Origin of the sequence: Microbulbifer sp. ARAS458-1 (genome assembly GCF_045348205.1) — a bacterium.
Classification (GTDB): Bacteria; Pseudomonadota; Gammaproteobacteria; order Pseudomonadales; family Cellvibrionaceae; genus Microbulbifer.
This window is the reverse complement of record NZ_CP155838.1, coordinates 1,882,090-1,939,760: the sequence shown is the minus strand read 5'-3', so window position 1 is coordinate 1,939,760 and position 57,671 is coordinate 1,882,090. Positions and strand designations below refer to the sequence as shown.

Below are 57,671 nucleotides of genomic sequence, written 5' to 3'. Positions count from 1 at the left end.
GGCGGCCTCATTGACACCGCGCAACGCCACCTCTTCCATCGTGGTACCACTGGCATCGAAGGCGTAGCTGCGACCACCGTGAATCAGTAGCCAGTTTGCCTGCCAGCGCTGACCGGAGGTCTGCAACAGACGTCCCATCAGGGTTGCATCCGGGCGGTAGCGAACACCGGCGCGCTCCGCCGCACTCTCATCCTGCGCCCACAGGCTGCCCAGGGGCATATTGCGCTGATCATTCAGATCCATGACCGGAAAGTCGAGCGGCAGGCCGCGCTCCATGGCGAGACCATCCAGCAATCCGAACAACTCCGGGTAGTCTTCCTGGCGAAGACTATCGCGGCCGGACTGCAGGGTATCCACCGCCATCCACACTAGCGTACCCGGGCGATTATTGGGCCACAGGGGCAGCTGCAGCTTGTGAACAAGATCGTTCACCGCTTGCGGGTCGAAGGCCAGTTGCAGGTACAACTGATTGTTATCACTGTCGTAGCGATAGCTCTGCACAAATTTCTGGGCTTGCGCCAGAACCGGTGCAACCTTGGGGTTGTTGGCGATGTCCTGGTCACCGGTAACCCGAACAAATACGCGCTCCAGACCACGTGCGGTGGCGTCGGCGCGGTCAGTGGCGCCGCGGCTGGCAACGGCTTCACTCACATCGTACAGGTCCGGCATGACCCGCGCGCTGGCGGGTGGGACCACTAGCGTTGCCGACATCGCTGCCAGTAACAGCACAAACCAGAGCAGTGCACGGGGGGTTATGGTCAATGGCATTGGCTCTCAGTCCCCTTTTACCTCTTTATATGTATCAGACGTCCGCAGAGACCAGCTTCGGCCTGATATCGGCCGGTTCCAGTGGGTTACACGGTGCCTTCCTGCGCCGGAGACGGGCCCCCGGCAGTCAATTACCGGCTATTGTATCAGTGTCGGCTGTTTCTCCCAGCCTTCAGTTCGCACATTCAGGTAATTTTCTACTAGAATACGCGCCCTTCCAATTAGGCCCTTATCAGGTTGAACCATGAGCGACTCCAAGCCGAACTCCTCCAGCCCCTCCCTCAGCTACAAAGACGCCGGTGTCGACATCGACGCGGGCAACGCCCTGGTTGAGCGTATCAAGCATGTGGCCAAGCGCACCACGCGCCCGGAAGTCATGGGCGGCCTGGGTGGGTTCGGCGCACTCTGCCAAATCCCCAGCGGCTATAAAGAACCGGTTCTGGTCAGCGGCACCGACGGCGTGGGCACCAAGCTGCGCCTGGCCATGGACCTGGGCATCCACGACACCATCGGAATCGACCTGGTGGCCATGTGCGTAAATGACCTGGTGGTTGCCGGCGCCGAGCCTCTGTTCTTCCTCGATTACTACGCCACCGGCAAACTGAACGTGGATATCGCCGCAGACGTGGTCACCGGTATCGGCAAAGGTTGCGAATTGGCCGGCGCAGCACTGGTGGGCGGCGAGACTGCGGAAATGCCCGGCATGTACGAAGGCGAAGACTACGACCTCGCGGGTTTCTGTGTGGGTGTGGTTGAAAAATCCGAGATCATCGACGGTAGCAATGTCCAGACCGGCGACAAACTGATCGGCCTCGGCGCTTCCGGCCCCCACTCCAATGGTTACTCGTTAATCCGCAAGGTACTGGAGATCAGCGGAGCCGACCTGAACAAAGACCTGGAAGGCAAAACCCTGGCCGAGTCCCTGATGGCGCCCACTCGCATCTACGTGAAGAGCCTGCTGGCGCTGATGAAGGACGTACAGGTCAACGCACTGAGCCACATTACCGGTGGCGGCCTGCTGGAGAACCTGCCGCGGGTGCTGCCAGACAACGCCCGCGCGGTGATCGACACCAAGAGCTGGGATCTGCCACCGGTATTCCGCTGGCTGCAGGAGGCGGGCAACATTGAAGGCCGTGAGATGTACCGCACCTTCAACTGCGGAGTGGGTATGGTGATCTGTGTGCCAGCGGCAGATGCCGACAAAGCCGTTACCAAGCTCAAAGAACTGGGCGAGGACGCCTTCATCGTCGGCACTATCGAAGCCGCGAACGGTGGCGAAGCCGTCGAGCTGGCGGGCCTGTAATTCCCGATGCCCAGCAGCACCATGTCGCCTACCGACAACTCAACCCCATCGCAGAAATGCCGCGTCGTTGTTCTCATCTCCGGCAGCGGCAGCAACCTGCAGACCTTTCTGGATGCCGCGGCCGGCGGTGACGGCGACTATTCCGTGGAAGCGGTAATCAGCAACAAAGCCGACGCCTACGGACTCACCCGAGCACAGAATGCGGGCGTACCTACCGAAGTCCTGAGTCATCGGGATTTCAGCGACCGCGACAGCTTTGATCAGGCAATGGTGAAGCTGATTGATGGCTACGGGCCGGACCTGGTGATCCTCGCCGGTTTCATGCGCATCCTGACACCCCACTTTGTCCGCCACTTCAGCGGGCGCCTGTTGAACATTCATCCATCTTTGTTGCCCAAGTACCAGGGTCTGCACACCCACCAGCGCGCGCTGGATGCGGGCGACAAGGAACATGGCGCCACCGTGCACTTTGTCACCGAAGAACTCGATGGCGGCCCGCCTATTCTGCAGGCGGCGGTGCCCATTGAAACCGGCGATACCCCCGAATCCCTTGCACAGCGAGTGCTGGTGCAGGAACATAAAATTTATCCGCTGGTGGCAAGCTGGTTTGCCCAAGGACGTCTGCGCATGGTGGGCGACCGTGCCGAACTGGATGGAGAGCTGTTGCCACGCAGCGGAAAACGGTTGTAGAGCCGGACTACACTTCCGGCCTGACACTGACCCACAATGTATGGAAGTCGAAAACAAGGCCGGAGGTTGTCTTTTGAATCGTTTCACTGCTGCTGCCGCTTCAATATCTTTTCTCTTTGCTGCCTTCCTCAGCAGCCTCCCGAGTAGTGCCGAAACCGAGCAAACGCCCGCTGTTACTGACGATCCAGCAGTTCTCGTTCCTTTCACGGCGATTTACGAGGCAGAGTTCAGCGGGTTTGGCGTCAAAGCCGAGCGCAAGTTGACCGGCAGCCCGCAGAGTTGGCGTCTGGATTTTTCCGCGCACTCGATGTTTGCAAAGATCGAGGAATATTCCCGCTTCGCGCAACAGGGCACCAGGCTTACCCCCCAACACTATGACTACCAGAAATCCGGTTTGGGCCGCGATCGTCACACCGCTCTCAGCTTTGAGGACGGTGGCAAGCGCATTCTGAATATCTACGATAAATCCCGTAGCATTGACAACGCGCCAGCAAATATCCAAGACAAGATCAGCTACCAGCTGCAGCTGGCAATTGATATCGCCAATGGCAAAACGCCGCTGCAATACCAGGTTGCCGATGGCAAAAAAATTCGTGACTATGAATTTGAGGTGGCGGGAGAAGAGACCATCAACACACCCATGGGCAAAGTCAGAACTATTAAAGTTCAGCGAGTGCGCGGCAAAGATGCAGATCGCGTCACCAATATCTGGTTTGCACCGGAGTGGAATTACGCACTGGTAAAACTGATGCAGCGTGAAGAAAATGGCAAAAGCTACCAGATCACCCTGACAAAATTATCCATCGATGGAAAAGAAATCAGCGCACAAAAATAATTAGAAATTTTTTTCACATCTATACAAAAAATTTACGACAAACCGTAGATTTTTCCGCTACAGGCTACTATAAAGTCGTCGCATTCTCCCCGTGCGTAAAATTCGCACTGCTAGAATCAAGCTACTGGGAATTTGTTTGCTTGAAGCAAAAACTTTCTGGAAAAGCTTCTTCGCCAGTATTGGGCCAAATTCCCGCTGGCATAATTTTCAGCAAAAGAGTGGGACCTCATGACTATCAAAACTTTGCGCAGAGCCGCATTAGCGGCAGCAATCTGTTCCGCATCCAGCGGCGCCATGGCTGCTGGCTTTGCACTTCAGGAATCCAGTGTCAGCGGCCTTGGCCGTGCCTATGCCGCCGAGAACACCGTCGGCGACAACGCCGCCATTCTCGCCCGCAACCCCGCAGGTTCAGCACTGTTTGACCGCATCACCATTACCGGTGGCTTCAATTATGTCGACCCGGAAATCGACGCCGCCGGTTACACCCAGTTTTTCGCCCAGACTCCCAATGGTGAGATTCCGCTGACCGAACCGCTGTACCAGGAAGCCAACGACTACGCCACCGACGCCATAGTGCCGTTTGGCTATGTCGCAGTGCCAATTGATGACTGCTGGTCGTTCGGTTTTGCGATGAATGCGGACTACGGCCTGGAAACCGATTTCGATTCCAACTGGCTGGTAACCCACATCTCCGACAAAACGGAACTGCTGACTGTCAACCTCGCGCCATCCGTAGCCTACAACTACCGCGACGTATTCAGCGTTGGGGTTTCCGTAAACTTCCTGTACGCGGACGCTACCCTGAACACCAAGGTACCCAACGACTTCCCGGTTGCCCCGTCACTGTCCAACGCCAAAATCCTTAACGCCAGCGGTGACGACTGGGATACCAGTTGGGCAATTGGTGCACTGTGGAACATTACCGACCGCACCCGTATCGGTATTTCCTACCAGGCAGAGTTTGATCCCAAGCTCGACGCCGACGTAGATTCTGACCTGCTGCCATCCGTGGTTACCGGCTTACCGTTCGACAACGAACCTGCCGACCTGACCCTGGACCTTCCGGATGTGGCCGAGATCGGCCTCTATCACCGCTTCAATAACGAGTGGGGCCTGGCGGTAGGCGCCACCTGGACCGATTGGGACGACTTCGAGCGCCTGGAAGCATTCTTCCCCGATCAGACCGTTGGCGGCGAGCCCTACCTGCCCTACAACCCGTTGCACATCAAGGAAGAGAACTTCAAGAGTGGCTGGCGCTACAGCGTGGGCCTGGAGTACTACCCTTGCGAAGAAGTGACCTGGCGCATGGGCTACGCCTATGACGAAGGTGCCGCCCGCGACGGTCTATACACCGAAGAAAGCGAACTGGTGGGCCGCGACATCACCTGGCGCACCCTGTCCATCCCGGACAACGATCGCCAGTGGGTGACCTTCGGCGGTACTTACAAATTCAACAATCAGTTGAGCATCGACGGTGGTCTCGCCTATATCTGGGGTGACGACTCCACCATTCAGGAATTCTCCAGCCTGCCGGTATCGGCACTGGGTGGCGCACTCAATACCTACTTTGACGGTGGCACCACCAACCTGGAAGCCTGGATCGCTGGTGTAGGCCTGAACTACAGTTTCTGATCCGACGAACGGGTAAACCTGCAATTCAAGCAAGGCCGGGTGGCAACACCCGGCCTTTTTTATTGCCCCACCTTAACGCTCACGCACCAAAACATTCCCGCACCGCGCACCGAGCGTGCACCACAAAGGGCAATTGTGACAGAGCGACAGTGTGTCTTGACGCACGTTGTCACGCCGCCGCTCCCACCTCAAACCATTGCGTACAGCGATGAACAGGGTTCCACCTAAAATTGCCCACCGGTATTTCCGGGTGACTGAAAGGCGATAAAACCTTGTTGAATTACAGTCACTTAGGGGCATCTGGACCTCCCACAGTACCCTCCTGAGCCAGTTTTCCCCCACGCCCCTTATCAAGCGCCTCAGAACCGGTGCTAAAAAAGTTGGCACGGACCCTGCAGTACCGTTTTCAACAGTGATCCATCGCAGCAATACATTTTCGTACCAGACCGGATCACAACAAAAAACACCCAATTCACATCCGTTGATTGATTGAGCCGGCAACGGCGTCAAAAAAATAGTCTGGCAGCGCGCAAGCGTATGCCCTTGAGCAGAGGCGCTCACCAACCCCGTCACAGGCGACGGGAGTTTGGTGAGCGTTTTTTTTTGCAGGTGTGATTTTTGATTACCGCATCGGCGGCGCACTGCGGACTCACGGAAAACTGAATACTTCGCAAACAGGAACCTGGAGCACACGAATCATGATCAGGAACAAACCCTTCAAGACACTCGCCGCTTCGCTAGTGCTGGCTATGGGCTTTAGTAGCGCGCCCGCCACCGCAAAAGAACTTGGTTACCCGGAAAAGGAGGAACTGACGTTCGGTTTTATCAAGCTCACGGACATGGCGCCCATCGCCATCGCCTACGAAAAAGGCTTTTTTGAAGATGAAGGCCTGTACGTCACCATCGAAGCTCAGGCCAACTGGAAAGTTTTGCTCGACGGTGTAATCGATGGCCGCCTGGACGGCGCTCACATGCTGGCGGGCCAACCTATTGCCGCCACCATGGGCTTTGGCACCAAGGCGGATATCATCACCCCATTTTCCATGGACCTGAATGGCAATGGCATCACCGTTTCAAACGCCATCTGGGAAGAGATGAAACCGAATATCCCGAAAATGGAAGACGGCCGCCCGGTTCACCCGATCAAGGCAGACGCTCTGAAACCCGTGGTGGAAAAATACAAGGCCGAAGGCAAACCATTCAATATGGGAATGGTATTCCCCGTGTCTACCCATAACTATGAGCTGCGCTACTGGCTGGCCGCCGGTGGTATCCACCCCGGTTTCTATGCCCCCCACAAGGGCGATACATCCGGACAGATCGATGCCGACGCACTGCTCTCGGTAACCCCGCCCCCACAAATGCCCGCAACACTGGAAGCCGGCACCATCTACGGCTACTGCGTGGGTGAACCCTGGAACCAGCAGGCGGTATTCAAGGATATCGGTGTTCCGGTTGTGACGGACTATGAAATCTGGAAAGACAACCCGGAAAAAGTCTTCGGTATCACGAAAGAGTTCGCCGAGAAATACCCCAATACCACCGTACGTGTTACCCGCGCCCTGATCCGTGCCGCCATGTGGCTGGATGAGAACAACAACGCCAACCGCTCGGAAGCGGTGAAAATCCTCTCCCAGTCCAACTATGTGGGCGCCGACTATGAAGTGATTGCCAACAGCATGACCGGCACCTTTGAATACGAAAAAGGCGACAAACGCGAAGTGCCCGACTTCAACGTCTTCTTCCGCTACAACGCCACCTACCCCTACTACTCCGACGCTATCTGGTATCTCACACAAATGCGGCGCTGGGGCCAGATTTCTGAAGACAAGCCAGACGCGTGGTACAAGGAACTGGCAGCCAAGGTGTACCGCCCGGACATTTACGCCGCTGCCGCCAAGTCTCTGATTGAAGAAAAACTGGCTAGTGCCGAGCAGTTCCCGGATTTCGACACCGAAGATGGCTTCCGCAATCCGCAGACCCATTTTATCGACGGTATCGTCTACAACGGCCAGAAGCCCAATGAATATATCGAAAAATTCGCCATAGGCCTTAAGTCCGGACAAAAACTGTAAATCGGCTTTCTCACGCAATACCCAGACAAGGCGCTGCCCAGAGCTACCGGTCAGCGCCCGCAAAAAAATGCTCACTCATAACACTCAACGCCGTGTGCAGAGGTAACTGGAATGACGACCACCACCGCGAATGCCACAAAATTGATAGGCTTCAAGCTGCCGCAACTGAGCGAAGTCTTCAATCGAACCCTCGTCAGCGGAGCCATTCGGTTGATCGCCCTGCCCCTAGCGGGCATGTTCACTTTCCTGCTACTGTGGTCCATCACCGCACAGAACATCGATACGTCCCTGGGCAAATTCCCGGGACCCGCTGCAGTGATGGAGCAGTTCAACTCCCTGTACGATGAACACCAGCGATCACGGGAAAAAGAGCAGGCATTTTACCAGCGGCAGGAAAAGCGCAACGCCGAGCGTGTAGCGAAAGATCCAAGTTACGAGCCCAAGATCCGCGCCTATACCGGCAAGGAAACCTTTCTCGACCAGATTGTGACCAGCCTGATAACCGTGATGAGTGGTTTCCTACTAGCGGTGGCTATCGCCATCCCCCTGGGTATCGCCATCGGCCTGAGCAAACCCCTGAACAACGCGATCAACCCGATCATTCAGGTATTCAAACCGGTATCCCCACTGGCCTGGCTGCCACTGGTCACCATGGTAGTCTCCGCGCTCTACGCAACACCCGATCCGGTGGTCGCCAAATCTTTCCTGGTTTCCCTGATTACCGTCACCCTGTGTTGCCTGTGGCCCATGGTTATCAATACCGCTGTGGGTGTAGCCGGCATCGATCGGGACTTGGTGAATGTCAGCAAGGTACTGCGTCTGCCCGCCCTGCGCCATGTACAGAAAATTGTACTGCCCGCCTCGGTCCCCATGATCTTTACCGGTATGCGTCTCTCCCTGGGTGTGGCCTGGATGGTGCTGATTGCCGCGGAAATGCTGGCGCAAAATCCCGGCCTCGGAAAATTTGTATGGGATGAATTCCAGAATGGCAGCTCCGACTCCCTTGCGCGAATCATGGCCGCTGTACTGGTGATCGGTGTGATCGGCTTCCTGCTGGACCGCGGCATGCTCACTCTGCAGAAACTGGTCTCTTGGGATAAATCAGCAAACCAGTAACCCCATCTGCACCGGAACGAAACAGCACCGGGTAACTCATTTTACGGAGCCTGAACCAATGAGCGTACTTCTCGACATCAGTCACATCGATATGGAATTCCCGACCCCCAAGGGCCCATTCACCGCCCTGCGGGACGTCGACCTGAAAATTGCCCAGGGGGAGTTTGTCTCCCTGATCGGCCACTCCGGCTGCGGCAAATCCACCGTACTCAATGTGGTTGCCGGCCTCTACCAGGCCACCCGCGGCGGCGTGATCCTCAATGGCAAGGAAGTCACCGAACCGGGCCCGGAGCGTGCAGTGGTCTTTCAAAATCACTCTCTGTTGCCCTGGCTCACCGCCTATGAGAATGTGGAACTGGCGGTCAAACAGGTTTTTGGCAACAGCAAATCCAAAGCTGAGATGCGCGAGTGGATCGAGCACAATCTTGATCTGGTGCACATGAGCCACGCTCTGCACAAGCGCCCGAATGAAATTTCCGGTGGTATGAAGCAGCGCGTGGGTATCGCCCGCGCCCTGGCCATGCAGCCCAAAGTATTGCTGATGGATGAACCCTTTGGCGCACTGGACGCATTGACCCGCGCACATATGCAAGACTCCCTGATGGAGATTCAGGCGGAGCTGAACAACACCGTAATTATGATCACCCACGATGTGGATGAGGCCGTATTGTTATCGGACCGCATTGTGATGATGACCAACGGTCCCGCCGCCACCATCGGAGAGATTCTCGACGTTGATCTTGAGCGCCCGCGCCACCGCCTGGAACTGGCGGACGACCCGCTCTACAACCAGTATCGCTCCAAGGTACTGAAATTTCTGCACGAACGGCACAGTAAGCCCGACGTTCCCGTCAAAAAAACCGTTGCCAAACCCCTGCAGACGACAGAAAACACCACAACAGGTCACGCGCAGAAAGAAGCGGTGGAAGACGCCGCCTGATTTTATTGCGCCTTGCTGACTTGGCTTTTAATCTCCGCAACAGGAAAACAATATGAAAAATCAGACTCTCATTTCCCAATTCTCACTGCGCAAGAACCTGCTCGCGCTCACCATAAGCACCATAGCTGCAGCACCGGTCTTCGCCCAGGAAATGTCCGAGCAGCAGGCACCGGAGGTGAACAGCTTCGCTGATGCTCTGGCTCAAGGTGATGTATCCCTGGGCTTCCGCGCCCGCTCTGAATTCGTGGATGTGGACGGCAGTAATGTGGATCTGACCAGCCTGCAGACACGTCTTACATTTACTTCCGCAGCCTATGCAGGTTTCAGCACCCTGATCGAAATGGACGACGTCACGCATATTACGGAATTCGAAGGCGGTGTGGGCGATCCGGAGGGTACCGAAGTGAACCAGGCTTACCTGGCCTACGCTACTGGCACCACCACCTTCAAATACGGTCGTCAACGCATCCTGCTGGATAACCAGCGCTTAGTTGGCGGTGTCGGCTTCCGTCAGAATGAACAGACCTACGATGCCTTCAGCGTTACCAACACCAGCCTCGCCGACACCACATTGTTTCTGGCGCGAGTCAGAAACGTGAACCGAATTTTTGGCGAGGATAGCCCGGTGGGCGATCATACCAATGATACCTATCTGCTGAATGGTAAGTACGCGGGGCTTTCCGCCGGCACGCTCAGCGGTTATGCCTACCTGATCGACAACGAGGATGCAGCGGCCTTCTCCACCGACACTTACGGTGTGCGCTTTGCCGGAGGCAAGGGCGACCTCTCCTATGCGCTGGAATATGCCACCCAGTCCTCCGCGGCAAACAACCCTGCAGACTACGATGCGGATTACCTCCTGGCAGAAGGTAGCTACAAGCTGGGAAGCATCACCATTTCCGGCGGCTACGAACTACTGGGTGCGGACGGCGCGAACGGACAGTTCATCACCCCCCTGGCCACCCTGCACAAGTTTCAGGGCTGGACCGATCAATTTCTCGGTGGAGGTACCGGAAACATCGTAGGCGGTATTGAGGACGTGTACATTTCCGCAGGTACCAGTCTCGCCGGCGTCAAGTTTGCACTCAATTACCATCAGTTGAGCTCCGACGACAGCGGTGTATCCGGTATGGATAAACTGGGAAGCGAAGCGGGCTTTCTCGTGGCGGGCACCCTTTCCGGTGTCAATCTCAGCCTGAAATACAGCGCGTACAGTGCGGACGATTTCAGTGTGGACACCGACAAACTCTGGCTTACCGCTGCGACAAAATTCTAAAGGGAAGCAACCACTCACAGGGTTTAACCTGAGTCACTCGTTGAGTATTTACCCGGCCGCAAGGCCGGGACTTTTTCTTCTTCCCTATATCCCTCCCTTTCTCATCCATTTTTCAGTCAGGAAAGAGAGTATGAAATCCGTTTTCTCCCTGTTTCTGTTATTTGTAGTGGGCACCGCGCCGGTATTTGCAGCCAAAGCGGAAGCACCGGCTGATCCGGCCAATGTCGGATTCAGCATGGGCGATGCCATCAATATCGCCGGACGCCAGAGGATGCTGTCTCAGCGTATTACACAGTCCTATATTCTAAGGGGTGTACAGCCGTCGGTAGACAAGCACCGTCAGGTTTTTGAGCGCTCCATGGCAGAGTTCGAGCGTAATCTCGGGCGACTCACCAACTTTGAACCGGCGAAACCGCTCGCCAATACCTTGCGACAGGTTCAGCAAGAGTGGGATGCTTTTGCGGAAGTTGCCCGGCAACCGGTGAATAAAACTACTGCTGCGCAGCTGTTCCAGCGCAGCAATACTCTATTACCTGCAGCCCACACCTACGTGATGCGCCTGCAGGCACTGGCCGATCACAGCAGCGCCGAACTGGTTAACGTATCCGGCCGACAGCGTATGCTGTCTCAGCGTATCGCAAAAAATTATGTTGCCCAGTATTGGGGGGTGGCCGGCAGCGACGGCACGCGTTTACTGTACGAGGATCTGGCGGAGTTCGAGCAGATGCTGACCTTTCTACTGGAAAGCCCGCTGAATACACCAGATATCACCCGCAATCTGCTGAAAACCCAGGGGCACCTGCATTATGCCAGCCGCGGATTTGATGGGGAGATGCAGATATCGGAGGCGCGGCAGATTCATGTCATCACCGGTACCACCGACATCATGTTGCGCAACATGAACATAATTACCGGTCAGTACGCGCAGTTATTAAACGCGGTGGAACTTGCCGCCCGCTGATTACAAGCTCGCGAGTATGTGCTGAGCAAACTCATGCACTCTTCGGTGATCCGAAGCGAACAGCTGCTGTGTCTTGCCTCCACCGACAGGGTGCCCCATTTCCCAATGAACCAATCGCGAATCAATCATTGCCCCATAGAGACAAGGCACAGCAGATGTTCCTTCAGGCCGCGCCCCACATGGCTACTTGGCAGTGGACATATAGATGATCAGCGCCGCATAGTCCTCATCGGAACAGTGGAAACAAAGCCCTGCGGGCGGCATTGCATTGAAGCCATCCCGGGCGTGCTTCACCATGGTATCCATGCCCTTGGCAAGGCGCGGTTTCCAGGCTTCGGCATCCCCGGTGACGGGCGCACCCACAAGGCCTTTTTCATGACAGCCTCCGCAGGTCTGCTGATAGGTTTCCAACAGCTTGGGGGAGATATGCACGGTATCCACTTCCGCGACTGGCTGTGTTTCCACCTCTTCGACGGCCACTTCCTGGGCAGGCTTTTCGGAGATGGACATCTCTTCTGAGGATTTTTCACCACAACCAAAGAGCAATGAACCAAGCGTGAATGCGACAAGAACCCGGAGAAAAGTATGAACAGACAAGATACGCCCTCTATTTATTGTTGGTACAGCTCCGTTGTACTGGTTATCCACAAACAGGGCAAGTGCTGCTTCCTGATAGTGTGAGGGCACGCCACTCCAGGCTGCCAGCCTCGAATAACTGCAGCTTATTCAGGCTGCTCACCGGTAAACCCACCAGTATTTTGATCGCCTCCAGAGCCTGAGTACTCCCCATTACCCCCAGTGCGGGGCCAATCACACCGACGGTTGAGCAGTTATCCACTTCCGGCAAATCACTCTGCGTCGCCGTTGGCGGAAACAGGCATGCATAACAGGGACTGGACTGTAAGCGAAAATCGAAGCTTACCAGTTGTCCGGAAAATCCCCGTACTGAAGCCATTATCACTGGGACTCTCTGCGCACGGCAGGCGCGATTGATACTGTGCCGTATCTTCAGGTTGTCGGTGCAGTCCAGTACCAGATCGAAAGACTGCTGGGATAGCAATTCGGTGAGCCAGCCCTCATCGGCCATACGGCAATGTGCGTAGATACGGATTTCGGGATTGGCGGCGGTCAGCTGCTGCGCCGCCACCTGGGCCTTGTCCTTTTCCCGGTGATTGGTTTTGTAAAGCACCTGACGCTGCAGGTTGGAAACCTCTACCTTGTCGCCATCCACCAGGTGCAGCTCACCGATACCTGCAGCGGCCAGATACAGTGCCGCCGGGCTGCCAAGGCCACCGAGGCCGATCACCAGGACCCGCGCTGCGCCCAACTTCTCCTGCCCCGCTTCACCGATCTGCGGCAACATGATCTGGCGGCTGTAACGCTGTAGCTGTTTACGACTCAACACGGCTCGGTTTCTCTCGGCAAGATTTCAACGAATCAATAGCTATTGATCGATCACTGCACGCAATTGTGCCACAGCGGCGCGGTAGTCGGGGGCCCGGGTTATCGCCGTCACCACCGCGATACTGCCCACGCCGCTTGCGGCCACCGCCGGTGCCCGCTCAAGGTTAATACCGCCAATGGCCACCAGTGGATAATCCGGCAGCAGGGCCGCCATCCGGGTCAGCTTCCGGGGCCCTTGCAATTGTCCACTCATATCCTTGGTATTGGTGGCGTAGATGGCGCCGATGGCCAAGTAGCTGGGCCGATATTGATAGGCATAGAGCAATTCGAAAAAGCCGTGGGTGCTGATACCGAGCTTGAGCCCCGCCTCTCGGATCACCTTCAGATCTGCGGTCTGCAGATCTTCCTGCCCCAAATGCACACCGTAAGCCCCGCACTCAATGGCGAGCTGCCAATAGTCGTTGATAAACAGCCGCAGATCGTAGCGGCGACCAATGGCGACGGCGCGCTCAATCTGCTCTTTCAGGTCGCGGCCCGGATCCTTGATGCGCAACTGCAGCGTGCGCACCCCCTCCTCCGCCAGTTTCTCGATCCACTCCACGGTTTCCACAACCGGGTAAAGCCCAAGCCGATGAGAATCCGGCTGCGCGAACTCGGCGGCAAACGTCGCAGCCGCTTTCTCATTAAAGACTCCGAATGATTTCGCGCGCCCGCTGCCGGCGACCAGCACCTCGGGAAAGTCCTGCAATTCTGTGGGCCAGCCACAGTGCCCCACCGGGCCGGGGCCCGCACCGATATGATCGCTGTCGCCCAGGCGCAGCCCGCGGCGCACATAGGCATTGGCCACCACGCAGGCGTCTTTCAGCGGGTAGCCCAGCGCCAGTAATGCCGCGATCGCCGAAGACAGGGTGCAGCCGGTACCGTGGGCATCGGGAGTATCGATTTTTTTGCCGATCAGCCAGTCATTACTGGAATTCTCACCGGACCCTGAGCAAAGCAAGTCTGCCGTGGTGCCCGGCTCTAATTCAAAGTGGCCGCCGGTCACCAACAGTGCAGCACTGTGATTACCTCGCACTTTATGCGCGGCCTCGAGAATTGCCACAGCGTTATCAACGTCAGTTGCCGCCAGCCATTCCAGCTCGATACTGTTGGGTGTGATCAGATCGCACAGGGGCAACAGTTCCGTCAACACGGCGGCACCGGTGCTGCCTTCGGTCAACTGCGCGCCGCTGGTGGCGACGGCCACCGGATCGTAGATCACCGGGATGGACTCGCCTGCGGATTTCAGCGCACGCAGAAATTTCGCCACCAGGCGAACCTGCCCGGCGTTTGCCAGCAGGCCGATCTTGATGGCCGCCGGTTTGAGGTCGGCGTGCAATGCATCCAGCTGGGATTTCAGCACTTCATCGGATACCGCATTGATCGCCGGTACACCGAGGGTGTTCTGGGCGGTATTGGCGGTGATGGCGCTGCAACCGTGCACACCGAGATCGTGCATGGTGAGCAGGTCCGCCTGAATACCCGCACCGCCGCCGGAATCGCTGCCGGCAATGGTCCATACGATGGGGCGATGGTGTCCGGTACCGCTCATACCTTCTCCCCATTTTCTGCGCTGATCGTCTGCTGCCAGAACGGCATGTCCAGCGTCGGTGTACTGGGGCTGGCAGTCTGGCGTTTGAGCATCAGTCCCGCATTGCGCGCGGCGCGGCCGGACTGCACGGCGAGCCTGAAGGACTCCGCCATCAGTACCGGATTCTGCGCCTTGGCGATGGCGGTGTTTAGCAAGACTGCATCAAATCCCATCTCCATGGCTTCGCAGGCCTGGGAGGGTGCGCCAATACCAGCGTCGATAATCAGCGGAGTGTCCGGCAGGCGTTCGCGCAGGGTTTGCAGATTGTATTTGTTCATCAGACCGCGACCGGTGCCGATGGGGGAGCCCCAGGGCATCAGCACTTCGCAACCCACGTCCAGCAGCTTGCGGCACACAACCAGGTCGTCGGTGCAATAAGGCAGCACCTTGAAGCCGCGCTGCACCAGTTCCCGCGCAGCTTCGATCAGTCCGAAGGGGTCTGGTTGCAGGTTGTAGTCGTCGCCGATCACTTCCAGTTTGAGCCAGTCAGTGCCGAAAATTTCCCGGCTCATTTCTGCCAGTGCGATCACTTCTTTAGGGGTTTTGCAGCCGGCGGTATTGGGCAATAACTGGCAGCCGGATTCCTGGATATAGTCCCAGATTATTTTGCCCTGCTGCTGAGCTGGGCTCTGGCGGCGCAGGGACAGGGTGATGATTTCCGATCCAGAGGCGGCGACAGATTCGCGCATGATCGCCGGCGACGGATAGAGTGCGGTGCCCACCAGCAAACGGCTGTGGAATTCTTTTCCGTAGAGTTTCAGTTTATCGGCCATGTGCTCTCTCCTTTCAGCCGCCTACTACCGGGGCGACGATATCCAGGCTATCGCCGGCGTTCAGCGATGTCTGTTCGTAGGTTGCCCGGGGAACGAAATCGCCGTTGACGGCAACGGCAAAGGTCTCGCCGCTGTAGCCCAATTTTTGCAATACTTCAGACAATGTTTGTGCACTGTCAAAGTTTTTTGTTTCGCCATTGACCAGTAGTTGCATCAGGTCACCTGTTGTGTCGCTTGAGTTAATCTGGAAATTTCAGTTTCGGTCTGGATTACCAGTGCGGGGCCCAGCAGGTAGCCGTGGCGGAAAAGGCCGTTGATTCGGATGAGGCCCGGTTCGCTTTCCACTACCGGCAGGTTGTCCATGGTTGCCGGGCGGCAGTTGACGCGGGTTTCGATGACGCGGGCCTCGGCGAATGCGGGGTGAATCGAATAGAGTGCGCTGGAGAGTTCCATGGTGGAGCGCAGGGATATGGGACTCATATCTTCGCTTTCAATTTCGGTGGCGCCGATGACGGTCTGGTTGTTGGCTCTGGGTACCGCGTAGAGTTGGTATCTGGGGTGCAGCAGGCGCACGGGGCGGTTTAGTTGCACTTCCGGGGTTTCTACGACCATGACTTCGCCGCGGACGCCGCGCAGGCGACTGATCTGATTTTTTGCACCGAGGCCGCGGGTATCGATGACCAGGTCGAAGTGTTCGCTGCCGTTTTTGGTTTGGATTATTTCGGGGGTGCAATCTACCGGGGTGTTTTCGTAGATTTCGATTTTGTTTTGCTTGATCGCTTTGAGCAGCGCGGGCAGTAGTTTGCGATTGTCGATGTCGGCCTCAGAAGAGAGGTAAAGGCCTTGGTCGAAGCGGTCTAGTTCGGGCTCCAGGTTTCGTAGGGAGTTATTGTCTAGCCATTGCAGTTGGTCGCGATTCTCTGGGCCCAGTTTTGCGTTGAGTTCCTGTTGGAATTGAAGGAGTTCGTTGCGATCTTGTGGGTGGGCGATGAGGATGCTGCCCTTCTCGCGGTAATCGACGTTAGTGCCGGTGGTTTGTTCCAGTTGGCTTCCCCAGCTTGGCCAGTGTTGCAGGCTTTGCATACCCAGTTGGTAGACTGGAAGTGGACAGTGGAACAGTTCCGACAGTGGAGAGATCATGCCGGCGGCGGTGTGGCAGGCGCCCGCAGGTTTTTCCAGGCTACCGGATTCGAACAGGGTTACTTGGTGGCCTTTTTCAGACAAACGCCAGGCTAGAAGGCGGCCCATTAGGCCAGCTCCTGCAATTCCAATCTTTAATTTGGCTTGTGCCACGTTTTAATTCCGGGGTTCGTGCTCGGGCAACTCGGGGCGGCAGCGCTACGGGTAAGCCTTTGCCAGACACGAGCTAGGCGCCCCCCCTCAACCCATTCATGGGGGCTCTTCTGCGAGGTCCCTCTCGCAGAAGGTCTGGCAAAGGCTTACCCGCACCACTGCCTTCGCATCAAGTTCTGCTATTTCGATCAATCTCGGAAGGAATCGCTGAAAAGCGTAGCGAGCGGGTGGCTGGTGGTGGCCGCCGGAGCGCAGTAACCGGAGCGTACTTGCAGTACGTGAGGATTACGAGCACCGCCGGACGCCGCCAGGCGCACGCGCAGTAGCTTTTCAGTGATTCCTTATCCCTTGTGGTAAATCTCTGCACCTAGTTCTTTGAACTTGATGGACATTTCTTCCATTCCTTTGTTCGCTTCTGCTTCCTGTTTTGCAGCCTCTAGCTTTTTGGAATAGTCACGGACGTCCTGAGTGATTTTCATCGAGCAGAATTTCGGGCCGCACATGGAGCAGAAGTGGGCGACTTTGCCGGATTCTTTGGGCAGGGTTTCGTCGTGGTACATGCGCGCGCGTTCGGGGTCGAGGCCGAGGTTGAATTGGTCTTCCCAGCGGAATTCAAAGCGGGCCTTGGAGAGGGCGTCGTCGCGTTTGTAGGCTCTTGGGTGGCCTTTGGCGAGGTCGGCGGCGTGGGCGGCGATTTTGTAGGCCATTAGGCCTTCTTTTACGTCTTCTTTATTCGGCAGGCCGAGGTGCTCTTTGGGAGTCACGTAACAGAGCATGGCGCAGCCCATGCTGCCGATCATGGCGGCGCCGATGCCGGAAGTGATGTGGTCGTAGCCGGGGGCGATGTCGGTGGTCAAGGGGCCCAAGGTATAGAAGGGAGCGCCGTGACAGTGTTCGAGCTGCTCGTCCATGTTTTCTTTGATCTTGTGCATGGGCACGTGGCCGGGGCCTTCGATCATGGTCTGGACGTCGTGTTTCCAGGCGATTTCGGTGAGTTCGCCAAGGGTGCGCAGTTCGCCGAACTGGGCTTCGTCGTTGGCATCGGCGATACAGCCGGGTCGCAGGCCGTCGCCCAGTGAGAAGCTGACGTCGTAGGCTTTTAGGATTTCACAAATATCTTCGAAGTGGGTGTAGAGGAAGTTTTCTTTGTGGTGGGCGAGGCACCATTTGGCCATGATGGAGCCGCCGCGGGAGACGATGCCGGTGACGCGTTTGGCGGTCAGTGGTACGTAGCGCAGCAGTACACCTGCATGAATGGTGAAGTAGTCGACGCCCTGCTCTGCCTGTTCGATCAAGGTATCGCGGAATACGTCCCAGTTGAGGTCTTCGGCGACGCCGTTCACTTTTTCCAGGGCCTGATAAATCGGTACGGTGCCGATGGGTACCGGGCTGTTGCGCAGGATCCATTCCCGGGTTTCGTGAATGTTCTGTCCGGTGGACAGATCCATGACGGTGTCACCGCCCCATTTAATGGACCAGACAAGCTTTTCCACTTCTTCTTCAATGGAAGAGGTTATCGCGGAGTTGCCGATGTTGGAGTTCACTTTACACAGGAAGTTGCGGCCGATGATCATCGGTTCCAGTTCTGTGTGGTTGATATTCGCGGGAATGATCGCACGGCCTTCGGCGACTTCGCGGCGGACGAATTCCGGGGTGATCTGCGGTGGGATATAGATACCGTCGCGGGCTTTCTGATAGTCCTTATCAGTCAGCTGCTCGGCCAGCTGTGCGCGCCCCATATTTTCGCGGATGGCGATAAATTCCATTTCCGGGGTGATGATGCCCTGGCGGGCGTAGTGCATCTGGGAAACATTTTTACCGGGCTTGGCTTTGCGCGGCGCAGGCAGGTTGTCAAACCGGATATGGTCGAGCCCCTGGTCGGCCATGCGTTTCTGGCTGTAGGCGGCCTGACGGGTGTCGAGAATTTCGGTATCGCCGCGGTCTTCGATCCACTGTTGGCGCAGTTTGGGCAGGCCTTCGCGGACGTTGGGTTTGAAGTCGGGATCGGAGTATGGGCCGGCGGTGTCGTAGACCTGCAGGGGTTCGTTGGGTTCGAATACAGGGTTGGCTTCGTCTCCACCTACCAGAGACTGGCCGAGGCAGATCTCGCGTACGCCGACCTTGACGCCTTCGCGTTCCCCCTGCAAATAGACTTTGCGAGAGTTGGGGAATTGCTGGGCGGTTAGGTTATCGAGAAATTCTTTGGCGCTTTGCTGTTGTTCGGCACGGCTTTTCTTATCCGCTTTATTGGTTGTAATTTTTGCTTCGGCGACTTGAGACATGCTGACCCCTTGCGTCCTGTTGGGACGTTCCGTGGATGGTATCCGTGAGTGGATTGCCGGGGCAGAGGGGAGAGCGGGTTTCGGACGCAGAGATTTAAAACTCAGTTTAAATCCGGATTCAAACGTGCGTACGAAATGTAGCGAATTCAGATCTTGTTCCCTACGCGGGGGTTACCCCGATCAGGTTCAACGGATCTCGCAACAGCGATCTCAGCCCTAAGGCACTCCGACAAGTTGGAGCCGAGTATAGAGGTAATTTGAGAGGAAGGACAAGTCTTTGGGGCTTGTCTTTGAATTCGAGGGTTTGGTTTTGCGCCGCTCGAGTTGTGCGCTCCGGAGGTTCTTTGAGCTTCGTAGCTCACCCGCTGGCGATGCCGCCACCAGGTATTGGCTCGCAAGACACGCCGTAAACCCATCCATGGGGGCTCTTCCACGAGGTCCCTCTCGCGGAAGGTCTTGCGAGCCAATACCCGGCGTCGACACCTTCGATTTAGACCGCTGACTTCGGAATGATTAGATCACCAATGTTTTCTGGTAGCTCATTTCTCGGATGGCGTAACTCACACCTTCTCTGCCCACGCCACTTTCTTTTACGCCACCGAATGGAAAGTGTTCAGCGCGGAAGCCGGGGCCATCGTTGACGGCGAGTAGGCCTACGTCCAGCTGGTTGTAGAGGCGTTTGGCTAGGGCGAGGTTTTGGGTGAATACACCGGCCTGCAGGCCAAATGGAGAGCTGTTGATCAGCGAGATCAGCTCCGCTTCATCGTCAAATTTCCGCAGCGGCACTACCGGACCGAAGGTTTCTTCCGCAACCAGTTCGGCGTCGTCGGGGACGTTGTCGAGGATGGTTGGCCAGAGGATATTGCCTTCGCGCTTGTGGCCATAAAGTACCCGTGCGCCTGCTTTCACTGCGGATTCGATGCGTGCTTCCACTTCGTCGGCAGCGGCGGTGTGAATCAGTGGGCCAATAAATGTGTCGTCCTGCATTGGATCGCCGACGTTGAGATTGGAGGTGGCGATAATGAGTTTGTTGCTGAAGGAGTCAAATACGTCGCTGTGCACGAACAGCCGTTTGGCGGCGGTGCAGCGCTGACCGGCGGTGGCGAAGCGTTGATTGATGGTGGCGTTGACTGCGGCGTCGAGGTCGGCGCCGGGCATGACGATCAATGGGTCGTTGCCGCCGAGTTCAAACAACATTTTTTTGTAACCGGCGTTCTTCGCGATGGCATCGGCTGCGGCGGTGCCGCCGGTGAAGTTGATGGCCTGGATCTCCCGGTGAGAGACCGCGTAACTGGTCGCCTCGATATCCGGAATCAGCATCTGCAGTACAGATTTTTCCATGCCGGCGGCATAGCAGAGTTCAACCAGCAGTTCCGCAGAGCGTTTGTTTTGCGGGCCGGGCTTGAACAGGATGGTGTTGCCGGCGGCGAAGGCCGGGCCGATTTTATGCACGGCAATGTTGATCGGAAAATTGAACGGGGTAATACACAGTACGGTGCCGAGTGGCTTCCACAGTACCACGCCGATTTTTTCGCGCATGGGCGGGAAGGCGTCGGAGTCAAGGGCTTCACCGTTGATGTTGCGGGCTTCCATGGCACTGGACAGGGCCGTGTTGTAGGCGCGGTCGATTTCGATACGGCTGTCACCGATGGTTTTGCCGGTTTCTTCGCATATCAGGCGTGCCAGATCTTCTTTGCGCTCCAGAATCAGTTGGGCAAGTTTCAAAAGGATATTGGAGCGTTCAAACGCCGGGGTGGCCTGCTGGATTTTGCGGCCAGCAACCAGGGATTGAATAGCCTCTTCCACCTGCTCTTTGCTGTGAAAATCGTAGGCTTCGATCTGCTCGCCGCTGTACGGGTTGATAATCTGATAGTCGGCCATGGTGTTTACCTACTTTTGTTCGTCCTAAATCGCCGGGGCAACCAGCTGATAAATAATACGTGCGCCGGCGATCAGCAGTGCCGCGCGCATAAGATTGAAAAAGACTTCGCTGTTAATCCGGTTCAACAGTGCGATACCGACCCGAGTGCCGATCACCGCGGCAATGGTCAGCAGAAGAATCAGTCCTAGATGTTCGGAAAATGCAAAACCGAGATAAATAAATGCGGGCACCTTGAGCGCGTGGCACCAGGCCTGCATCACCGATTTGTTCGCCACGATTTCCTTCGGCGTCATATCTTTACGCACAAAGAACGCGGCCAATAGCGGGTCTACCGCGCCGGCCACAATACCCAGAGTGCCGGTGGCGATGCCTACCCAGAAAAAATTGCGCGGTTTCAAACGGATTTCTGGCAATTTTTTCGGTTTGAACACCGTATAGAAAATCAAAACCGCCAGCAGCACCAGCGGCAGTTGTTGCCAGTCGAGATTCGCCAGCCCCAGGGTCATGGCCGCGGAGCCCAGGGTACAGCCGATAAAGAACGAAATGCACTGGTCCCAGCGGATATGCTCGCGCACATAGACCACACGCGCGAGGTTGTTCATCAGTTGGACCGCACCGTGGATCGGTACCAGGGCGCGCAGGGGGATCACCACATTGAGCGCGGCGAACATAAGGATACCGCCGGCACCGCCGGTCACCGCGGAGATAAACGCACTGACCACGCAGACAAGCAGCAGTAACCCGAGGGCAAGGCCGGGGCTCTGGTCTGGCATCAGGCTTAACAGCGAACCCAACTCCGCCAAGGACTACCCCCACGCTTTGAACAGTGATTATTATCGCGCCGATCCCGAGTACTTATGGGTGAAACTCGCAGTGATTCGATCGGTTTTTGAGCGATGGCCAGTCTAGCCGTAAGGACAGCTTCAAACCCAGTAGTCCCGGGCCTGAAGCTGGTTATTTGAGGACGAGAAAGAATGCACGGACATAAAAAAACCGGCACAGACGCCGGTTTTTTATGTCCTGAAGAAGTGTTGGCTTCAGCCTACGACGTTACCGTAGCTCATCAGACGCTGGTAGCGCTTCTCCAGCAACTCATCCAGAGGAATCGCGGTCAGCTTATCCAGCTGTTCAGACAGGCGATCACGCAGGCGCGCCGCCATCAGATCCGGATCGCGGTGTGCACCACCCAGCGGCTCAGGCAGCGTCTCGTCCACAATACCCAGCTCTTCCAGCACACTAGAAGTCACCCCCATGGCCTCGGCTGCCAGCGGCGCCTTCTCCACGGTCTTCCAGATAATGTTCGCGCAACCTTCCGGCGAAATCACAAAGTACGTGGAGTACTGCAACATATTCAGCTGGTCACCCACACCAATGGCGAGCGCGCCACCGGATGAGCCCTCGCCAATTACCGTACAGATAATCGGCGTACGCAGACGGGACATCACCGCCAGATTCTTGGCGATCGCCTCGGAAATTCCGCGCTCCTCACTGTCGATACCCGGATAGGCCCCGGGGGTGTCGATCAGTGTCAGGACTGGCATCTTGAAGCGCTCCGCCATCTCCATGATGCGCTGCGCCTTGCGGTAGCCTTCCGGCTTCGGCATACCAAAGTTGCGCTTCACCTTCTCGTTGACACTGCGGCCCTTCTCCTCACCAATCACCGCCACCGGGCGGCCTTCCAGGCGACCGATACCGGCGATGATCGCCTTGTCGTCACCGAAGTGACGATCGCCGTGCAGCTCGTCCCAATCGGTGAAAATGCGCTCGATATAGTCCTTGGCGTAGGGACGCTGCGGGTGGCGGGCCACCTGCACGATCTGCCAGGGAGAGAGGTCGGAATACAGGGACTCGGTGAGCTTCTCGCTCTTTTCCCGCAGTCGGGTGATCTCTTCAGCGATGTTCAGGTCGTTGTCATCCCCGACGTGCTGAAGCTCCTTGATCTTGCTTTCCAGTTCCGCAATCGGCTGTTCAAACTCGAGAAAACTGAAGTTCATTTAATTCGCGCCTTGATAATTCTGTGGGCCTGCCAAATGTTGGAAAATGCGACCAAACTACCCCGAACGGTCGCAAACAGGCCTCGTCTACTGAAAATGGCGGCTAGCTTACCGGGATAGGACCACTCAGTCGAGTGCATGCGTTCACTTGACTAAATTCCGACAGTACAGAAAGCCTGAATCGGGAGACTGGTCGCGCAATACAAATCGCTTGGCGTAGCCTCGAGCGAAGGTGGCGATGCCGGGTGCGGTCTTGCGAGACCTTCACCGCCAAGGATGGCGGTGCAGAGCCCCCAGGGATGGGTGGACGGCGTGTCTCGCAAGACCGCACCCGGCAGCGCCACCGCCACCGAATGGCTCAAGTGAAAAATTACTGCCGTTGATTGTAGTTGAGCTGTACCCGCTCCCGGCCGATCACCTCCCGCAGGGACTGGATCAGCTGGTCATTTGGCTCCACTTTCCACTCATCCGCCAGGCGGAAGGTACCGCGCGCGTCGCTGCGCTCCACTTCCACCAGCACCGGGCAGGAGCCGCCCACATAGGGACGCAGGCAGGCGCTCAAACGCTGCCCCATCTTCGGCAATGCCTGAGCACTATCGATCTTGAGGGTCACCCCGATCACACTGCCACTGCGCAAATCGTCCAGCGTCGACACACTATTCACGCTCATCTTCAGGCCGCCGCTGTAATCGTCGTGGGAGATAGACCCCTCCAGCACCAGCAGCGCATCCTTCACCAGCTTCTCCCGGTGTTCCCCGAACGCCTCACTGAATACCGCCGCCTCGATCCGCGCACTGCGGTCATCCAGAGTCACAATCGCCATGGAATCACCGCGCTTGGTCTTCATCACCCGCATACCCACACACAGGCCCGCCACCTTCTGGTTTTCACGGCCCGGCTTCAGGTCCGCGATGCGCGCCTTCACCAGATGCTTCAGCTCATCTTCGTACTCGTCAATAGGGTGGCCTGTCAGGTACAGACCGAGGGTGTTCTTCTCGCCTTCGAGACGCTCGCGAATACTCCACGGACGCGCACTGCGGAAATCCTCGTACACATCCCCGTCGGACGCGGAGCGTACCACCTCGCCGAACAGATCCATCATACCGGCGCTATCGTTCTTGCTCTGCTGCTCGGCGGACTTCACCGCCTCATCCAGCGCGTTGAACAGCACCGCGCGCGAGTAATCCAGGCCATCGGCGCTGTTGGTATCCGGGCCGATACTGTCCAGGGCGCCGGAACGCACCAGCGCTTCCAGCGCGCGCTTGTTCACCTTGCGCGGGTCAATGCGGGAACAGAAGTCGAACAGATCGGTGAAAGGTCCATTCTGTTCGCGCTCGGCAATAATGTTGTCGATGGGGCCTTCCCCCAGCCCCTTGATCGCACCCAGACCGTAGATGATGCGGTTGTCCACATCCACCGAGAACTGATAAGTACCCAGATTTACATCCGGCGGTACCAGGTCCAGTTTCATGGCCCGGCACTCTTCGATAAAGGTCACCACCTTATCGGTTTTGTCCATATCCGAAGACATGGTGGCGGCCATAAACTGCGCCGGGTAATGGGCCTTCAGCCAGGCGGTCTGGTAGGACACCAGTGCATAAGCGGCGGAGTGAGATTTGTTAAAGCCGTAACCGGCAAACTTTTCCACCAGATCGAAGATCTTGATCGCGAGCTCCGGGTCGACTCCCTGCTCCTTCGCACCCTGCTCGAAAGTGGCGCGTTGCTTGGCCATCTCCTCCGGTTTTTTCTTACCCATGGCCCGGCGCAACATGTCTGCGCCACCGAGGGTGTAACCAGCGAGCTCCTGGGCAATCTGCATCACCTGTTCCTGGTAGACGATTACCCCGTAGGTAGGCTCCAGAATGGGTTTCAGTTTTTCGTGCTGGTATTTGGCATCCGGGTAGGCGACCTGCGCACGACCGTGCTTCCGGTTGATAAAGTCGTCCACCATGCCCGACTGCAGCGGGCCCGGACGGAACAGGGCCACCAGGGCGATCATATCCTCGAGGTTATCCGGCTGCAGGCGCTTGATCAGGTCCTTCATACCGCGAGATTCCAGCTGGAATACCGCGGTGGTCTCGGCGCGCTTGATCATGGCGTAGGTTTCGGGGTCGTCGAGAGGCAGCGCCTCGATCACCAGGGGCTCTTTGCCCTCCCGTGCGCGCTGCTCGTCCACCATCGCCTTGGCCCAGTCGATGATGGTCAGGGTCCGCAGCCCCAGGAAGTCGAACTTCACCAGGCCCGCGTCTTCCACATCGTTCTTGTCGAACTGGGTCACCAGGCCTGCACCGGTCTCGTCACAGTAGAGCGGCGCGAAGTCGGTGAGCTTTGTGGGAGCGATAACCACACCACCGGCGTGCTTACCCACGTTCCGCGCCACGCCTTCCAGCTGCAGCGCCATTTCCCAGATTTCCTGACCTTCCTCATCATTCTCGAGGAACTCCCGCAGCACCTCTTCCTGCTCAAACGCCTTGGCCAGGGTCATGCCCGGGTCCGCCGGGATCATTTTCGAGAGTTTGTCTGCAAGTCCGTAAGACTTGCCCTGCACCCGCGCCACATCCCGCACTACCGCCTTCGCGGCCATGGTACCGAAGGTGATAATCTGACTCACTGCATCGCGGCCGTAGTGATCGGCCACGTAGTTAATGACCTGATCGCGCTTTTCCATACAGAAGTCGACGTCGAAGTCGGGCATGGAAACCCGTTCCGGGTTCAGGAACCGTTCGAACAGCAGGTCGTACTGCAGAGGGTCAAGATCGGTAATTTTCTGCGAGTAGGCAATCAACGAGCCCGCACCGGAACCCCGCCCCGGCCCCACCGGAATATTGTGATCCTTGGCCCACTGGATAAAGTCCATAACAATCAGGAAGTACCCGGGGAACCCCATCTGGATAACAATATCCAGCTCAAAGCGCAGGCGGTCCTCGTAAACCTTTTTACGCGCCTCGTAGTCCGGCGCATTTTTGTCGAGGATGAATTCCAGACGTTCGTACAGTCCGTCGAACGAGACTTTTTCAAAGAATTCGTTTTCCGTCATTCCCTCGGGGATGGGGAATTGCGGCAGGAAGTATTTCCCCAGCTGAATCGGCGCAGAACAACGACGCGCGATTTCCACCGTATTCTCTAACGCTTCCGGAATATCCTTGAACAGCGCCAGCATCTCTTCCGGGGTGCGCAGGTACTGTTCAGATGAATAGCGGCGCTCGCGACGCGGATCATCCAACGCCCGGCCCTCCCGGATACACACCCGAACCTCGTGCGCCTCAAACTCGCTGTCTTCAATAAAGCGTACATCGTTCGTGGCGACGACCGGCAGATTCAGCCTGCCCGCCAGACCCACTGCCGCGTGCAGATATTCTTCATCACCCGGGCGACCGGTACGTTGCAGTTCAAGGTAGTAGCGGCCCGGGAAAATTCGCTCCCACTCCTGCGCCAGAGATTCCGCCTGTGCATTCCGCCCGGCAATCAGCGCCCGGCCAACATCACCGTACTTGGCCCCGGAAAGCATCAACACACCCTCCGATGCCTGCTCGATCCACTCCCGCTCCACAAACGCATGCCCGTGGTACTGCCCTTCCATCCAGGCGCGGGAAATCAGCTCGGTAATATTGCGGTAACCGGTGGTATTCATCGCATACAGCGTCAGCAGCGTAGGCTGCTCTTCCCCACCCTCCTTCAACCAGAAATCGGCCCCGGTAATCGGCTTCACCCCGGCGCCCATACAGCCCCGATAAAACTTCACCTGGCCGTAGAAATTCGTCTGGTCCGTAATCGCCACCGCCGGCATTTCCAGCTCGGCAACACGACCCACCAACGGCTTGATACGTACCAGGCCGTCGATCAGGGAGTATTCAGTGTGGATTCTTAAATGTACGAAGGGTTGGGTCATATTCTGTTCTATTTAATTTTGGCCCGGAGGTATTTTTAGCTCTGTTCCGGGAACGCACCGAGGGGCGGTAAGCCCTTCCGGGACACGAGCTAGGCGCCCCCCGTGAATACATCCATGTAGCTCTGCTCCGACATCCATGTCGGAGAAGGTCCCGGAAGGGCTTACCGCCCCTCGGTGCTTAGTGCAATTCTGGTAATTCGTTACTTCGTAAGCCCGAGAAATCTTATGCGCGTTTTTACTGACAAAGTAGTGCGGCCGAATGCGCAGGTGGAGTGCCGGGTGAAGGTTTTCAGGAGCGTCGCAAACAGGATGTTTGCGCCGCAGCGCCCAGGGATGGGTTCACAGCGGTCCTGAAAACCTCCACCCGGTGCTCCACCGCCACAAAAACAAATTCAGTCGGACCACCAAACCCGCTTCAATTCCACCGCCCGCTCGTGGCACAAACTCAATACCTGCTTTTTCTGAGCGTTAGACATCCGCCCCCACTGACTGATCTCAGTCCCGGAACGAAAACACCCCTCACAGATATCGTCACGATTCAACGCACAAACGGAAACACAAGGCGACTTCACCGGAAACTCAAACGCAGCCTCCGGCTCTTTATCCTTCACCTTGCTCCAATCACTCTCGCTCACTGCTTACCGCCTGAGGCATATCCACCTCCACCAACTCGTCTGCAAATCGCCGACCGTTGGCCACATAAATCTCACTGCTCGCCTTCAGCAACTCAAACGTCGCCTCATCCAGCGTCTTCACCACCTTACCCGGGCTCCCCAGCACCAGCGAAAAATCCGGAACCTCCGCATTCTCCGTCACCAGCGCATTCGCCCCGATAATGCAGCAGCGGCCAATCTTGGCCCCGTTCAGGACCACCGCATTCATCCCCACCAGCGAATACTCACCGATCTGGCAGCCGTGCAGCGTCACCTTGTGCCCCACCGTCACCCCGGTGCCCACCGTCAGTGGCACACCCGGGTCCGTATGCAACACAGAACCGTCCTGGATATTCGCCCGCTCACCAATAGTGATGAGGTCATTGTCCCCGCGAATCACCGCGTTGAACCACACCGAACTGTGAGGCTGCATCAGCACATTGCCGATCACCCGGGCGCCGGGCGCAATGTAGTGGCCCTCGCCTTCAAGGGTCGGCTGCTTATCGCCCAACCTGTACAGCATTTGATCTCCGGGAAACATTTAGTGGTGGTGGAATTCAGCCGGGCATTATCCCGCCCAGGGCTCCCGATTGCCACCCTGGAACAGCTGTGACTCACCGGACAGGCTAGCCGATTAACACGCCTTCCAACGCCAGCAAACGCGCCTTCATCTCCAGCCCGCCCGCATAGCCCGTCAGCCTACCGTCTGCGCCAATTACCCGGTGGCAGGGCACCACGATGGACAGTGGATTGGCCCCGTTGGCCCGCGCCACCGCGCGCACCGCTTTCGGATTGCCGATGGCCTCCGCCAGCTCCCGGTAACTGCGGGTTTCACCAAAGGGAATGGCACACAGCGCCTTCCACACCGATTGCTGAAACGGCGTGCCGGTAGCATCCATCGGCAGCTCAAATGACTGGATCTCACCACCAAAATAGGCCTCCAGCTGCGCTGCCGCTGTGTCTGTCAGCTCGGTGGCGCCACGCAGCCACTCTTCCTTCACCGGCAGCGGCCGCTTGCCCGCCTGCAGGTCGATCCCCACAAGCCCCGATTCACTGGCGGCGATACCGAGTTCACCAAATGCACTGGGGTAAATTTCATAGTGGATCATTTGGGCAACCTCTTCTTGGGCTTGGATTTGGAATTGGGTTTAGGTGTGGTTTTGAGGGACTGCCATAGTAAAAGAGCGGCGTAGGCCCGCCAGGGGCGCCAGGATTCTGCACGGGCCAGAGCCTGTTTCGGGGTTGCCTTGCGCTCACCATCGCCGAGGGCGATCAGGATTCCCAGGTCCGAGGCCGGAAAGGCATCCGGCATGGAGAGACCGCGCATGGCGGTGTAATGGGCGGTCCAGTCGCCAATACCGGGAAGAGCGGTCATTTGAACGCAAAAGCTCTCGAGATCCGCCGCATTGAAGTCGATATCGCCATTGAGTGTGGCCGCAACAAACGTCTGCAGGGTCTTTGCGCGGGTGCGGGTAACACCAATGTCAGAGAAGTCCGCATCGCGCAGCTGCTCCGCGGTGGGAAACAACAGCAGCGACTCGCCTTCTGGCCCGGTAAACGTCTCGCCGTAACGGCTCGCGACCCGTCCGGCAATGGTGGTGGCCGCAGCCACCGAAATCTGCTGACCGAGGATCGCGCGCAATGTGTATTCGAACGGATCCCAGGCACCGGGCAAGCGCACGCCGGGAGCCCCCTTCAGCACTTGCTTCAGAAGCGGATCCGTTTGCAAATGGCCGCGAATTTCATCACTGTCCGTATCCAGGTCAAACAGGCGACGCAGCTTCTCCCGCAGCGGATAAAGTACCGCTCCACAACCATCGCCGTAAACGCTGACCCGCAAGCGCTCCTTGTCGGGTTCGTGGGCCACCCGCAGCAACCCGCGCTGGCCGAGCAATTCGAAACTGCGCAGGTATTCCCCCTGTTCAGGATCATCACCGGCATCGACCTGCTCCACGCCCGGCAGGGTGCGCGCGGCGAAGAACGCCAGCAGCGCCGGCCAGTCGAACGGCGGCCGATAGCTCAGGTATATCCGGATGGGTTTTACACCGCGATCATTGGGCTGCGCTGACACCGACTCGCGGCGAACTTCACTAGGTGTTCGCTGATAAATTCCCTTAAAAACCCCGTTGAATCGACGCAGGCTATTAAAGCCCGCGGCGAACGCGATATCCCCCACCGGCAGACTGGTATCCCGCAGCAGGCTGAATGCGAATAGCGCCCGCTCCGTCTGCCAAACCTGCAACGGACTCAGGCCGATATGCTCTGCAAACAGTTTGCGTAGATAACGACTAGTGATACCGAGGCGCTCCGCCAGCTGCTCGATGGATTGAGCTTCCCGCTCCGCGCGCATCAGGTTTACCGCGCGCTGCACGGTGGTGGATACCAGGCCCCAGGCCGGGCTGCCGGGAGCAGCATCGGGCCGGCAGCGCAGGCAAGGCCGATAACCCGCTGCGGCGGCTTCTGCGGCGGTAAGGAAGTACTCGACGTTCTTCTCCAGCGGCGGACGCGCCGGGCAAATGGGTCGGCAGAAGATGCCCGTGGTTTTCACCGCGGTGTAGAAGCGGCCATCAAACCGCTTGTCGCGGGCGAGACGGGCAGAGTGGCAGATACCGGGGTCAGGTTTCACGTTCAGTTGATCTGTAGCTTGTACTGCCTCCAGTGTACGGACCGGATAACCCCCAAACTAGTCATATTCGGAACTGGCTGGCTATTCGCCCCCGAGGAACGAAAAAGCGGGCCATGAGGGCCCGCTCTGGAAAAGTTAGGATCGTACGATTATTGAATACCCAGCACTTCCTTACCCTGGATGAACGTCACATCCACCGGGATATTGGCATCTTTCAGTCGATCCAGATCCGCCTGAAGTTCCGCGCCAACCACGCCCATATTGTCGAGCAGGTCTTTCGACTTCTTATAGTCCCCATCGCCCTGGATGGTCAGGATCAGGTTCGACAGTTTGGTCATCGCCGCCTGCATTTTGTCGAAATCGACACTGTACTGGCCAGTGGCTTCGTCGCGGGTGAAGGCACCTTCCTGCTTGAAGAAATTGAAGCGCATCATATTCGCCTTGCCGTGGGCACTGGCAGCACCGAAACGGACACTGCGGAAAATACCGGCGAGGAAGGTGACATAGTTGTCCATCAGCTCGCCTTCTTCAATTTCACCCTTTTCGTGCAACTTGGTGATCATGTACAGACCGAGAATGTCCGCCTTGCCCTCTTCCAGTGCGGAGGAGGTTTCTTTCAGAGCCTGACGCACATTGGCGCCGTCGGTGACGGTTTTCTTGATCCCAAGACCGTGGGCCACTTCATGGAACATGGTGTTGCCGAAGAACGCATCGAAGGTGATGTGCTTGCGCTGATCTTCCGCAATCAACACGCCACTGATAGGCAGCAGTATCTGGTCGAACTTCGCGCGCATAGCGTTTTTCAGCTGCAGGCGGCGGGTGCCCTTTTTCAGCTGCACTTCTTCGTCGTTCGGCAGGTTGATGGCGATGGTTTTCGAGCCTGCGTTGCTGTGGCCCGCGTAGTAGAGCACGTCGTAGGCATTCAGGTCGGAATCGGTTCCCGGGGTTTCCGCCTTGTACTTGTCATCTACCGGCAGGCCGCGCTGCAGTTCCGGAAGGAAGGCGGCGAACTTGGACAGTTTTTCGCTCCACGCCATGTCTTTCAACAGCACGTAGGACTCATAGGCGGTGCGGTAGGCGAACAGCTGGTCTTCGTAATTTTCGATAGGGCCGATCACCACGTCGATTCGGTTGTCCTTCATGTCCATCCACGCCATATCGCTATCGCGGAACTGGTCGTTCAGCAGGGCGTCGGCGCGCAATTTCAGATAAGCCGCGAATTCCTGATCTTCCGCCAGCTCCGCGGCCTCACGCAGCAGCGCTGAGGCTTTTTCCAGCTCCGCTTTGTAGGCCTCGCTGTAAGGCACCAGTTCAAGATCGCCGTTGCTATCGCGGCGCACCAGGGAATACAGACCTTCTTTACCCGGCTGTTTCCAGGCTTCAAATTCCTGCTTGGTCATGTCTTCCGGGTAGAACTCGGCACCCAGCGGCTTGTCGCCGTAGCCCTCGATAAATGGTTTGTTGTCGTTCAGTCGATCCCAGGGACCGTAGTTGATATCCGCAAACTTGCGTGCGGCACTGTCATCGATGCCACTCAGCAGCTCCTGCGCGGGACCGTAGGACTGCAGCCAGAACAACTGATCCATGATTTTACTGGCGTCAATCAGCTTACCGATCATCTGGCGCTGGTTTTCAGACAGCGACGAGAGATCCGCATTCAATTCCACCGGCGCGTAGATATCGAAGCGCGCCGGGTCCACACCTTTTGCGATGCCGCCAGCCTGGGGGCCAGTGGCCGGTTGTGCATTTTTTTGCTCGGCCTCGGGCCCTGATTGCGCCGTCGTTTCTACGGGCGCAGCAGATTCCGGTGTGGCGACGGATTTTTCATCAGAAGAGCAGCCGGTAACAATGGCAATTGCCAAGGCCGATGCAGCAAAGAGTGCAGATTTCATTCAGGTTCCTGCCTGTTGTCTTATTGAATAGCGCGAGCCACATTAATTGCGGGCTCGAAAGATGTCCAGATACCCCACACTGCTCAGAGGGCACCGGATATTTGACTGCAATTATGGGCAAAGATAGGAAATTCCGCGGCGCGTTTCCGTTAGAGGAAAACAATTTACGCCAGCAAATAGATCCACGTTCCGGCATAGTGCCCCGGACTGCCGCCGGGCATCAGGGAGATAAGGACACATCCTCGCGGTCATCGTATCGCGCCCGTTCCTGCTGCTGCATTCGCCATAGGTCCGCGTAGTGGCCGTTGGCGGCAATCAGGTCGTTGTGGCTGCCCTGCTCCACGATCCGCCCCCGGTCCATCACCAGAATCAGATCGGCATCCACCACGGTGGACAGACGGTGCGCAATTACCAGGGTGGTCTGCTCGCGGGAAATATCCTGCAATGCACGCAAAATCCCCTGCTCCGAGCGACTGTCGAGGCTGGAGGTGGCTTCGTCAAACACCATGATGGGAGGGTGCTTGAGAATTGCGCGGGCAATGGCCACGCGCTGCTTCTCCCCTCCAGAGAGTTTGAGGCCACGCTCACCCACGGCAGTATGGACACCATCCGGAAGCTGGGCAATAAAGTCATCCAGCTGTGCGTGGCGAACCGCCGCCATGACCTCTTCATCCGCGGCGCCTACCCGACCGTAGCGCACATTCTCCAGAATGGACTGATTGAACAATACCGTGTCCTGGGGCACCACGCCGATGGCCGCGCGCAGGGAATCCTGACGTACGTCCCGTATATCCTGCCCATCGACCAGGATACTGCCGCGTGTTACGTCGTAGAAGCGGAACAGCAGTTTGAATAGGGTGGACTTGCCCGCGCCGCTGGCGCCGACAATCGCAACCTTCTGTTTCGGCGCCACGGTAAAGCTGATGCCCTTGAGAATTTCCCGCTCGGGGTTATAGCCGAAATACACGTTTTGAAATTCGATAGCGCCCCGTTTGATTCTCAGTTCACCGGCGGATTTCACGTCTTCAACCGCCGGTTTTACGTCGAGAATAGAGAACATTTTCTCGATGTTGGCCAGGGCGCCTTTCATTTCCCGATACACAAAACCAAGAAAGTTGAGCGGAATAAATATCTGCATCATCACGGCATTGATCAGTACAAAGTCGCCGATGGTCATGCTGCCCTGGGTCACATTGACTGCGGCCATCACCATGGCGCCGCACATGGCGGCGGCGATGATCATCGCCTGCCCCGCGTTCAGTCCAAACAGTGACAGGCGGTTCTTGCGCCGGGCCTGTTCCCAGGTAGCCAGCTCGCAATCGTAGTGCTGCGCTTCGTACTTTTCGTTGCCGAAGTATTTGACCGTTTCATAATTCAGCAGGCTGTCGACCGCGCGGCTGCTGCTCTGGGATTCCGCCTGGTTCAACTCCCGTACATAGCGGGTGCGCCACTCGGTGGCGACCACAGAAAACCCGATATAGGCTGCCACGGCACCCAACACCAGCAACGCGAAACTGACGCTGTAATTCCACCACAATAGCCCCACCACCATCAGGATCTCCACCAGGGTGGGGACTATATTGAACACCATAAACCGCATCAGAAAACCGATACCGGAATTGCCCCGCTCGATATCCCGGGACAAGCCTCCGGTGCGGCGATTGAGATGATAATCCAGATCCAGCCGGTGCAGGTGCCGGAAAACTTCCAGACCGACTCGCCGCTGGGCGCGCTCGGTCACGCGACCGAAAATCGTATCCCGCAATTCACCAAACAGCACCGACGAAAAGCGCACAAAGCCGTAGGCCAGCAACAGGCCCAGCGGCAAGGCAATCGCTGCGGCGGCACCACCGGCCTGATCCAGATCATCGACGATATGCTTTAACAGGAATGGCAGGCCAACACTGGCGGCCTTGGCGCCGATAAGACACAGCAGTGCCAGCAGCACCGGGCGCTTGAACTCCAGTAGATAGGGAAACAGGGTTTTGAGGGCGCTCCAGTGGACATCTTCCAGAGCGACGGCGGACTTGGGTCTGGGCATGGCGTATCTCGGTAAATCAGCTGCGCAGTATACCTGACCATGCCTCGCGCACTCTGTACGCGCCTGCTTGCAGCGAATGGGGGCAAGGCTTCAACTCGGCAGTGGCGAACGGTTCGCCTGCAAGCAAACTCGACAGGAAAGTGGTTTAGCTCAAAGCCCTGACAGGGACGTCATCCCGCCGGCCGATAGGGGCATCGAGAACCCGCACCAGAAATTCCGTCAAAACACCCGCCGTAAACCCCCAGATTTCGTAACCTTCGTACTCGTAGGCGGGCAGGTAGATTCGGCGCTGGTCGATGGTGATACGGTCCGTGCGAATACGTGGATCATCAAAGAACCAGGCCAGCGGTACCCGGAAGATTGCATCCAGCTCACCGGGGTTCGGTGTCAGTGGTGCATCTGCCGGCACTATGCCCAGCCAGGGAGTCACTTCCACCTGCCAGCGGGTAGTGCGTGTCCACAAAGGACCCAGTACGCGCACCTGATCCGCCGGCAGGCCGATTTCCTCATGGGTCTCGCGCAGTGCGGTGTATTCGAGAGAGGGGTCTGTATCGTCCCAGCGCCCGCCGGGCAGTGAGACCTCGCCGGAGTGACTGGACAGTTGCTGCGAGCGCAACGTAAGAATGACTTGCGGGTCTGGCTCGTCCGTCAACGCCAGTAGCACCGCCGCATGGCCCTGTAATTCCGGGCCACGGGGCACACGTGCCTGCAGTTCATCCCTGACTGCAGAAAATTTCTTTTCTATGGTTTTCAACATGGCTGTTTGAGTGCTGCCTCCAGCTCACGGTACCTGTATCACTATACACCTTCTGCCTCAACGGTTCAGGGAATCAGGTCGCACCCGGCTTCTGCACCGGTTTGCTTTTTGCTTCGCCTTTATCCATCGGTCGGTGTTCCCCCTTAACTTTTTCACGCATGGATTGCACCAGCGCAAAATAGATGGGCACCAGAAAGGTGGAGAAAATACTTGCAGCAAGCATGCCACCAAATACCGCAAGGCCGAGGGAGATACGGCTGGCGGCACCGGCACCGGTGGCGATCACCAGGGGGAAAATGCCCAGCACAAACGCCAGTGCGGTCATTAACACCGCGCGAAACCGCAAGCGGGTGGCCTGCAGCGCGGATTCCTCGACGGAAAGCCCGCTATCCCGCTGCAGTACCGCAAACTCCACCATCAGAATGGCGGTTTTCGCGGCCATCGCAATCAGCAGTACCAGACCGATCTGTGTATACAGGTCACTATCGCGCCCCATGATAAAACACGCCAGTAAACCACCGCCGATGGCGATCGGGATTGCCAGCAGCACCGCAACCGGTATGCTCCAGCTCTCGTACTGCGCCACCAGAAACAGGTAGGCGAATAAAATTGCCAGACCAAACAGGATCGGCGCCAGGTTACCTGCACTGATTTCTTCCAGGCTGGCGCCAGTCCACTCGTAACCATAGCCTTCGGGCAAATGATTTCCCAACAGCTCCATCGCCTGCATGGCCTCACCACTGGAGTAACCGGGCGCCGCGGCCCCGTTAATGGTGACGCTGTTGTACAGGTTGTAGCGCTGCACCGTTTGCGGGGCCACGATAGGTTTGACCTCGGCTACCGAGCTGACCGGTACCAGCCCGCCACTGTTGGCGCGCACAAAAAAGCCACTGAGGTCTTCCTCGCTGTCCCGGTACTCCGCATCGGCCTGGGCAAGCACCTGAAAGACCTTGCCGAAACGGTTGAAGTCGTTAACGTAATAGCTCCCCAGATACGTCTGCAGGGTAAGATATACATCGGAAAGCTGCAGGCCGAGAATATGCGCCTTGTCCTTGTCCAGGTGCAGTTCCAATTGCGGCGAGGCGGCCTGGTAAGTGGTGAATGCCTGAGCGATTTCCGGGCGCTGATTGGCGGCGCCAAGCAGTGCGTACAGCACCCCAGCCAGCTCCTGAATTTCCCGCCCCTGCAGATCTTCCAGCACAAATTCAAACCCACCGATGGTCCCCAGCCCGGGTAGTGCGGGAACCGGGAAAGCCCGCACCTGGGCTTCCGGGACAGCGGCACCGAGTTTCTGCACCTTATCCAGAATCGCAAACTGGTCGAGATCCGGTGTCAGGCGCTCCTCCCACGGGTGCAGGATCACAATCATAAATGCCGTATTGGATGCGAGACTGTTGGACAACAGACTGAATCCCGGCACCGCCATGACATGGGCCACCCCATCGAGTTTGGTGATTTCACTGCTCAGCTTTTCGACCACCGGCGCGGTCCGCTTCAGTGAGGCACCATCGGGCAGCTGCACATTCATCATGAAGTACCCCTGATCCTCGTCGGGAATGAATCCCGTGGGCACCACTCTGAACAACACAAAACACAGCACACCTGTGCCGACGATGGTGGCCAGCCCAAGTAGCGGTAGTCGCACGAAAAAACGCACAACCCCCATATAAAAGCGGGTAGCACGCTGTAAGAAGCGGTTAAAAAAACCAAACACCCCGGTCAGCTTTTCACCGTGCTCTCCTTCCCCCTGAGGTGGCCGCAACAGAACCGCGCTGAGTGAGGGGCTCAGGGTGAGCGCATTCACTGACGAGATAAAAACCGCGATGGAAATGGTCAGGGCGAACTGCTGATACATCTTTCCCGTCAGCCCCGGCATCAGCATTACCGGCACAAATACCGAGAACAGCACGGCGGTGGTCGCGATTACCGGGCCGGTCACTTCGCGCATGGATTCCATGGCGGCTTCTTTCGGATCCAGCCCCTCACCCAGCAATCGCTGGGTGTTTTCCACCACGATGATGGCATCGTCCACCACAATACCAATGGCGAGGATCAGAGCAAACAGTGTGACGGTGTTGATCGTCATACCCAGTGCCAGCATTACCGCAAAGGTACCGATCAGAGATACGGGAATGGCAACGGCCGGGATCAGTGTCGCACGCCAGTCCTGCAGGAATACGAAGACCACCAGAATCACCAGTAGCAGCGCAATGACCAGTGTTTCCACGACCTCCTCGATCGAGGCTTTCACGAAACCGGTGGTGTCGTAAATAATTTCAGACTCCAGCCCTTCCGGAAAATGCCGCGCTAACTGGTCAACCTTATCGCGAATTTTATTCGCCACGTCCAGAGCGTTAGCATCCGGCAGCTGGTAGATCGCCATAACCGCCGACGGTTGTCCATCCAGCTCCCCGTAGGCGCTGTAACTCTGGCTACCCAACTCCACCCGGGAAATATCCCGCATGCGTACAATGCCACCATCCGGCCGGGAGCGGATGCTGATATTTTCGAACTCTTCAACACTCTCCAGGCGACCCTGAGCGAGAATGCTGTATTGAAACTGTTGTTCCTGTTTGATTGGCGGCGCACCGATTTTTCCTGCGGCCACCTGCAGGTTCTGCGCGCGAATCGCGGCGATCACATCGTTGGCGGTGACATCCAGCGCGGCCATCTTGTCCGGATTCAACCACAGGCGCATGGCGTAATCCTGGGCGCCGAGAATCTGCACATCACTAACGCCATCAATCCGTGACAGCTCGTCTTTTATAAAAATATCGCCGTAATTGGCGAGAAATAGGGTGTCAAATTTATCGTCCTTCGACAGCAAGTTGACCACCAGCAAAATGGTGTTGGATTTCTTCTCTACGGTGACCCCGCTGCGGGTCACCTCATCCGGCAGACTCGGGGTGGCCTGCTGCACCCGGTTCTGCACATTCACCTGAGCGATATCCCCGTCATAGCCACTTTCAAAAGTCACCGTCAGGGTATAGGTGCCGTCGTTACTGCTGGTGGAAGACATATATTTCATGCCCTCCACCCCGTTGACCTGAGACTCGATAGGTTCCGCCACACTGTCGCGCATGACTTCCGCACTGGCACCTGGGTAGGATGCCGTAACCACTACCGTCGGTGGGGTAATGTCGGGAAACTGGGCAATGGGTAATAGCGGCAGGGACAGCACGCCCGCAAGGGTGATCAGAATAGAGATCACCAGAGCAAAACGCGGCCGTCGGATAAACGTCGCGCTGATCATCGCATCACGCCCTGCACCCGGGGACCGCGGATATCATTTGCCATCAAAATAGGCATCCGGTTCCTTATCCTGGCCCAGGGGCTCACTGCGTTCGCTGTCCGGTTCCGGCAGTTGTTGCCCGCTACCGTCACGCATTTCCGCCTCGATCTGCTGCAGATCTGAACCGGTGCCAGACGCGCCGGACTGACGACGCTCTTCCGGCGAGACCTCACCTTCGCGAAACTGTGTGACGGGGCTGGTCTGTGCAGGCGGTTGTTCGGTCTTGATCCCCTTGTAGGGATCCAACGCGACGTTCTGCGGTGCTACCGGCTGCCCATTGGTAACCCGCTGCAAACCGTTGACGGCAATTCTTTCACCGGGTTTGAGTCCATCTTCCACCGCCCACAGGGCGTTTTCTCGCTGCCCGAGCTTGAGAAAACGTTTCTGCGCAATATTCTTGTCATCGACGACGTACACGAAATGCCCCTGCATATCTTCGAGCACCGCAGATTGCGGCACGAGCGGCTTTACCGCTTGCGCACCGGCAAACACACTGATGACGACGCGGGCGAACTGCCCCTGCACCAGCAGGCGTTCCGGGTTGGGAAAACGGGCGCGTACCAGCGCAGATCCGGTCGCCTGGTCGATCTGGTTATCCACAAAAACCACGATGCCGGGATAGGGATAGAGTTTTCCATCCGGCTGTTTGATGCGCACTTCCCGTTTCACTGGCGCGATGCCCTGCTGGCGGCGCCGCTCGGTCTCTTCCTGTACCGCAAACAATCGATTCTCCGGTACCTCGAAGGTGACGTAGATCGGGTCCATGCGCACGATGGAGGTGAGAGGGTCGGTGCTGGGACCTACGAGAGACCCCTCGGTATATTCCGAGCGGCCAACCAGACCGGTGAGCGGCGCGCGGATTTCGGTATAGGAAAGATTGAGCTGGGCGGTTTCCACATCTGCCTGCATGGCGGCAACTTTGGATTCCGCCTCTTCGAAATTGCCGGTCAGCTCGTCCATCTGCATTTTGCTGATGGCACCGGTCTTAATCAGTTCGCTACCGCGCCGGTAGTTGCGCTGTGCGACCTGCAGCGCGGAGCGTGCCTGCGCCAGATTGGCGCGCTGGTTATCCAGTGCGGCAATAAACGGTTTGGGGTCGATCTGATACAGCAGCTCGCCCTTCTGAACCAGCTGCCCCTCAACGAAATTGCGCGTCTCGATATACCCCTCTACCCGCGGGCGCACCTTGTATTCATCCGTAGCTTCCACCCGCCCCACATATTCGTAGCGCGGAACCACCTGATGCGCGCGCACCGCCAGGACCTCAACCGGCGGCGGTTTGGGCTTGGCCTGCTCCTCTTGCTTACTGCAGGCCATCGCCAAAATGGCAATTACTAAAACGAGAATACGCGCCATGGAAAACCAGCCATCGCTACTGCACAAAAATCCTACTTACCACTATAGAAGGAAGATGGCTGGCGAACTGGCGCTTACTGCGACCGCGGGTATACTTGCGCCATGAAATTTTGCAGCCATTGCGGCCACACCGTTGTTTTCGAGATCCCCGCCGGGGACGACCGCCCCCGCCACCTGTGCCACGATTGCGGTGCCATTCACTATGTGAATCCCCGCGTCATCGTCGGCACCCTGCCCTACCTGGGCGATCAGGTTTTACTGTGCAAACGTGCCATTGAGCCCCGTTACGGGCTTTGGACCCTGCCTGCCGGGTTTATGGAAAATGGAGAGAGCAGCGAGCAGGGCGCGCTCAGGGAGTCTTGGGAAGAGGCGCGCGCCAAGCTGCGCGTGGATGAGCTGTTTTCGGTGTATGACATTCCCCATATCAATCAGGTGTACCTGATTTACCGCGGCGAGCTCACCGACACGGATTTCGGTCCGGGGCCAGAATCACTGGAAGTGGCATTATTTGATGAGAAGGATATCCCCTGGGACGAGATGGCGTTTCCGGTGATGACACAGACGTTGAAGCACTATTTCAGCGACCGCGAGAAGGGGCAATTTGCTTTACACAGGGGAGTGATTGAGCGGAAGCTTTAAGCGCACTCCGCGGAACTGGATCCCGGCCTTCGCCGGGATGGCGGCAAAATCAGTTACAGCGGTCGTCCAGCTTCCACAGATCAAACGCCGGTTCCTCGTAGGGATGGGCGCCGCGCATCGCCGCAAGCACCCCATCCACCACCTCATCCGCACACACGGTTTCCACCCGGTACTCGGGCACCTTTTCCACTTCACCCTGCTGCCCGATAAAGGGCTGGCTGCCATCCAGCGGGCGAAACTGGCCGGTGCCGAGGACCTGCCAACAGCAGCTGTCGTAGTCACCGATACGCCCGGCGCCGGCGGCGAAGATCGCCTGTTTGACCGGCTCCAGATGGGATTCGGGGATGTAGATACAGAGTTTGTACATGGCGCTTGCGTTGACGATCAGAACATCAGGGTCATCAGCTTGCGCTGGTAAGTAGTCGCCACCGGGTCGCCGGCACCCAGCGCCTTGACAATATCCAGGTAGGCCTGTTTGGCTGCGCCGTCGGCAAAGCCCAGGTCCTTGCGCAACAGGTTCAGCAAAATTTCCAGGGCCTCTTCGTGGCGGTCCGCCTGGCTGAGTTGCACCGCCAGCTTGTAGGCGGACTCACTGTCTTCAGGGTTTGCCGCCAGTGCCTGTTGCAAGGCCTTGATTTCCGGAGAGTCAGCAGCGGCCTGCTTCAGCTCGAGCTGTGCCATCAGTTGCTGATAGTCTGAATCCTGATCCGTCATCAGGATCTTGCCGAGTATCTCTTCTGCGTCCTTGGTGCGGTTTTTCTCCAACAGAACGGCGGCGTATTGCTTGGCAATATCCGCGCGCTCGCCGGAATCGCCGTAAGCCTGACGCAGCAGCGGCAGCGCCTCGTCCAGCTCGCCCTCACCCACCAGTTTCTGCGCCTGCTGGAATTGCAGTTCCCAGGCCTTGGGCAGGTACTTGTCCAGCATCTCGCGAATTTCTTTTTCCGGCTGGGCGCCTGCGAAGCCGTCCACCGGTTGGCCGTCTTTGAGTACCATGACCGTGGGCAGGCTGCGCACACCCAGTTGACCTGCAAGCGCCTGTTCGGTATCCGCATTGAGCTTCGCCAGCAGGAATTGGCCGGCGTACTCGTTGGCCAGTTTTTCCAATACCGGCATCAGCTGTTTGCAGGGCTCACACCACTCGGCCCACACGTCTACCACCACCGGGCGCTTCATGGACTCTTCAATCAGTACCTGCTGCGCATTCTGTGCCGTCACATCGACGATAAACTCTTCCACGTCTACTCCTGATAACTTGCTGGCGGGCTGCCACATACGGGCAGCCACGAATGGGCGCATGATACCTGATTCACCGGAGTTTGCGCCTCCTTGTACCCTCTCCTTGTACCCACCCCACTGCACGTTCCAGGGGTATTCCGTTTTCATTGCCCGATTTAGAGGCTGAACCGGCCCACTCGTCTACCCAGACACATCCAATATATTACGCATAAACCCAAACTCTGTTTACCAGTTCAGAGATGACGGCAAGCGCGGGGAGGACAACAGGCGAGAGAACTTTTGCCAGCGCTCACCGTGACTCTCCGCACCCTGCTCTACATATTCCTTCACTAACTGTTTACCCCAGTTGTAGTTGATAACGTAGGCACCGTAGGTATCCACAAACTGCACACGCTGGGCAGCTTTTTCCGGGCTCATAGCGGTGTATTTCTGGAAGCGTTCGATGGCTTCGTCGCGGTCGATGTCACCATCAATATACTCCCGGGCGACAATGTTCTCCGCAAACTTCAGCTGCGCCAGTAAATCCAGAACCTGTTGATACTTTTCTGCACCGGCGGGATCCAGCCCTGCCAGCGGATAGAGGGTTTCTTTTTCAAAGCGGGTTTTCTCATCCCCGGGAAAGGCCAGTTCAAAACCGTAATTGGCACTGCCTTCGGCAATCAGCGATTGGGGGCTGAACAGCGGATAGACACTGTATTCGACCCAGCCCTGATCATTGACCAGTTTCTCTTCCAGAAGCGCATTGTAGGTATGGTGACCGGGATAGCCTTCATGGCAACCGAGGTCCACGGCGCGATCGATATGAATAGGGAGGCCGCTGTTGATCTGAATCAGGCTGTGGGCCTTACCCTGATACCAGTTGTAGCCGCTCCAGGGTTTGTCCTGAACATATTCCAGCCGAAAACTTTCATTCTTCGGCAACTGGATCTGGGCCTGGGTGCGTTTTTTACATTCGTCGATCGCAGCTTTGAACACGCTATCGAGTTTGTCTTCGGGAATCCGGTACTGCTCACGGAATGCCTGCACACGAAGATGGAGCGGCTCGTCACCGGGAAGCGCCTGATTCAGTGCGGCCAGTACCGGATCAAAGTCTGCATATTGCTGCACCGGTGGCTCGGTGTCGTAGAGTGCGCGAGCTTCTTTCTGGAAATTCCGAAAACCCGCATCGGCGATATGGTGCGCATGGGCAGCGACGGCCTTCAACTGGGTTTTCAGGTAGTGCTGACGCAGGGTGTTCAGGTCTCCCGCGGGCTCAACGCTGTCCGGTAATTGAGCGAGCAGGCGCTCCGCACGGTTGGCCAGTTCTGCCGGCGAGGCACCATCCTGTGCCGCTTCGGCCTTCCAGGGGGCCGGGCCGTAGTAGGCATCCACGTAGCTTTTATCGTGATTCCCGAGCGTTAGGACCAGGCGCACATACTGCTCCGCCAGTGCGTCCAGCGCGACATCGCTGTGCGACTCCGGTTGCACTTCTGACTTTTCAGCCCCGGAAGCCTCCACCGGTTGCTGCTCCGATGTCTTTTTTTCCGTGCCGCCGTCACAGGCGAACTGAAAAATGGCCAGCAGGAATACAGCCGCGGCACCGATTCGTCTATCCACAATAGTCTTTCCCATGGTGATTTATCTTTGCAATTCCACCCGCCCGATTTCCGGCGAAAGCCCGGCGAGTGACTGTTTGATCCAGTCGAGAAACAGTTGCACCTTGCGCGTGCGGTGCATATCCCGGTGGGTAACCAACCACAGGTTAGTGCACCACTCCGGCGGCGGTTCAATTAACCGCTGCAGTCCCGGGCGCGCTTCCGCACACCAGTGGTTCAGGGCAGCGATACCCACACCACAGCGAGCCGCATCTTCAAAACCGGAGAACTCATTGCAACGGAATACGATCTGCTCGTCCGGAACTTGTCGGGTAATCCAGTGGAGGCTCGGGATAAAGTCGTAGGCTTCGGTGGGCCCGATAAACCGATGCCCGGCCAGGTCGTCCAACCCATTGAGCGGCCCACACTCCTGCAGGTACTCGGCCGAGGCGTATAGTGCGCTGTTCAGGGTAATGGCTGGTTGCACCACGTAGTCGGGCTCGGTGGGCCTGGCGCCCGGACGGATCCCGATATGCGCCTCGCCATGATCCAGCCGCAGGTGCCGCCGGTCTGCCACCAGCTCTAGGCGCAGGTGCGGATTTTCCCGCTGAAAACCGCGGATCACCGGCATCAACAGCGGAATCAGGGTATTCACCGTGGTAATTACCAGAGACCCCTGCAGTGTTTCCTCGGCGCCCTGCATTTTACCCACCAGCAGATCCAGCTGGTCCTGCATGTTCTCCGCAGCCCCCATTAGCATCTGCCCCGCCTCGGTGGGTACATAGCCCCGTGGGTGGCGGATAAACAGGCGGGTTTTCAACGCCTTTTCCAGTGCATCGATACGCCGCAACACCGTGGAGTGGGACACTTCCAGCTCAAGCGCGGCACCGGACAGGGTGCCCGCCTTGGCCACGGCAAGGGCGTAATGCAGATTGTTCCAGTCCTTGACCGAGCTCACCGCCAAAATTTGCTCCCTCCGCAATGTCCGCAATCAGCTTGCCTTCGTCAACTCTAGCCGCGGCCGACTTTCTGTGCAAATTTGCACAGAACCTTTGCATGGATTGTATTTCTGTTCCTCTGTGGCTTCGACAAAATAGCCCCATTGCCAGCCCCTGAGGGCACCATTTTCAGAGGACAGAATATGAATACGCGACACAAACCCCACCTGTTGGCCCTGGCTGGCAGCCTGCGCAAAGACTCCTGGAACCGCCAACTGGCCAGTGCGGCCGCGGAATTAGCCCGCGAGGCCGGCGCAGAAGTTACCGAAATCGACCTGCGCGAGTTCCCACTTCCCTTGTTCGACGAAGATATCGAGGCGGCCGGTGTACCTGAACAGGCGAGCCGCCTGAAGGCTCTGTTCGCCTCTGCTGACGGCCTACTGATCGCAAGCCCGGAATACAACGGCTCGGTAAGCGCAGCGCTCAAGAATCTGATTGATTGGGTGTCCCGCCCTGACGGACAGTTTGGACGTGCCGAAGTGTTCCACGGCCGCCGCGCGGCACTATTTGCCACTTCCCCTGGCGGGCTCGGGGGCATGCGCGGACTGAATCACCTGCGGGATATTCTGCAGCCACTGGGCACCTGGATCGCGCCCACCATGCTGGCAGTACCGTCGTCCATGACCGCTTTTACAAACGGCAGACTGGTCGACGAAAGCGCCACCGCGCAGCTGCGTGCACTGGTGCAGGATACCTTGCGCTCGATCGAGGTGAATGCCCGCTCGTCCGCAAACACCGCATGACTGCATGCCCCGGCGCACACTATTCTTCCAGCTGTTGAGTCCAGAAACGCTGCATTTTCAGGATCAGGAAGGAAGCGGTCCAGGTGATCATCACCAGGCCGGTGAGAGCCTCGAGCCCTGCGGTAAACCGCAGGGCTCCGTGAGGTTCGATATCGCCAAACCCGAGGGAGGTGTAATTGGTGAAAGAGAAGTAAACACAGTCCAGCATGGCGCCATTGAAATTACCCGTCAGGGTGCCAAACAGCGGCGAGTGATACATAAAGTAATACCCCACCGCGAACATCCAGATTTCCACCACATGGGCGATGAGCGCACCGAATACACCGATCAGTACCGCTACATTACGGCGAAATTTCCAACGGTGCGACACCCAGAACAGGGTATTCAGCGCCTCGTGGTGGATCACCACCGCGAAAGCCACCAGGAACATATTGATCAGTGTCGCTACCAGCATTTCAGCGTCGCTTCTGAAAAAATTCCCGTACCAGGGTACCGGCCTCGTCCTGCAACACGCCACCTTCCACCTGCACCCGATGATTGAAAAACCTCTGTTCCGGCAGCTGTAGCTGGCTGGCGACCACACCGGCGCGGGGCTCCGCCGCCCCGTAAACCAGCCGCGCTATGCGCGCGTGCACCAGAGTACCGAAGCACATGGTGCAGGGCTCAATGGTGACGTACAGGGTGGCTCCGGGCAGACGATAATTCTGCTGATGCTGCGCGGCTGCGCGTAATGCCATGACTTCGGCGTGGGCGCTCGGGTCCGAGGAGGAGATGGGTTGATTGAACCCCTCCCCTATGACCTCGCCCCCCAGAACCACTACAGCGCCCACGGGCACTTCGCCCAGCTCGGCCGCTTTTTTTGCCAGACCCAGGGCCTGCTGCATAAACATAAAATCGCGTGGTGTCGCCACGGTTAAGGGTCCTGATTTCTTGTCATTCGGCGCAACAGAAAATCTGCCTCCAATTGCAGAGAAGTTTCCGCTTCAAGCTGCTGGCGCGCCTGGTTATTTCCCTTCCAGGCAAAAGGGGTCATGGTCAGAAAGTCCGTCACCGCCTCTACGCCGTCAATGTCGAGGGGAAATTCACAGCGCATTTCACTTTCCGGCGTGAACCCGGCGATTGCAGCGGGAACACTGTGTTGCTGAGGCGTATCATACAGCCGGGATTTCAGGCTCCAAAGGTGATTGGGCCCTGGCGATACGTCGAGCAATACTCCTCCCGGTTTCAACACGCGTGCCAGCTCTTCCGCGGGGCCCGGCGCAAACACACGCATTACCGCGTCGACGCTGGCATCGGCTACCGGCAAATGGAAACTGCTGGCCACCGCAAATTGTGCCTGCGGCTGTTTTTTTGCCGCCAGCCGCACGCCGGCCTTCGCAATATCGATACCGTAAATCAAGTCCGCCGGCCAATCATTGCCGGCAATTTGCCGCGCGTAATAGCCTTCACCACAGCCAATATCCAGAAGCACGGGAGCCGACTTGCTCACCACGCCGGCACGCAGCTGCGCACAGATCGCATCGACTAACGGCTGATAATGACCGCCTTCCAGAAAGCGGCGGCGCGCGTTCAGCATTTCCGCCGAATCCCCCGGTTCCCGGCTGCGCTTATGTTGTACCGGCAGCAGGTTTACATAACCCTCTTTCGCCTGATCAAAGTTGTGGCCGTTATCACAGCACCAGCTTCGCTGTTGCAGGTTCAGGGGTTCTTTACAATGGGGGCACTGCCAGATCATGCGCTTTCGCTGACTTCCTGCATATTTCGCACCGTCGATTTATTCAGTATCAGCTCCGCCGCTTTTTCGGCGATGGCAATCACCGGTGCGTTGGTGTTGCCGCTGATGAGGGTGGGCATTATGGAGGCATCCACCACACGCAGTCCATCTACACCACGCACGCGCAACTCACTATCCACTACAGCGAGCTCGTCCTGGCCCATCTTGCAAGTCCCCACCGGGTGATAGATGGACTCCGCTTTCTGGCGAATAAAATTGGCGATGGCGTCTTTACTGGTGAGCGAATTTTCCGGCAGCCACCGACGCTTCTGCAACTTATTCAGTGCGGGTTGCTCGATGATGTCCCGCGCCATTTCAAATCCTTCTATCAGTACCTGCAGATCTTCCGGCTCTGCCAGATAGTTGGGCTGAATCGCCGGTAGCGCGCGCGGGTCACGGGATACCAGAGTGATCTGGCCCCGGCTCTTGGGGCGCAGGGCGCAAGCGTGCAGCGAATAACCGTTGCCGGGACGCTTGTCGAGGCCGTGATTAAACAGTGGCGCCGCGCTCAAGTGGAACTGGATATCCGGATGCTCTCCAGCAAGACCAGAACTGGCAAAGCCTCCCGCTTCCGCCACATTGTTGGTCAGCTTTCCTCGGTTGAGCAAAAGGTACTCGGGAAAATGCATTGCCGCACCCAGCTTGGACAGAAACGCGTCGTTAAAGCCAACAGGGCGATTAGTTTCCACCACCTGGGTAATATCGAGGTGATCCTGGAGATTACGTCCCACACCGGGGAGGTGGCACTGGGGAACAATCCCCAATTTTTTGAGTTCATCCTCGGGGCCAATACCGGAGAGCATCAGTAGTTGAGGCGACTGAATAGCGCCTGCGCAGAGAATGATTTCCTTATTCGCCACCACGCGCTGGCCATTGACCAGCGTGACGGCACTCACCCGATCCCCCTTGAATTCCAGTCCCGCCACCGGAGAGCTGGTGTAAATGCTTAAATTGGGGCGCGCTTTAGCCGGATACAGATAGGCCGTGGCCGACGAGCAGCGGCGTCCGGCCTTTTGGGTTACCTGGTAAAAACCAACACCGTTTTGCTGGTGGCCGTTGAAATCGTGATTGTGGCGGTGCCCGGCCTCCTGCGCGGCACTGACGAAGGCGCATCCAGCCGGTGACTTCCATTTGAGATCGGATACCGACAGGGGACCAAAGCCGCTGTGCCAGGCATCACTGCCACGCTGATTGCCTTCGGCCATCAGAAAATACGGCATTATGCCGTCCCACCCCCAACCCGGATTTCCCGCCTGTTCCCAGGCGTTGTAATCCCCAGAATTGCCACGGATATACAGCATGGCATTAATCGCGCTGCTACCTCCTAGCACACGACCTCGGGGCCAGAACAGACGGCGGTTATCTAGGTTTGCCTGGGGTTCGGTGTAGTGATGCAGATTGAAGCGCTTACCCGGCACCAGGTAGCCGATTCCCACGGGCATTTGAATCAACAGATTGTGATCGGAGGGACCAGACTCCAGTAAGCAGACGCGATTCTGCTCAGCTTCACTGAGGCGGTTGGCCAGCACACAGCCCGCCGATCCGCCGCCAACAATCACGTAGTCGTATACTTTACTTCTCGCCATAATCTCCTCTCGTTTTATGCTTGTTATCGAGCCCACTCACCCAACGCAAGGCGGTGGCGCCCAATCTAGCAGCTAACTTTCTTCAGCATGCCTTCAACCACGGGAAATACACGAGTAATTCCGAAATCCGTGAGAGATATGCCGGCAGCAACTCCAGTCAATCCAGCAATTGTAGACCCGGGACACCGCGGATTTTTCGCTGTGTATGACCAGATCACAGGGAAGTGCACAATCACGGAAGAAGCCAGAGAAGCAGCAAGTAACGGAAAGGAACAGAAAGGAGCTGAACAAAAAAGGGGCATCCACAAATGGATGCCCCTTTCTGTCAACGCTGCGGCACTGGTGCCGCAAAGGTCGCGAGTGATCTAGAGCGCCACAGCGCGTCCGGTACGCCGGCCATCCGCGCTCTGGGCTCGCACGGCTTTCACCGACTCGGCCGCCACATCAGCGGAAAGTGGCCGCCACTGTTCACCATCGAAGTATTCGATTGGCAACCCGGGGAACGGCAGTGCCGTTAGCACGCCTCCAGACGCAACCGCTGCGCCAGGCACGGGTACCCGGTACCCGATGCCAGCGCGATCCAGTTTCAACAACTCTTTGTTGCCCACTGCAGCGGAGAAGCGCGACCAGTCTGCAGCCAGTGCTTTTTTGTCCACAAAAGTGGTCTCGGCATTGAAGCGCTGCCCCGGCTGTATTGGCAATTCCCACTCCGCCTTGTGCCAGGCGCGCTCGGCAAGGGCCAGCAGACGCGGGAACACCTGGTATTCCACTGCCTCATCAGTACGCACCACCTCACTCCACAACTGGCCCTGGATTCCCCGCACACTGTCCGCGAACACCGGGTCAGGGGAGGTCGCCTCCCAACCCTGTCCATCTCGATTCGGGTAGAGCTCCGCCAGCTGCGCGGTATTCAGGGGCGCATAGCTGAATGTTTTCCGCGTATCGGTGTAGCGGGAAGCCCAGTAGTAACCCAGTTCCTTCGGATCCACTTCCTGGGGCATATCAAAGTACAGGTAATCGGAGTGAGACTGCACCAGGTCAAATCCGGTTTCGGCAAAATGCACACTCTCGTCGCCACCGCCCCAGAACAGTGGTGCCCAGGAGTTCACATAGTTCTTTTGCGTCGCCAGTTCCTCTTCAGCGTCGCTGATCTTCTTCACGCCATCATTCCACGCCGCCATGGTCGGAATGCCGGCATCCGCCACCAGCTTGCTCACGCGCTTGGCATACAGCTCGCCCAGCTCATCAATGGCCTTTACTTCGCCGCTGGCGATCAGCTTCTGACATTGAGGAGAATTACTCCACGGCTTACTACGCTGCTCGGCGGAGACATCACCTTTCTCCGGATCTTCACCCGGACCGACTTCAAACGCATCAGCAGCGAGAATATTGACCGCCTCATCGCCGCCGAAATGCCAGGTTTTCAGCGGGTGGCCGGCGCGGTCGTGCATCGCCTTCACTTCATCAATCAGCTTGCCGACAAAGTGGTACGTGGAGTCGATACAGGGATTGATATAGCTGTCGTTGTAAAACTGCACCGACAGGTACTGGGTATCATCCTGCGGGTCGATCAGGCGATAGGCCTCGGCCGCTGCGGGATCAGTGTCTTTCAGTTTGCGGAAACGCGCTTCCATCGCCACCACTGCGGAGCGGGCGTGCGCTGGCATATCAAATTCCGGCACCACCTCAATATGGCGGTCCGCTGCATAACGCAGAATTTCCACATAATCGTCCACACTGTAGAAACCGCTGCCAAAGTTATCCGCAAAGGGGCCAGAACCCAGCTGTGGCAACAGGCAGCGACTTTCTTCCAGGTCGAAGCAGCGCTGGCTACCGATCTCGGTCAGTTCAGGTAATCCGGGAATTTCAAGCCGCCAACCCTCATCATCCGACAGATGGAAGTGGAAGCGATTGAGCTTGTAAGCAGCCATTTGATCCAACAGTTTCAAAATCACTTCCTTGCTGTGGAAATTTCGGCCCACGTCCACAAACATACCCCGGTGCGGAAAGCGCGGGGCATCGTTTACCACCGCCGGCGGCAGGGTGGCACCTTTCAGGTCTACCAGGGCCAGCAGGGATTGCACACCGTAGAAGGCGCCGCTTGCATCGGCACCGATAACCTCGGCACCCTGCTCATTGGCGGTCAGGCGGTAAGCACCCGCGGGCTGGGTATCGAAGGCACCTGCATCAATTTTAACGGAGACCGGATAGGCTTTATCTCCCACAGCTGATAACTGCAACGTGGCCAGACGCTGCTCCAACGCATCCACGTGTCCAGCCTCCAGCCCTTCCGCCTGAAGCGCAATACCGGCACCGAGCTGGATCAGCGGTGCATCCGGCAACTGAACGCTGACGGGCTGAGGAATAATACGGCCCCGCCATTCCTGCTCCTGCACCGGCTGAATGTCGGCGGTAAACTCCTGGAAGCGGCTACTCGCAGTGGCCAGGGTATTGGCATCGTCAGCTACACGCTTCCAGTTGTTGGGGTCGTTCTTGGTAATGGGCAGAACGATGTCGGAGAGGTCATCGGTGTCGGTAGAGCGGATGATATGAGGCTCGCCTTCACTATCCACCACGAACAGTCGCGGCTGGAAGTCCGACTCGAACTGCATCCAGCTCTCGGCCAGCAGGTCCAGCTGTAGGGTTTCGCCACTGCCGATGCCGGCAAACTGCTCGCTGGGAATCAGGCGGTGCAGGTCGCCATTGACCCTTTCCAGGGTAAATGCATCGGTATTCAGTAACGCCAGGGAGCGGCGCACGCTGTGGAAGTAGAGTGTCCAGTCGCGTTCATCGGCGGCCACCGCCGGACCGTTGTTGATCAGACTGATACGGTAGGTCGAACATGTCGCAGCACTGCCGCCCGCCTGCTTGCACTGCGCACGCAGCGCGTCATCCACCCCCTGAAAATTGAGCAGTACTTCCTGAGTGACATCAAAATTGGCAGCAATACGCTCTGGCGCAGACAAACCGACCTCAGCGGTCGTCTGGCTGGATTCGGGCTCCGCGCAGGAAGCAATAAAAGCGGACAGGGCCAGGCTGGCAAAGAGTGGGATCCGTCTCATGGATGATCTCTATTTTGGTGAGGCTCCCTCTACGCGCGTAATCCGGAAAGAGCACCCGTGGATTCTTATGTTGTATGCCGGTATTTCAGAATCCGGCCAGTGCACCACAATAGCGAAAAAGACAGCGCTGTCAACACACCTCACATATTCCATCTCCCCGTCGGGTAGAACGTATTAAGTGGACGGCACCGGCAGAAGTTACGCTGCCCTGGTGAGCCACTATTCAAAGTGACCATATGCGCGCCAACAGTTTCCGACTGGGGAACCACGGTCCCAGTTACCACTCTCACTAATGATTCCCCCCATCCGTCACTAGACAATGTTTTTATAAGCGACACCGTGACCATACGGTTTTTATATTAAAAAACATTGGCGGAAACATCCCCGCAGGCCCCGCAAACTGGACAAAACTCAATACAACCAGCACTGGCGGGGCTCGCAGCGAAATGACTGAATTTGACACAGAATTCACAACCAGCATTGGCACTTTTCCGGATTTTGTGAGATACAACGTCATGTTCAGGGTGAGCCATAATAAATTCAGTGGTTGTTCAGTAACCAACTGAGCCAAGTAAATACTCCCCGGGGTGGAAAAATGGATTCTCGCAGTACTCGGTTTCTTTCCTCTAAGCGCCTGGCCAATGCCCTGCCGGTAGTGCTTGGTCTCATTCTGCTCCCAGCTTCCTCCACCCTCCTCGCTGACGAGATCTTTATCCCAGACTCCAACGGTGCGCTAAATCTTCAGGCCGACAACGCCTTTTTCATCGACAGTGCCTTTGGTATGGACAACAACGCTCTGTACGAATCCGCGGAGAATCTGCGCAACAATTCCATGGGAATGATTCACCGCCGACTGAATCACCAGTGGCTGGAGCAACATACCCGCCCCAGTGAGTATGTGGATAAAACCGGTGGCCGCGCGGTAAACGAAATTCTGAAGATGGGTTTCAAAACCTATATGGAGCAGCACAAGCGCAGCAAACAACACCCCTTGTTGCGCTACACCCAAGGCGAAGGCAAGTTCAATTTCAACAATGCGCTGGACTACGACTTCCGCCTGTCTGACGACAAGTTCAAGATCTCTGTCGAATACGAGTTCTGAAGTCCGACGCTGTTCTCCCGTCTAACCTGCTAGAATCTCCGCCACGTTACTACAGGCGGAGATTCCCGTGCCCGACACCGTCAAGACACCCACCCAGTTCAATCAACTTCCCCACGCCGGCGTAGTACCTCGGCTGATAGCCCTACTTTACGATGCGCTGATCGTCGCGGGCCTGTGGATGGTGTATGGATTCTTCGCGATGCTGGTGGCATCGACTTTCGGCGGATTGCACTGCCAGCCGGAACATGTGGATTACACCCCCTGCGTCGGCGGCCCTCTCTACCAGTTCGGACTGCTTCTTGTCACTGCAGGCTACTTCTTCTGGTCCTGGCGCGCCGCGGGTCAGACCATTGGGATGCGCGCCTGGCGCCTGATGGTGGCCAACAATAACGGGGTACAGCTGAGCTGGTATCAGTGCTTCATCCGTGCACTGGTCGGCCCGCTATCAGTGGCATGTTTGGGCCTGGGGTACTTCTGGGGATATTTTCGCGCAGACCGCGCCAGCTGGCATGACCTGGCATCGGATACCGAAGTGCGCCAGCTGCCGAAAAAGAAGAAGAGGTAAGACATGAGGCCCGCGCGGTAGCAAAATGCGAGGGTGCCGATGCCAAGTGCGGTAGCGGTACCGCCACCACGCTGGAAATTGTTACGCCAGCGAGGCTTATCTCGCCCGCTTCAATAGCGCCCACCCCAGCAAGAAGCTCGCCAGAATCGGCACAATCACCGCAACAAACGGCGGAAATCCGAACACCACTGAAGACGGCCCGAGCATATCCTGAACCGTCTGAAAGACGATGCCCACAATCACTCCGGTAAATACCCGCAAGCCGGTCGTTACTTCGCGCAACGGCCCAAATATGAAAGAGATGGCCATCATCACCAGACCGGCGATGGTCAGGGGCTGCAGAATCTTTTTCCAGAACGCCAGCCAGTAGCGCGCAGACTCTTCGCCCTTGCGATCGAGGAAGCGACCATAGGACCACAGATTGCGCGGCGACAGATCCGAAGGCAGCGGCACAACCAGGGAAAACAGATCCGGAGACATGTCGGAGTCCCATGTGGATTGGGCTTCCCGGGTACTGCTCGCGCGCTCCGGGGTCAGACTTGTCTGGCGACTGTTCTGCAACTCCCAACGGTCATTGGCAAAGTGCCCTCGCTCGGAAAATACCACCTGTTCCAGTTGCTGTTTCTGGTCGAACTTGTAGCGGGTAATACCGAACAGGGTACCGCCCGGCAGTGCGGCATTGAAATGGACAAACTCGCCCCCCTCAAACAGCCATAAACCCTGTTCCAGACCGGCATTTTCGAACTCACTCTGGGCAATGGCACGCCGGCTCTCCGCGGTCTGGTTGGTAAAGGGAATCACCAGCTCAGCGAGGGCTAGCCCCAGAACAATCAGTACCAGCACCGGTTTCATTACCGCCCAGGCGATACGACCGATGGAGATACCCGCTGCGCGCATGACCGTCAGCTCGCTGGTTCCGGCGAGTGTGCCGAGTCCCACCATACAGCCCACGAGAGCCGAAAAGCCGAGCTGGCTATAAATACGCTCTGGCAGAGTCCACACCACATATTCGAGCATATTGGTGAACTGGTAATTACCTCCCAGATCGCCCAGGCCGTCGACAATTGCAGAAATCACATCCAGGCCGAGAATGACCATCAGCACTGCCAGGATCGCCAGAGTAACGGTACGTGCGATATAACGATCAAGCAGGGACATGCTCACCTCCCTTATCTGCACCACCATCACCGCCGCGCTTGCGCGGTTTTTTCAGGTTGCGCCCACCGAGGAGAAACAACCCGAGAATCAAAAACGGAGGATGCACCAGCCAGATGGCCCAGGCCTGCTGAATTTTGCCGTCTTCGATGGCACCACGTACCCCCTGCAGCGCCACCAGATAAACGATATACAGCAGCACCGCCGGGATCATCTTGGCATAGCGCCCCTGACGAGGATTGGTACGGCTCAGGGGAACCGCGAGAATCGCCACCACCAGTACCAGCACCGGTAGGCTGAAGCGCCAATGCAGATTCACCCGCTCACGGGGATCTTCACTTTTCCACAGAGCAGCGGTGGACATGGACTGCAGTTTTTCACTGGCCTTGGAACGCAAGCGCGGTACTTCAAGGAGCACCTCGTAACTGGAAAATGCCATCTGGCGGTAATCGCTCTGCCCCGGTACACCCTCGTAGCGGTAGCCATCGCGCAACACCAGATATCGGAGGCCGGTTTCCGGGTCTATCTGCTGTACCCCCTCACTGGCCACTGTAACGATCTGGTGATCGGTTTCGGTATCTCCGCGGGAGTTACCCAGCTCCGCGAGAAATACGTTGTGCATGGTGGAGCGGTCGTCGCTCAGCCCTTCTGCGTAATACACCGCACGACCGCCACCGGTGGCGACAAATTTCTTCGGCACCAGATGATCAAACTCATTGCGGGTCTTGTCAGCTGTCAGCAGGTGCGATGTGCGCTCGATGCCAGTGGGTGTCAGGTACAGGCTCATGGCTGCGACAAACGCCGCCACCATCAGCGCCGGCACCAGGGTATAACGGAGAAGCTGGCGCTCACTGAACCCGCAGGCGTGGAGCACGGTCATTTCACTTTCGATGTAGAGACGGCCATATGCCAGCAGAATACCGACAAAAAAGCCCAGCGGGATCACCAGCTCGAGAAAGCCAGGCAGGCGGAAACCCATCAGAGAAAACAGAATGCCGGCGGAAAGATCACCAGCTGCGGCCTCCGCCAGATACTTCACAAAACGGCCACTCATGACCATCAGCAGCAACACGGCACTGACAGCCAGGGTGGCGCCGAGTAACTCGCGGCAGAGGTAGCGGAAAATAATCACTGAACGACCAGCTTCCCTGATTGCACTGTTTGGATTGGACGATTGGAAATGCGATTCCGGTTTATTGGCATCGTCGGGTGTCAGAGTAGAACACCTGATCAGAGGTTCCCGAGCAAAGCGATGCTTCTCGGGTTAAACTTGTGCGGCGCATTATCACCAAAAAGCCCGGCAATGTCTCGGTCCGCCACTTTTTCTCTGGCCTACCGACAGCAAGACACACCCCGAGCCGCAATCTCTGGCTCGAATAAATCGTCTGCGCCCTGGCCGCGGCACGCGAATAAAACCATCAAGGAACCATTACATGCAGTTTACCGCCAAGGTCACCGACATCCTGAAACAGCGCACCGCCTGCGCGATCATCGCCGTCGACAACAAGAACCGCCTAACCGACAGCGGCAGCGCACTGGACAAGGCAACCGGTGGCAATCTGGCCAAGCTCCTGAAACGCGGCGACCTGGACAGCACCACCGGCAGTACCCTGATGGTCCCCAACCTGGACGCTGGCGCCGAGCGCGTGCTGCTGGTACGCAGCAGTAAAGCACCGATCTCCCAGGCAGAATTCCGCAAGCTGGCCAACAACAGCGGCTGCGCGGTCAAATCCCTGAAAGACGCCACCTCTTACCTGACCGAAGTCTCCGTAAAAGACGCCGACGCCACCTGGCAGGGCGCACAGCTCGCACTCGCCGCCGGCCTTGCCAGCTACAAATTCACCCGCTGCCACAGCGACGCCAAGCCCAACCCCCTGGCCAAGTTCACCGCCCACGCGCCAGATAAAAAGCAGTTGAAGGCCCTGCAGAAAGGCGTGGAGATTGGTGGTGGTCAGGCCCTCGGTAGCAACGTGGCCCGGGAACTGGGCAACCTGCCCGGCAATATCTGCACCCCCAGCTACCTGGCGAGCGAGGCCAAAGCACTGGCGAAAAAACACGCAAAACTCACAACCGCCGTTCTCGACAACAAGAAAATGGAGTCCCTCGGCATGGGCGCCTTTATGAGCGTGGCCAAGGGCAGTGACGAACCAGCGGCGATGATCGCCATGAACTACAAAGGCGGTAAAACCGGCCAGAAGCCGATTGTGCTTGTAGGCAAGGGCATCACCTTCGATACCGGCGGCATCAGTCTCAAGCCCGGCGCCATGATGGACGAAATGAAGTTCGACATGTGCGGCGCCGCCAGCGTCTTCGGCGTGATGAACGCCCTGGTGGAAATGAATGCTCCGGTCAATGTGGTGGGCGTAGTCGCCGCCGCAGAAAACATGCCCAGCGGTCGTGCCAGCAAGCCCGGTGACATCGTCACCTCCATGAGTGGCAAGACCATCGAGATCCTCAACACCGACGCGGAAGGTCGTCTGGTGCTGTGTGACGCCCTGACCTGGGCCGGCAAATTCAAGCCCAGCGTAGTGATCGACGTCGCCACCCTCACCGGCGCCTGCGTGATCGCCCTCGGCCACCACGCCACCGGCCTCTACGCCAACCAGGACAAGCTTGCGGAAGAGCTGATCGCCGCTGGCGAAACCACCGGCGACCGCGCCTGGCGCATGCCGTTGTGGGATGAGTACCAGCCCATGCTGAACTCCAACTTCGCCGATATGCAGAACATTGGCGGCCGCGAAGCCGGCTCCGTTACTGCGGCCTGCTTCCTCGCCCGCTTCGCCGAAGACTACAACTGGGCCCACCTGGATATCGCCGGCAGCGCCTGGAAATCCGGCGCCGCCAAAGGCGCCACCGGACGCCCGGTTCCGCTGCTGCTGCAATACATTCTGAATAAAAAATAATTACCCCGATTAATCCGGAGTAAAAACGCTGATGCGAAGGTGCAGGGGCTGGTGACGATTTGCGAGACCGTACGCGGCCCGGATGGCCGCGTCCGAGCCCCCATGGATGGGTTATCGGGGGGGGCGCCTAGCTCGTGTCTCGCGAATTGTCACCGCCGCCTTCACCGCCACTGCAATAGCTACACCGCTCCGGAACAACCCCCGTGGCGGCGCCGCTACCCGGTACAGCTTTGTGAAACACGCCGTAAACCCATCCCTGGGGGCTCTTCCGCGAGGTCCCTCTCGCGGAAGGTTTCACAAAGCTGCACCGGGCATCGGCGCCTTCGCAATGACCATTTGTGTATTGAAAGCGATCGCCGATGACCCGTATCGACTTCTATGTTTTGGCCTCAGAGAATCCCGATGAGATTCAGAACTTTGCCTGCCGCCTGGCCGAGAAAGCCTTCCGCAGCGGTTTGCGGGTACTGATTGCTGTTGATAACGAGCAACAGGCCAAGCAATTTGATGAACTGCTGTGGACCTTCAGGGAAGACAGTTTCCTGCCCCACGCCCCGCAGAACCTGGATCAGCAGGCCGCCATCGAAATCAACAGCGGCGAAGACCCCGGCCAGCACCACGGACTCCTGATCAACCTTTGTACAGAAGTGCCCGGCTGGTTCAGCCAATTCGACCGCCTTGCCGAAATCGTCTGCCAGCACCCGGACTCCCTCGCCCGCTCAAGAACGCGATACAGTCACTTCCGCGACAGGGGATATCCGTTACAATCCCATAAAATCGCCCATTGATCAGAGCCCGAGCCAAGCGCCATGTCCGGCCGAAAGAAGAATAGAAAGCACCGCCACGGTCAGCCGCCCCACGAATTGCTCAGCGAGCTTAACTCGCTGCACGAGCTGCTCGGCAGCGATATGGAAGCGGATATTCCTCTGCTGGACCAGGTCGCCAGCCCCAATGGCAGTAACCGCCCTGCCCCA

Annotated in this window: 48 protein-coding genes and 1 riboswitch (2 of these 49 only partly in view); of the genes, 16 read left to right on the top strand and 32 right to left on the bottom strand. The window is 57.5% G+C overall.

The features are described 5' to 3' along the window. On the bottom strand, positions 1 to 768 hold the 5' portion of the coding sequence (locus AAFH99_RS08000) for a DUF2066 domain-containing protein (RefSeq protein WP_231491601.1). 339 nt of this gene lie to the left of the window's left edge; the window shows 768 of its 1,107 coding nt (coding positions 1–768); its start codon is at positions 766 to 768; its stop codon lies off the left edge, out of view. A gap of 244 nt (positions 769 to 1,012) precedes the next feature. Between AAFH99_RS08000 and purM the strand changes: the two genes are divergently transcribed. The 9 genes from purM (at position 1,013) to AAFH99_RS07955 (ending at position 11,596) form a co-directional block, all read left to right on the top strand. Further along, entirely contained in the window at positions 1,013 to 2,071 is a 1,059-nt protein-coding gene (gene purM, locus AAFH99_RS07995; protein WP_406829121.1) for a phosphoribosylformylglycinamidine cyclo-ligase, read from the top strand. 6 nt (positions 2,072 to 2,077) lie between these two features. Beyond that, positions 2,078 to 2,761 carry a phosphoribosylglycinamide formyltransferase gene (purN, locus tag AAFH99_RS07990; protein WP_406829120.1) on the top strand — a complete coding sequence of 228 codons (684 nt, stop codon included), beginning with the start codon at positions 2,078 to 2,080 and terminating at the stop codon, positions 2,759 to 2,761. Positions 2,762 to 2,834: 73 nt separating this feature from the next. Continuing rightward, a complete protein-coding gene (locus AAFH99_RS07985; protein ID WP_231491603.1) occupies positions 2,835 to 3,596 on the top strand; it encodes a DUF3108 domain-containing protein in 762 nt (253 codons plus the stop codon). A 228-nt stretch (positions 3,597 to 3,824) separates the two neighbouring features. After that, a complete protein-coding gene (locus tag AAFH99_RS07980; protein ID WP_406829119.1) occupies positions 3,825 to 5,228 on the top strand; it encodes an OmpP1/FadL family transporter in 1,404 nt (467 codons plus the stop codon). Positions 5,229 to 5,926: 698 nt separating this feature from the next. Further along, the gene (locus AAFH99_RS07975) at positions 5,927 to 7,303 is read left to right on the top strand and encodes a CmpA/NrtA family ABC transporter substrate-binding protein (protein WP_406829118.1); all 1,377 of its coding nucleotides are present in this window, start codon (positions 5,927 to 5,929) and stop codon (positions 7,301 to 7,303) included. Between the two features lie 111 nt (positions 7,304 to 7,414). Continuing rightward, a complete protein-coding gene (locus AAFH99_RS07970) occupies positions 7,415 to 8,419 on the top strand; it encodes an ABC transporter permease (protein ID WP_043317181.1) in 1,005 nt (334 codons plus the stop codon). A gap of 58 nt (positions 8,420 to 8,477) precedes the next feature. After that, the gene (locus AAFH99_RS07965) at positions 8,478 to 9,359 is read left to right on the top strand and encodes an ABC transporter ATP-binding protein (protein WP_406829117.1); all 882 of its coding nucleotides are present in this window, start codon (positions 8,478 to 8,480) and stop codon (positions 9,357 to 9,359) included. A gap of 52 nt (positions 9,360 to 9,411) precedes the next feature. Beyond that, positions 9,412 to 10,635, top strand: coding sequence for an alginate export family protein (locus AAFH99_RS07960; RefSeq protein ID WP_051686997.1), 1,224 nt, complete (start codon positions 9,412 to 9,414; stop codon positions 10,633 to 10,635). A 130-nt stretch (positions 10,636 to 10,765) separates the two neighbouring features. Continuing rightward, a complete protein-coding gene (locus AAFH99_RS07955; RefSeq protein ID WP_043317184.1) occupies positions 10,766 to 11,596 on the top strand; it encodes a type IV pili methyl-accepting chemotaxis transducer N-terminal domain-containing protein in 831 nt (276 codons plus the stop codon). Positions 11,597 to 11,779: 183 nt separating this feature from the next. Here AAFH99_RS07955 and AAFH99_RS07950 read toward each other — a convergent pair whose 3' ends face one another. The 20 genes from AAFH99_RS07950 to AAFH99_RS07855 all read right to left on the bottom strand — a co-directional run bounded on the left by AAFH99_RS07950 (position 11,780) and on the right by AAFH99_RS07855 (position 39,387). Continuing rightward, a complete protein-coding gene (locus tag AAFH99_RS07950) occupies positions 11,780 to 12,106 on the bottom strand; it encodes a cytochrome c5 family protein (protein ID WP_081847962.1) in 327 nt (108 codons plus the stop codon). Positions 12,107 to 12,236: 130 nt separating this feature from the next. Next, on the bottom strand, positions 12,237 to 13,001 hold the full coding sequence (locus tag AAFH99_RS07945) for a HesA/MoeB/ThiF family protein (protein WP_043317187.1): 765 nt from the start codon (positions 12,999 to 13,001) through the stop codon (positions 12,237 to 12,239). Positions 13,002 to 13,040: 39 nt separating this feature from the next. After that, positions 13,041 to 14,591 carry a thiamine phosphate synthase gene (gene thiE, locus AAFH99_RS07940; RefSeq protein WP_406829116.1) on the bottom strand — a complete coding sequence of 517 codons (1,551 nt, stop codon included), beginning with the start codon at positions 14,589 to 14,591 and terminating at the stop codon, positions 13,041 to 13,043. Beyond that, positions 14,588 to 15,403 carry a thiazole synthase gene (locus tag AAFH99_RS07935; protein WP_043317189.1) on the bottom strand — a complete coding sequence of 272 codons (816 nt, stop codon included), beginning with the start codon at positions 15,401 to 15,403 and terminating at the stop codon, positions 14,588 to 14,590. Before AAFH99_RS07935 ends, thiE begins: the two co-directional genes overlap by 4 nt. 13 nt (positions 15,404 to 15,416) lie before the next feature. After that, positions 15,417 to 15,617, bottom strand: a complete 201-nt coding sequence (gene thiS, locus AAFH99_RS07930; RefSeq protein ID WP_043317190.1) for a sulfur carrier protein ThiS — start codon at positions 15,615 to 15,617, stop codon at positions 15,417 to 15,419. Then, positions 15,617 to 16,696 (bottom strand): glycine oxidase ThiO, encoded by a 1,080-nt coding sequence (gene thiO / locus AAFH99_RS07925; RefSeq protein ID WP_406829115.1) that lies wholly within the window; start codon positions 16,694 to 16,696, stop codon positions 15,617 to 15,619. Before thiO ends, thiS begins: the two co-directional genes overlap by 1 nt. A 341-nt stretch (positions 16,697 to 17,037) precedes the next feature. After that, the gene (gene thiC / locus AAFH99_RS07920; protein WP_043317192.1) at positions 17,038 to 18,978 is read right to left on the bottom strand and encodes a phosphomethylpyrimidine synthase ThiC; all 1,941 of its coding nucleotides are present in this window, start codon (positions 18,976 to 18,978) and stop codon (positions 17,038 to 17,040) included. Between the two features lie 140 nt (positions 18,979 to 19,118). Beyond that, positions 19,119 to 19,217, bottom strand: a riboswitch (TPP riboswitch). A 274-nt stretch (positions 19,218 to 19,491) separates the two neighbouring features. Further along, positions 19,492 to 20,859: a sulfoacetaldehyde dehydrogenase SafD gene (gene safD / locus AAFH99_RS07915; RefSeq protein ID WP_043317194.1), complete on the bottom strand. Its 1,368-nt coding sequence runs from the start codon at positions 20,857 to 20,859 to the stop codon at positions 19,492 to 19,494. A 24-nt stretch (positions 20,860 to 20,883) separates the two neighbouring features. Beyond that, positions 20,884 to 21,663: a sulfite exporter TauE/SafE family protein gene (locus AAFH99_RS07910; protein WP_156035165.1), complete on the bottom strand. Its 780-nt coding sequence runs from the start codon at positions 21,661 to 21,663 to the stop codon at positions 20,884 to 20,886. Between the two features lie 234 nt (positions 21,664 to 21,897). Further along, positions 21,898 to 22,854, bottom strand: coding sequence for an acetyl-CoA carboxylase carboxyltransferase subunit alpha (locus tag AAFH99_RS07905; protein WP_043317197.1), 957 nt, complete (start codon positions 22,852 to 22,854; stop codon positions 21,898 to 21,900). 370 nt (positions 22,855 to 23,224) lie between these two features. Further along, positions 23,225 to 26,743, bottom strand: coding sequence for a DNA polymerase III subunit alpha (dnaE, locus tag AAFH99_RS07900; protein WP_406829114.1), 3,519 nt, complete (start codon positions 26,741 to 26,743; stop codon positions 23,225 to 23,227). 392 nt (positions 26,744 to 27,135) lie between these two features. After that, positions 27,136 to 27,315, bottom strand: a complete 180-nt coding sequence (locus AAFH99_RS07895; RefSeq protein WP_406829170.1) for a DUF1289 domain-containing protein — start codon at positions 27,313 to 27,315, stop codon at positions 27,136 to 27,138. Between the two features lie 49 nt (positions 27,316 to 27,364). Continuing rightward, on the bottom strand, positions 27,365 to 27,919 hold the full coding sequence (locus AAFH99_RS07890) for a gamma carbonic anhydrase family protein (protein WP_406829113.1): 555 nt from the start codon (positions 27,917 to 27,919) through the stop codon (positions 27,365 to 27,367). Between the two features lie 103 nt (positions 27,920 to 28,022). Further along, the gene (locus AAFH99_RS07885; protein WP_406829112.1) at positions 28,023 to 28,505 is read right to left on the bottom strand and encodes a methylated-DNA--[protein]-cysteine S-methyltransferase; all 483 of its coding nucleotides are present in this window, start codon (positions 28,503 to 28,505) and stop codon (positions 28,023 to 28,025) included. Next, positions 28,502 to 30,022, bottom strand: a complete 1,521-nt coding sequence (locus tag AAFH99_RS07880; RefSeq protein WP_406829111.1) for an AlkA N-terminal domain-containing protein — start codon at positions 30,020 to 30,022, stop codon at positions 28,502 to 28,504. The genes AAFH99_RS07885 and AAFH99_RS07880 overlap by 4 nt, the downstream gene beginning before the upstream one ends. 149 nt (positions 30,023 to 30,171) lie before the next feature. Further along, a complete protein-coding gene (locus AAFH99_RS07875; RefSeq protein ID WP_406829110.1) occupies positions 30,172 to 31,914 on the bottom strand; it encodes a dipeptidyl-peptidase 3 family protein in 1,743 nt (580 codons plus the stop codon). Positions 31,915 to 32,134: 220 nt separating this feature from the next. Next, entirely contained in the window at positions 32,135 to 33,955 is a 1,821-nt protein-coding gene (locus tag AAFH99_RS07870) for an ABCB family ABC transporter ATP-binding protein/permease (RefSeq protein WP_406829109.1), read from the bottom strand. A gap of 145 nt (positions 33,956 to 34,100) precedes the next feature. Further along, positions 34,101 to 34,712, bottom strand: coding sequence for an NUDIX hydrolase (locus AAFH99_RS07865; RefSeq protein ID WP_406829108.1), 612 nt, complete (start codon positions 34,710 to 34,712; stop codon positions 34,101 to 34,103). A 73-nt stretch (positions 34,713 to 34,785) separates the two neighbouring features. Beyond that, positions 34,786 to 37,965 carry an efflux RND transporter permease subunit gene (locus AAFH99_RS07860; protein ID WP_043317213.1) on the bottom strand — a complete coding sequence of 1,060 codons (3,180 nt, stop codon included), beginning with the start codon at positions 37,963 to 37,965 and terminating at the stop codon, positions 34,786 to 34,788. Between the two features lie 33 nt (positions 37,966 to 37,998). Then, a complete protein-coding gene (locus AAFH99_RS07855; protein WP_231491605.1) occupies positions 37,999 to 39,387 on the bottom strand; it encodes an efflux RND transporter periplasmic adaptor subunit in 1,389 nt (462 codons plus the stop codon). A gap of 75 nt (positions 39,388 to 39,462) precedes the next feature. On the opposite strand from AAFH99_RS07855, the gene AAFH99_RS07850 reads away from it, so the two are divergent. Continuing rightward, positions 39,463 to 39,999: an NUDIX hydrolase gene (locus tag AAFH99_RS07850; RefSeq protein ID WP_406829107.1), complete on the top strand. Its 537-nt coding sequence runs from the start codon at positions 39,463 to 39,465 to the stop codon at positions 39,997 to 39,999. Between the two features lie 49 nt (positions 40,000 to 40,048). Here the strand turns inward: AAFH99_RS07850 and AAFH99_RS07845 are convergent, their stop codons facing one another. From AAFH99_RS07845 to AAFH99_RS07830, 4 genes are all read right to left on the bottom strand, one after another. Beyond that, positions 40,049 to 40,366 (bottom strand): NGG1p interacting factor NIF3, encoded by a 318-nt coding sequence (locus tag AAFH99_RS07845; protein ID WP_406829106.1) that lies wholly within the window; start codon positions 40,364 to 40,366, stop codon positions 40,049 to 40,051. Positions 40,367 to 40,383: 17 nt separating this feature from the next. After that, the gene (gene trxA, locus AAFH99_RS07840) at positions 40,384 to 41,238 is read right to left on the bottom strand and encodes a thioredoxin (RefSeq protein ID WP_406829169.1); all 855 of its coding nucleotides are present in this window, start codon (positions 41,236 to 41,238) and stop codon (positions 40,384 to 40,386) included. A 225-nt stretch (positions 41,239 to 41,463) separates the two neighbouring features. Then, positions 41,464 to 42,849, bottom strand: a complete 1,386-nt coding sequence (locus AAFH99_RS07835; RefSeq protein ID WP_406829105.1) for a hypothetical protein — start codon at positions 42,847 to 42,849, stop codon at positions 41,464 to 41,466. A 6-nt stretch (positions 42,850 to 42,855) separates the two neighbouring features. Next, on the bottom strand, positions 42,856 to 43,770 hold the full coding sequence (locus tag AAFH99_RS07830; protein WP_043318344.1) for a LysR family transcriptional regulator: 915 nt from the start codon (positions 43,768 to 43,770) through the stop codon (positions 42,856 to 42,858). A gap of 183 nt (positions 43,771 to 43,953) precedes the next feature. Here AAFH99_RS07830 and AAFH99_RS07825 point away from each other — a divergent pair, with 183 nt between their 5' ends. Further along, positions 43,954 to 44,553: an NADPH-dependent FMN reductase gene (locus AAFH99_RS07825; protein ID WP_043317222.1), complete on the top strand. Its 600-nt coding sequence runs from the start codon at positions 43,954 to 43,956 to the stop codon at positions 44,551 to 44,553. Positions 44,554 to 44,572: 19 nt separating this feature from the next. On the opposite strand, the gene AAFH99_RS07820 is transcribed toward AAFH99_RS07825, so the two are convergent. From AAFH99_RS07820 to AAFH99_RS07800, 5 genes are all read right to left on the bottom strand, one after another. Next, the gene (locus AAFH99_RS07820) at positions 44,573 to 45,007 is read right to left on the bottom strand and encodes an ion channel (protein WP_406829104.1); all 435 of its coding nucleotides are present in this window, start codon (positions 45,005 to 45,007) and stop codon (positions 44,573 to 44,575) included. A gap of 1 nt (position 45,008) precedes the next feature. Further along, positions 45,009 to 45,443 (bottom strand): tRNA adenosine(34) deaminase TadA, encoded by a 435-nt coding sequence (tadA, locus tag AAFH99_RS07815; protein WP_051687081.1) that lies wholly within the window; start codon positions 45,441 to 45,443, stop codon positions 45,009 to 45,011. A 23-nt stretch (positions 45,444 to 45,466) separates the two neighbouring features. Then, positions 45,467 to 46,288, bottom strand: a complete 822-nt coding sequence (gene rlmA / locus AAFH99_RS07810) for a 23S rRNA (guanine(745)-N(1))-methyltransferase (RefSeq protein ID WP_043317229.1) — start codon at positions 46,286 to 46,288, stop codon at positions 45,467 to 45,469. After that, complete coding sequence (locus tag AAFH99_RS07805; protein WP_406829103.1) at positions 46,285 to 47,913, bottom strand: GMC family oxidoreductase; 1,629 nt, start codon at positions 47,911 to 47,913, stop codon at positions 46,285 to 46,287. The genes rlmA and AAFH99_RS07805 overlap by 4 nt, the downstream gene beginning before the upstream one ends. A 365-nt stretch (positions 47,914 to 48,278) precedes the next feature. Next, positions 48,279 to 50,975 (bottom strand): family 20 glycosylhydrolase, encoded by a 2,697-nt coding sequence (locus AAFH99_RS07800; RefSeq protein WP_043317235.1) that lies wholly within the window; start codon positions 50,973 to 50,975, stop codon positions 48,279 to 48,281. A 595-nt stretch (positions 50,976 to 51,570) separates the two neighbouring features. Between AAFH99_RS07800 and AAFH99_RS07795 the strand changes: the two genes are divergently transcribed. Continuing rightward, positions 51,571 to 52,077, top strand: a complete 507-nt coding sequence (locus tag AAFH99_RS07795) for a hypothetical protein (RefSeq protein ID WP_231491607.1) — start codon at positions 51,571 to 51,573, stop codon at positions 52,075 to 52,077. A 67-nt stretch (positions 52,078 to 52,144) separates the two neighbouring features. Further along, the gene (locus AAFH99_RS07790) at positions 52,145 to 52,642 is read left to right on the top strand and encodes an RDD family protein (protein ID WP_043317237.1); all 498 of its coding nucleotides are present in this window, start codon (positions 52,145 to 52,147) and stop codon (positions 52,640 to 52,642) included. Between the two features lie 96 nt (positions 52,643 to 52,738). Here AAFH99_RS07790 and lptG read toward each other — a convergent pair whose 3' ends face one another. Next, entirely contained in the window at positions 52,739 to 53,800 is a 1,062-nt protein-coding gene (gene lptG / locus AAFH99_RS07785; RefSeq protein WP_406829102.1) for an LPS export ABC transporter permease LptG, read from the bottom strand. Next, complete coding sequence (gene lptF, locus AAFH99_RS07780) at positions 53,787 to 54,929, bottom strand: LPS export ABC transporter permease LptF (protein ID WP_043317241.1); 1,143 nt, start codon at positions 54,927 to 54,929, stop codon at positions 53,787 to 53,789. Before lptF ends, lptG begins: the two co-directional genes overlap by 14 nt. Positions 54,930 to 55,230: 301 nt before the next feature. Between lptF and AAFH99_RS07775 the strand changes: the two genes are divergently transcribed. From AAFH99_RS07775 to AAFH99_RS07765, 3 genes are all read left to right on the top strand, one after another. Beyond that, the gene (locus tag AAFH99_RS07775) at positions 55,231 to 56,700 is read left to right on the top strand and encodes a leucyl aminopeptidase (protein WP_406829101.1); all 1,470 of its coding nucleotides are present in this window, start codon (positions 55,231 to 55,233) and stop codon (positions 56,698 to 56,700) included. A 359-nt stretch (positions 56,701 to 57,059) separates the two neighbouring features. Further along, positions 57,060 to 57,485, top strand: a complete 426-nt coding sequence (locus AAFH99_RS07770; protein WP_081847964.1) for a DNA polymerase III subunit chi — start codon at positions 57,060 to 57,062, stop codon at positions 57,483 to 57,485. Between the two features lie 21 nt (positions 57,486 to 57,506). Further along, on the top strand, positions 57,507 to 57,671 hold the 5' portion of the coding sequence (locus AAFH99_RS07765; RefSeq protein ID WP_406829100.1) for a hypothetical protein. Its footprint extends 750 nt past the window's final position; 165 of the gene's 915 nt are visible here — the first part of the coding sequence; the start codon lies at positions 57,507 to 57,509; its stop codon lies beyond the right edge, outside the window.

Bases quoted from the DNA above. Each gene is read 5' to 3' on its own strand.
- thiS (WP_043317190.1), bottom strand. From the start codon at position 15,617: ATGCAACTACTGGTCAATGGCGAAACAAAAAACTTTGACAGTGCACAA.
- AAFH99_RS07795 (WP_231491607.1), top strand. From the start codon at position 51,571: ATGGATTCTCGCAGTACTCGGTTTCTTTCCTCTAAGCGCCTGGCCAAT.
- purN (WP_406829120.1), top strand. From the start codon at position 2,078: ATGCCCAGCAGCACCATGTCGCCTACCGACAACTCAACCCCATCGCAG.
- AAFH99_RS07960 (WP_051686997.1), top strand. From the start codon at position 9,412: ATGAAAAATCAGACTCTCATTTCCCAATTCTCACTGCGCAAGAACCTG.
- AAFH99_RS07935 (WP_043317189.1), bottom strand. From the start codon at position 15,403: ATGGCCGATAAACTGAAACTCTACGGAAAAGAATTCCACAGCCGTTTG.
- AAFH99_RS07980 (WP_406829119.1), top strand. From the start codon at position 3,825: ATGACTATCAAAACTTTGCGCAGAGCCGCATTAGCGGCAGCAATCTGT.
- AAFH99_RS07905 (WP_043317197.1), bottom strand. From the start codon at position 22,854: ATGAACTTCAGTTTTCTCGAGTTTGAACAGCCGATTGCGGAACTGGAA.
- AAFH99_RS07805 (WP_406829103.1), bottom strand. From the start codon at position 47,913: ATGGCGAGAAGTAAAGTATACGACTACGTGATTGTTGGCGGCGGATCG.
- thiC (WP_043317192.1), bottom strand. From the start codon at position 18,978: ATGTCTCAAGTCGCCGAAGCAAAAATTACAACCAATAAAGCGGATAAG.
- AAFH99_RS07885 (WP_406829112.1), bottom strand. From the start codon at position 28,505: ATGATCCACTATGAAATTTACCCCAGTGCATTTGGTGAACTCGGTATC.
- AAFH99_RS07870 (WP_406829109.1), bottom strand. From the start codon at position 33,955: ATGCCCAGACCCAAGTCCGCCGTCGCTCTGGAAGATGTCCACTGGAGC.
- AAFH99_RS07800 (WP_043317235.1), bottom strand. From the start codon at position 50,975: ATGAGACGGATCCCACTCTTTGCCAGCCTGGCCCTGTCCGCTTTTATT.
- AAFH99_RS07975 (WP_406829118.1), top strand. From the start codon at position 5,927: ATGATCAGGAACAAACCCTTCAAGACACTCGCCGCTTCGCTAGTGCTG.
- AAFH99_RS07955 (WP_043317184.1), top strand. From the start codon at position 10,766: ATGAAATCCGTTTTCTCCCTGTTTCTGTTATTTGTAGTGGGCACCGCG.
- AAFH99_RS07845 (WP_406829106.1), bottom strand. From the start codon at position 40,366: ATGTACAAACTCTGTATCTACATCCCCGAATCCCATCTGGAGCCGGTC.
- AAFH99_RS07850 (WP_406829107.1), top strand. From the start codon at position 39,463: ATGAAATTTTGCAGCCATTGCGGCCACACCGTTGTTTTCGAGATCCCC.
- AAFH99_RS07820 (WP_406829104.1), bottom strand. From the start codon at position 45,007: ATGCTGGTAGCGACACTGATCAATATGTTCCTGGTGGCTTTCGCGGTG.
- dnaE (WP_406829114.1), bottom strand. From the start codon at position 26,743: ATGACCCAACCCTTCGTACATTTAAGAATCCACACTGAATACTCCCTG.
- AAFH99_RS07825 (WP_043317222.1), top strand. From the start codon at position 43,954: ATGAATACGCGACACAAACCCCACCTGTTGGCCCTGGCTGGCAGCCTG.
- lptG (WP_406829102.1), bottom strand. From the start codon at position 53,800: ATGTCCCTGCTTGATCGTTATATCGCACGTACCGTTACTCTGGCGATC.
- tadA (WP_051687081.1), bottom strand. From the start codon at position 45,443: ATGTTTATGCAGCAGGCCCTGGGTCTGGCAAAAAAAGCGGCCGAGCTG.
- AAFH99_RS07770 (WP_081847964.1), top strand. From the start codon at position 57,060: ATGACCCGTATCGACTTCTATGTTTTGGCCTCAGAGAATCCCGATGAG.
- thiE (WP_406829116.1), bottom strand. From the start codon at position 14,591: ATGAGCGGTACCGGACACCATCGCCCCATCGTATGGACCATTGCCGGC.
- AAFH99_RS07865 (WP_406829108.1), bottom strand. From the start codon at position 34,712: ATGTTGAAAACCATAGAAAAGAAATTTTCTGCAGTCAGGGATGAACTG.
- rlmA (WP_043317229.1), bottom strand. From the start codon at position 46,288: ATGATCTGGCAGTGCCCCCATTGTAAAGAACCCCTGAACCTGCAACAG.
- AAFH99_RS07835 (WP_406829105.1), bottom strand. From the start codon at position 42,849: ATGGGAAAGACTATTGTGGATAGACGAATCGGTGCCGCGGCTGTATTC.
- AAFH99_RS07875 (WP_406829110.1), bottom strand. From the start codon at position 31,914: ATGAAATCTGCACTCTTTGCTGCATCGGCCTTGGCAATTGCCATTGTT.
- AAFH99_RS07890 (WP_406829113.1), bottom strand. From the start codon at position 27,919: ATGCTGTACAGGTTGGGCGATAAGCAGCCGACCCTTGAAGGCGAGGGC.
- AAFH99_RS07965 (WP_406829117.1), top strand. From the start codon at position 8,478: ATGAGCGTACTTCTCGACATCAGTCACATCGATATGGAATTCCCGACC.
- AAFH99_RS07775 (WP_406829101.1), top strand. From the start codon at position 55,231: ATGCAGTTTACCGCCAAGGTCACCGACATCCTGAAACAGCGCACCGCC.
- purM (WP_406829121.1), top strand. From the start codon at position 1,013: ATGAGCGACTCCAAGCCGAACTCCTCCAGCCCCTCCCTCAGCTACAAA.
- AAFH99_RS07950 (WP_081847962.1), bottom strand. From the start codon at position 12,106: ATGTCCATCTCCGAAAAGCCTGCCCAGGAAGTGGCCGTCGAAGAGGTG.
- safD (WP_043317194.1), bottom strand. From the start codon at position 20,859: ATGGCCGACTATCAGATTATCAACCCGTACAGCGGCGAGCAGATCGAA.
- AAFH99_RS07970 (WP_043317181.1), top strand. From the start codon at position 7,415: ATGACGACCACCACCGCGAATGCCACAAAATTGATAGGCTTCAAGCTG.
- AAFH99_RS07860 (WP_043317213.1), bottom strand. From the start codon at position 37,965: ATGATCAGCGCGACGTTTATCCGACGGCCGCGTTTTGCTCTGGTGATC.